Origin of the sequence: Nitratireductor luteus (assembly GCF_026162365.1) — a bacterium.
In the GTDB taxonomy this organism is placed as follows: domain Bacteria; phylum Pseudomonadota; class Alphaproteobacteria; order Rhizobiales; family Rhizobiaceae; genus Chelativorans; species Chelativorans luteus.
The window spans coordinates 55,173-109,360 of sequence record NZ_JAOANW010000013.1 but is presented as its reverse complement, the minus strand read 5'-3'; the positions used below and the strand labels follow the sequence as shown (position 1 = coordinate 109,360).

Below are 54,188 nucleotides of genomic sequence, written 5' to 3'. Positions count from 1 at the left end.
GGCGTGGACGCAAAGACCGATATGAAGGGCGTGGACATGACCGATGCCGCCGCAAAGCGCATCGCCAAGATCCTTGCCGACGATCCGGGCAAGATTGCGTTGCGCGTCTCGGTGGAAGGCGGCGGCTGTTCCGGCTTTTCCTACAAGTTCGATCTGGTCGATGCTCGCGAGGATGACGACCACGTCATCGAGCGGGACGGCGCGACCATCCTCATAGACGATCTTTCGCTGGTATATATGGGCGGTTCGGTGGTCGATTTTGTCGACGACCTGATCGGCCAGTCCTTCCAGATCAGGAACCCGAATGCCGTAGCTTCCTGCGGTTGCGGCACCAGTTTCTCCATCTGAGCGTTCGCCGCAAGCCGGCAAGAACGGCGAATCCGCATCCCGCATAATCGTCCATCCTCGCGCGCTTGTTGACGCCGTGTATACCTCTGCCCGTTAAGAACGGGACAAATCAACCGGGATGGCCTTCGCGTGCGATGATAACAGGGACGACCGTCAGGCGCTTCGTGCGGCATGCGCTCATACGCACGGGGCTGGAGGGCATCTCGCTCACGCGGGCCGGCCATCTGTGGCGCGGCGCGGCGGGACGCGGGGTCATCTTCACGCTGCATCACGTGCGCCCGGCGACTTCGACTCTCACTCGCCCGAACGCGCTGCTTTCGATCACTCCGACCTTTCTGGAAGAGGCGATCCAGGCTTGCCTGGAGCGGGGCATGACGCCACTGCCGCTGGAAGACCTGCCCGAGCGCCTCGCCGATTCACGCGACAAGCGTGCCTATTTCTGCTTCACGCTGGATGACGGCTACCGCGACAACGCGCAGTTCGCGACCCCCGTTTTCCGCAAGTACGACGTGCCCTACACCATTTTCCTGACCTCCGGCTTCGTGGAGCGGACGCGTTCGATCTGGTGGGAGACCCTGGAGGCCATCCTGGCGGGAAATTCCGAAATCGTCTTTGATTTCGGCACTGGCGACAAGCATCTTTCCCTCGGCTCGGATATCCGAAAGACCTTTGTCTACGACAGGTTCGTGGATTATCTTATATCGATAGATGAGGACGATGCGGTCGATGCAATCGACCGGCTTGCGCGCAGCGTCGGCATCGACCCGCTGGCACTGACCGACCGGCTTATCCTGCGTAGCGACGAAATCGCCCGGCTTGTCGAGGACCCGCTTTGCCGGTTTGGCGGGCATTCCCTCACGCATGTGAACTTACGGCGGGTGGATGCAGACCGGTTGAAACGCGAAGTTCACGGGTCCCTCGACACGGTGGAGCGCTATACGGGCTATCGTCCCGCGACCTTTGCCTACCCCTATGGCTATTCCTCCGCCGTCGGCCCCAGGGAGATACAGACTGCCCGACAAGCCGGCTTCAAGGTCGCCGTGACCAATCTGCCGGGCGTGCTGTACCCCGAAAGCACCCAGGACCCGACCGCCTTCCGGCGCATTTCGCTCAACGGAAACTACCAGAAGCGGCGTTACGTGGGCGCTTTGCTCTCCGGTGTCCCGTTCAAGCTGCCGGACACGCGAAAAGCCTGATGCCGACAGGCTTCGGTTTCTGTGCAATGTCAGCATTCTGCTCCCGATACCCTGTCTGACCGGTGGACGGCAGCGCGCGCCAAGGGCACATTGGGTCAACCGCAACAGTCGCTACTGAGAAATACATGCCGATGAAAATCGCCACCTGGAACATCAACGGCGTCAAGGCGCGCATCGACAACCTCCTCCATTGGCTGGAAGAGGCGCAGCCCGATATCGCCTGCCTGCAGGAGATCAAGTCGGTCGACGGCCTTTTCCCGCGCGGTCCCATCGAAGCGCTCGGCTATTACGTCGAAACCCATGGCCAGAAGGGCTTCAATGGCGTCGCCATCCTTTCGAAGCTGCGCTTCGACGAGGTCAACCGGGGGCTGTCAGGCGATGACGAGGATGCCCAGGCGCGTTTCATCGAGGGTGTCTTTTCGACCGACAAGGGCGCGCTGCGCGTGGTTTCTCTCTATCTGCCCAACGGCAACCCGGTCGACACGGAGAAGTTTCCCTACAAACTTTCCTGGATGGAGCGGCTGGAGCGATGGGCGCAGGACAGGCTCGCCCTGGAAGAACCGCTGGTGCTTGCCGGCGACTACAATGTGATCCCCGAGCCGGAAGATGCCAAGAACCCCGAGGCATGGGTTGGCGATGCCCTCTTCCGGCCCGAAAGCCGCGCTGCCTTCCGCAAGTTTTCCCATCTCGGCTTCACCGATGCCCTGCGCGCCACGACGCAAGAGGACGGCATATACACGTTCTGGGACTACCAGGCAGGCGCCTGGCAGAAGAACAACGGCATCCGCATCGACCACTTGATGCTATCGCCCGAGGCGGCCGACCGATTGTCGGCGACCAGCGTGGCCAAGCATACCCGCGCCTGGGAGAAACCTTCCGACCACGTACCGGTGATCGCCGAGCTTTCGCTTGGAGCGGCTTGATGCCGAACCACCGTGAACCGATGCGTCGGGCTTTTGGAAAATCGATTCCGATTTTCAGGCCAATGCGGTAAGATGGCCCATTATGAGGCAGTTGGCGTTGATGCTCTTGTCCAGCCTGATCCTGGCGCAGCCAGCGACAGCGGAGTGTCGATGTGTGGCGAACGGGGCTCGCTACGCTGAGGGCGAGCAGGCATGTCTCAAAATGCCGGACGGCCCGCAACTCGCGCGCTGTGAAAAGGTGCTGAACAACAGTTCCTGGAAACTGCTCGATCAGGATTGCAGCGCGATTTCCCTGCAGGACGACACGTCGCTGCCAGTGCTGGCGGCGCGATGAGCTATTCCAGACCGTTGACGAGATAACCTTCAGCCAGTGCGATGGCCGTGCGGCGATCGGATTCGCCGGCCAGGGCGAACGCCTGCTCGTGCATGTCACGTATCCATCCGATGTCCGATGGTTTGGCGCGGTCCAGCGCCGTCGTCATCAGAGCAAGCCCGCGCACGACCTTGCCGCTCTGGAACAGCAGATTTCCCAGCGTCGCCTGCGCGGCGGCATGTTGCTTTTCAGCGGCGAGTTGGAGCCAGCGGGCCGCCTGCTGGATGCTTCGCGTGCCGCCTTCCCCGGTGAGGAACATCCGGCCAAGCTCGTATTGCGCGTCGGCATTGCGGTAAGTCGCCGCCGCGCGCAGGAAATAGTCATGGGCCGCGGCCGGATTGGCCTGCACCGGCGAGCCCGGGATACCGGTGCGCAAATAGTTGCCGACCGCAACGAGAGCGTCGGAAACATAGGCTTCGTCGCCGCTCCCCGGCCGTATCTCCTGCTGGACCACCGCCGAGAAGAACTTGAACGCCTCGTAATCGTCGCGTGGCACCCCGTCGCCTTCGGCATACATGCGGGCAAGTTTCCAGCTCGCACCCACCTGCCCCTTGTCGGCGGCATAGCGATAGGCTTCCACCGCTTCCTGCTTCTGGCCGCGCTTATAGGCCGAGAAGCCGAAACGGAACATCGCCCACGGGCTGGAACTCTCGGGCTTCTTGACGACCGTATCCTGATCGAGCGCTTCGGCAGAACCGAAGCCCCCGATGACAAGCATGAGGCCGGCGGCGAGCCGAACCGGTATGGACCTAGATGTCCGCATAGCAGTGCGTTTCTTTCTCGGCTCCCGGATGTGTCACGGCGCCGTTTACCGCCGGTCCCACCGTCTGCGCATATTTCCAGATCGCGCCCGACTGATAATCGGTCTCGCGCGGTGCCCAGTCCTTGAGGCGCTCTGCGAGTTCTTCCTCGCTAAGGGCCACGTCGATGGTTCCCTTCACCGCGTCGATGGTGATGACGTCGCCATCCTTCAAAAGGCCGATGGGACCGCCGACAGCCGCCTCCGGCCCGACATGGCCGATGCAGAAGCCGCGCGTGGCGCCCGAAAAGCGCCCATCGGTGATGAGCGCGACCTTGTCGCCCATGCCCTGACCATACAGAGCAGCGGTGGTGGCCAGCATCTCGCGCATGCCGGGTCCGCCTTTGGGGCCCTCATAGCGGATGACCAGAACCTCGCCTTCCTCGTATTTGCGTTCGTTTACGGCGGCGAAGCACTCTTCTTCCGAATCGAAACAGCGCGCAGGACCCGAGAAGGTGAGATTTTTCATGCCCGCCACCTTAACGATGGCACCTTCGGGCGCGAGGTTGCCGCGCAGGCCAACCACGCCGCCGGTCTTCGTGATCGGGTTGTTGGCAGGGCGCACGACATCCTGCTGGTCGTTCCATGGAACGTGCTCCATGTTTTCCGCAAGCGTGCGGCCGGTCACCGTCATGCAATCGCCATGCAGGAAGCCGTGGTCCAGAAGCGTTTTCATGAGCAGCGGAATGCCGCCGGCCTCGAACATGTCCTTGGCGACATATTTGCCGCCCGGCTTGAGGTCGGCGATATAGGGCGTCTTCTTGAAGATCTCGGCGACGTCGAACAGATCGAACTTGATGCCGGCCTCATGGGCGATGGCCGGCAGATGCAGCGCCCCGTTTGTCGAGCCGCCCGAAGCGGCGACCACGGCGGCCGCGTTCTGCAGGGACTTCAGCGTAACGATGTCGCGCGGACGGATCTGCTTGGCGATCAGTTCCATCACCTTCTCGCCGGAAGCATAGTTGAAGCGGTCGCGCATCTCATAAGGCGCCGGCGCGCCGCAGGAATAAGGCAGCGCCAGGCCGATCGCCTCGGCGACAGTCGCCATCGTGTTGGCGGTGAACTGCGCGCCGCAGGAACCGGCTGACGGACATGCCGCCTGCTCGATTTCCATCAGGTCATCATCGGAAATGGAGCCGACCGAATGCTGGCCCACAGCCTCGAACACGTCCTGAACAGTGATCTGGCGGCCACGATAGGCGCCGGGCAGGATGGACCCGCCATAGATGAAGACGGCAGGCACGTTGAGGCGGACCATCGCCATCATCATGCCGGGCAGCGACTTGTCGCATCCGGCAAGGCCGACGATCGCGTCGTAGCAATGGCCGCGCATGGTCAATTCCACCGAATCGGCGATGACATCGCGCGAAACCAGCGAGGCCTTCATGCCCTGGTGCCCCATGGCGATGCCGTCGGTAACGGTGATGGTGGTGAATTCGCGCGGCGTGCCGTGGGCCGCGGCCACGCCCTTCTTGACCACCTGCGCCTGGCGCATCAGCGAGATATTGCAGGGAGCGGCTTCGTTCCAGCAGGTGGCGACGCCGACGAGCGGCTGATCGATTTCGGCCGGCGACAGGCCCATGGCGTAAAGATAGGAGCGGTGCGGCGCGCGCGCCGGACCGACCGTCACGTGGCGGCTGGGAAGTTTTGCTTTCGAAATCGCTCGAGCGTCCATGATCACCTATACCGCTTTACGCGGCTTTCTCTCTCTGACACGCAGTATTCTGGGCGGTGCGTCCGAGAAGCTATCTCGGTGCGCCTGTTTTATGGCGGGAAATTGGCGTATTGCCCCCATGCCTTCATAGCGCAACGCATCTTATTAAAGTGTTGCGGATCGGTCACAGATAGCCATCCTCTCGCACCAGCGGCGAGGAGGCGGCGTCCAGCGATGAAGAGCCCTCCCATTTTCTGGGGAGGAAGTGGGGTGGGAAGGCTGCGCTGCAGCATTTTGCGGCAGGTGGAATTACCCGAGATCCGCATAAATGCAGAAAAACAAGGAATTAAAACGCCGCGCGACCAAGAGGACGCGCGGCGTTCTAACGCTCGGTCTCGGAGGCGTCCCGCCTGTTGTGCACCATCGAGGCCACGACGGAACCGCCGATGATAAGCGCCGTCACCGCCAGCGCGATCACGGACGGTATGTGGATGTACTGGCCGAACAGCATCTTGAACCCGATGAAGATCAGCACCAGCGAGAGGCCGGTCTGCAGATAGCGGAACGTGCGCATCATTCCCGACAGAACGAAGAACAGCGCGCGCAGGCCAAGAATGGCAAAGACATTGGAGGAAAAGACGATGAAGGCGTCGTTGGAAACCGCCAGGACGGCCGGGATGGAATCGATCGCGAAGATCAGATCGGTGATCTCGACCGTCACCAGGACGACGAAGAGCGGCGTCATGAAAAGAATGCCGTTGCGGCGCGTCAGGAAGCGCGCGCCTTCATATTTCGACGTCACGCGGCCGCTGCGCATCAGGAGCTTGACGACGCGGCTGTCCCCGGGGTCGACCATGCCGTCTCCGGCGAACATCATCTTGAAGCCGGAAAAGATCAGAAGTGCGCCAAGCGCCATGGCGACGATATGGAACTGCTCGACCAGTTTCACGCCCGGCACGATGAGCGAGAGACGCATCACGATGGCGCCGATGATGCCGTAGAACAGCACCCGGTACTGCGCCTCCGCCGGCACCTTGAAATAGGCGAAGATGAGGGCGATGACGAAGATATTGTCGAGCGAAAGTGCCTGCTCGATCAGATAGCCCGTGAGAAACTCAGCTCCCCGGTCCGGGCCGGCGAAATAGAAGACGCCAGCGGCGAACAACATCGCCATGGAAACATACCCGCCGACCGTCCGGCACGCCTCGCGCGTGGTGATGACGTGGTCGCGTCGATGGAGAACGAAAAGATCGACGAACAGGATGATGGCGACAAACGCCAGGAAGCCGGGCCACAGCCAATCGTGCAATGTCATGAAGCGTTTGCATTCAATGCGCCGCGTCAGCGCGTTGTCCTTCAGTCCGACATCACAGGCAACGCCTTGCCTGCCAGAGGGGCCCGGGCTGGGTGACGCGCCTTATCTGAGGCAGTTGCACCGGGGTTTCAAGGCCTTGCACGCAAATACGCACAGTTTTCGGCTTCAAGATGCTGTATCGGACGAAAAAAGGCCCGGCATGGGAGCCGGGCCTGTCAAATAACAGATCGGAAGATCTGCCGCGGTATCACCATTTGACCTTATAGGAGGCCGAGAGAATGCCGGCCTCGACACAATTTTGAACTACCATTTCACCTTCAGCGATCCGTTCAGCGCTCCCACGACGTCCGTCCCGAAATCGTAGTTCACCCCGTCCCCGACGAGGCTGCCATCGGATTCTCCCGACGTGAGCAGGCCGATCGCGCCGCCGAGCCTGACTTCCACATTAGAGTTAGGCGTGTAGCCGACGCCCGCGCCGAGCGTCCAGGAATCGGCCTGGTGCCCATATCCGTGGGAGGTGCCCCGGTCCCAGGTCAGGCTCGCCGCGCCACTCCATTGGTCGTTGAACTTATGGCCTACGCCCCCCGAAACGGTCCAGCCATCGCGATAGAGGAGGTCGATTTTTGTCGCTTGGGTCGGGCCGCCCGCCACGCAAGCCACACCGCGCGTCGATTCGGGGCAAAAGGCTATCGATTGCAGGATGCTCCAATTGACCCACTTGACCGAACCGAATGCCAGCCAGTTCGGCGCAATGCCCGACTGGAGCTTCAATTCCACACTTTCGGGCATCGCGGCCGAACCGAAGACCGGCGTGCTAGCGCCCGTCAGCGGATTGCCGCCAAATCCCGCGGGGAGATTGGTGAGATCAAGGGTGCCGGTGACATCGTTCAGTTCGACACGGGAGTTGTACATAAGGCTGGCGCGGAACGCGATCTCAGGGATCTCGTAGGCAGCGCCAACTCGCCAGCCCCAGCCGTCACCCTCAAGGTCAAGGCGTCCAATGCCACTGTAAAGAGCCGATGCGGGCGTGCCCGTGAAATCGAAGACCAGCCGCTCCTTGAAAGCATCCAGCTTCTGGTAGAACCCGCCGCCGATAACGCGAAACTGTCCCTTCCCGGCCTGGAACTTGTAGGAGCATGTCCCGGCGAAATTGTCGCTGTTGAACTTGGTCTCGATATTGCTGTTCGCGCCGGCCCAATTCAGTCCCGGGTTGGTATGCACCCCCCAGGGCTGACTGTAGTCGACCATGCAGTCGATGCTATCGGTCAGCCCCGCCTTGAATCCGATCCGCGGAACGAAATAGCTCTCGGTGTCGCGGACACCCTGGCTGCTGCCGCTTGGGGTGCCATTGAGGGGGTTCGAATCCACCACATTGTTCAACTTGCGGCCCGGCATCACGTAGGTGCCGGAGGCCTCGCCCACAAACCTCTCGGGGCTGTACAGCAAATCAACGCTGTAGCCGCCGCGTTCCAAGCCGCCCGCATGAGCACTGCCGGCAAGAAGCACAAACCCCAGCGCAGAAACCCCAAAACCACCAAACCGCATGCGACGACCTCCCTGAACTCACGATATTCGCTGATGAAGGATAGCGAGCGTTTCAAACCGCGCAATCGCAATGCCGGCAGCATGGGCGGCGTCTCCCTTTTCTTACCTTAACGTAAACCCCGCAATTTGAGTCGACTTGATCCCCGGCTTGCAAACAAGCGGCAGGGAATGTGCCGATTTTCGCGGGTTTTGGCCGTTTTTCAGCCGCATTCGTGGCTTTCCACGGCGAGTGTTGCGGAAATGCGACATTGGGCAGAAAAGCTGTATCTACACCCTTGAAAGCCTTGGGAGAAGCTCCCGGAAAAGGCGTTCGGGGCGGCCGGTTCAGCGGCTGACGCCCCGAATCAAAGGCGGCAATCACTCAGTCGGCTTCCCTCATCCGGTCGAGCGCCACCTGCAACTTTGCCCTCGCCTCGGCGAACTCGGCGCGCTTTTCACGCTCGGCGGCGACAATATCCCCAGGTGCATTGGCGACGAATTTCTCGTTGGACAGCTTCTTGTCCAGACGGGAAATCTCCGCATCAATCTTGCCTATCTCCTTTTCCAGGCGGATGGTCTCGGCGCCGATGTCGATGAGATCGCCCAGCGGCAGGCAGAAGGTCGCCTCGCCCAGCACGAATTGCGCGCTGCCCTTGGGCGCCTCGGCGGCAAAGCCTAGTTCCTCCACGCGCGCCAGACGGCGGATGGCCGGATCATGCCGCGCAATGCGCGCGCGCGTCGTCTCGTCGGCGCCGACGGCTACCAGCGGCGCCATGGCAGCGGCGGGCACGTTTACCTCGGCGCGCACGGAGCGAATGCCGCTGACCAGGTCGATGAGCCAGTTGATGTCGGCTGCCGCCTCCGCGTCCTCGAAATCCGGCGAAGGCCAGCGCGTCAGCGCCAGCATCCCGTCGCGCTCGACACCGCCGCCCATATGCGCCCACAACTCCTCGGTCATATAGGGCATCATCGGGTGCAGCAGCTTGTAGATCTCGTCCAGCACATAGGCCGCGCAGGCGCGGGCCTCCGCCCTGGCGTCTTCGTCGTCGCCGGCGAAGACCGGCTTCAAGAGCTCCAGATACCAGTCGCAGAACTGGCTCCACACGAAGCGATAAGCCGCGCCCGCCGCCTCGTTGAACCTGTACGACGTGATGCCGCCGGTGATGGCCTCGGCCGCGCGCGTGAGTTCGGTCAGTATCCAGCGGTTGATGGCGAGCCGCGCGTCTTCCGGCCGGAATTCGGGATCGCGCTTCACGCCGTTCATCTCGGCGAAGCGGGTCGCGTTCCAAAGCTTGGTGCCGAAATTGCGATAGCCGGCCACGCGCGACGGATCGAGCTTCACGTCGCGCCCCTGCGCGGCCATGATCGCCAGGGTGAAGCGCAGCGCGTCGGCGCCGTATTCGTCGATCAGTTCCAGCGGGTCGATGACGTTGCCCTTGGACTTCGACATCTTGGCGCCGTTCTTGTCGCGCACCAGCGCGTGCACATAGACGGTGTGGAAGGGCTCCTCCTCCATGAAGTGCAGGCTAATCATCATCATGCGGGCGACCCAGAAGAAGATGATGTCGAAGCCGGTGACGAGCACCGAAGTCGGGTAATAGCGATCCAGCTCGGTGGTCTTGTCCGGCCAGCCCAGCGTGGAAAACGGCCACAGGGCGGAGGAGAACCAGGTGTCGAGCACGTCTTCGTCGCGCGTGAGGACCTTGCCGGGCTCGTAATTTTCGAGTTGGTCTTCCACCCAGGATTTCCAAGGCCCCTCGAGCGCCAGATAATATTCGACCGCGTCGTCCAGCGCTTCCTTCTCGGTGCGGGCGACGAAGACGTGGCCGTCCGGCCCGTACCACGCGGGGATCTGATGGCCCCACCAGAGCTGGCGGGAGATACACCAGGGCTGGATGTTCTCCATCCATTCGAAATAGGTCTTTTCCCAGTTCTTCGGCACGAATTTCGTGCGTCCCTCGCGCACGGAGGCGATGGCGGGCTTTGCCAGCGTCTTGGCGTCGACATACCACTGGTCGGTGAGGAAGGGCTCGATCGGCACGCCGCCACGGTCGCCATGGGGAATGGTGTGGCGATGCGGCTCGACCTTCTCCAGAAGCCCCGCATCTTCCATCATGGCGACGAGCGCCTTGCGCGCCTCGAAGCGGTCCAGACCGTCGAGCCGCGCGATGGTGGTGGTGAGCCGGGCATCCCGCTCGAGGCCTTCCAAGAAATCCTCATTGTCCTTCAGCGTGATGGCCGCTTCCACCGTCATCACGTTGATCTGGGGCAGGCGATGCCGCTTGCCGACTTCGAAATCGTTGAAATCGTGGGCGGGTGTCATCTTCACCGCGCCGGTGCCGGCCTCGGGATCGGGATATTCATCGGCAATGATCGGAATGCGCCGACCGACCAGCGGCAACACCACATGCTTGCCGACGAGGCTCTTGTAGCGTGGATCGTCGGGATGCACCGCAACGCCGGTATCGCCCAGCATCGTCTCCGGCCGCGTCGTGGCAACGACCAGATAGTCGCGCGTCTCATGACCGTCGGGCTCACCGTCGGAAGGTCGCCAGTCGACGCGGTTGCCTTCGCCGTCGAGCTTGTAGGGATGTTCATAAGTAACGCCAGGCTCCAGCGGGTAGCGGAAATGCCAGAGATTGCCGTTCACCTCGATCTGCTCGACCTCCAGATCGGAGATCGCGGTCAATAGCTTCGGGTCCCAATTGACCAGTCGCTTGTCCTTGTAGATCAGGCCCTGCTTATAGAGGGAGACGAACACTTCGATGACGGCCCTGGACAGCCCCTCGTCCATGGTGAAGCGCTCGCGCGACCAGTCGCAGGAAGCGCCCAGCCGCTTCAACTGGTTGATGATCGCGCCGCCCGATTCGTCTTTCCACTGCCAGACCTTCTCGATGAATTTCTCGCGGCCCAGGTCGCGGCGGTGCTGCTGGCGCTCCATCAACTGGCGCTCGACCACCATCTGCGTGGCGATGCCGGCATGGTCCATGCCGGGCTGCCACAGCACGTCTTTGCCGCGCATGCGCTCGAAGCGCACCATGATGTCCTGCAGCGTGTTGTTGAGCGCGTGCCCCATGTGCAGCGAACCGGTCACATTAGGCGGGGGGATGACGATGGTGAAAGTCTCGGCGCCAGGTTCGGCGCCCGCGCCGGCGCGGAATGCCCTTTCCCGCTCCCAATTTTCAGCGATCTTGGGCTCAACGCTTGCCGCGTCGTAGTTCTTATCGAGCATGGAACATCCGCCTGGCAGTAGGAAATGGAAGCCGGTGTAAAGCGGAAGGGTCCGGGCGAGTCAACTGCGGCGTGGTGCGCGGGGCGCTCGGGTTCAGCCGCCGCGCGCCACGCGCTCGATTTCCTCGCGGACGAGGCGTTCCACGAGCGTAGGCAAATTATTGTCCAGCCATTCCTGAAGCATCGGCCGCAGCATTTCCTCGGCAACCTGATCGAGCCCCTTGGCCCGTTTGGCCTCGAAAACCTCGTTGAGTTCCTCGAAGGCGGCGGCCACCTTGCGGCCGCTGTCTGCCGACAGCATGGAGGGGCGCGCCGCGGTGCCGATCTCACGATCGGACGATCTGCCCCCCGAAATATGCGACACTGACCGTCGTTCTGCGGCAGCCGGCTGGCGGCCGTCGTCTTTCTCTTCACCGAAATGCGTGTCGCCTGCCGCCGGCATCCTAGCGACATCCCGCTGTCCCGCATCCGAGCCGGCGGTCGCTTCATCGGCCGGTTCCGCATATGTGGAGCCCTGCTCGTCGGCGTCTTCGTCCTCGTCCGCTCTCATCTGATCGCCAGCGCCGGTGTCGTTCTGCGGCCAGGTAAAGGGGGCGGGCTCCGCATCCTGCCGCGCCTTCGCGACTGGCTCCCGGTCTTCGCCGGCCTTGAGGCCAGATTCGCGACCGGATGCAGGACCGGACACAGGCTTGAGCTCGGCACGGAAGGTTTCCACCTCAACCGCCGGCGCACCGGCTGCCACTGCCGGATCGGCGTTCGGGCCCATCTTGTGGACGGTTTCACTGTCCTCGATTATGCGCCGGATCGATGCGAGGATCTCCTCCATCGACGGTTCACGCTGTGCGCTGCTTGCCTGTGCCATGTCTGTTTCCGCCGCCGTTTGTGCTCACATGCGGGTGTCCTGCGGCCGACCGCCGACCGGCAACCCGCGCCCCCGAATCACCAATAGCCTATCGGACCCGCCGCCGCGTGAGAATCCCCCGTCTCAGGATTGACCGGCTTGCACACAAGATTACGCTGGAATCGAAAAGCCCCCCACCAAATATGGTAGAGGGCTGGAGCTTTCCCCGCGATCCATCGTGCTTTCGGGCTTTACGCTATTCCGGATGGAAAACGGGTTTCCGCTTCTCCTAGAGCCGCGTTAGCGGCCATCCGGCGTACGCAGGCCGTACCACTTGTCCTTGACGGCGTTGTAATGTTCTTCCGGCTGGTACACTGCCACATCGAGACCCAGGCGCGGAGCGGTTAGACGCCCCATCGCCGCGGCGATGCTGTAGCTGGCTGCCACCACATCGCGCTCGGCGGTGACCAGATTGATCCTCGCGTCGATCACATCGGCCTGCGCATTGAGGACGTCGAGTGTCGTGCGCTGCCCAACGTCCCGCTCTTCGATGACGCCGCTCAGGGCAAGCTGGGCTGCGTTCACCAGTTCGCGGTTGGCCGCAACGCTTTCGCGCGCCGCCTGATAGCCGGTCCAAGCCTGCGTCACCGCTTGACGGACCTGATCCCGCGTCACGTCGACCAGGATGCGGGATTGCCCCAACTGCTCCTTGGCCTGCCGCACGCGCGCCGAGTTGGCGCCGCCCTGATAGATGGGAACGGTAAGGTTGAGCCCGATGGAGGCGGCATTGTTCGTGCCATCATTCTGCTGACCGGGGCTGGAATTGGTATAGCCGGTGGAAACGCCGGCCTGCGCATTCAGTTGAGGCAGCAAGGCCCCTTCGGCAGATTTCACCTGAAAGGATGTCTGATCGACAGCATGCAGGCGCGCCACGATGGCCGGGTGTTCCGAAAGGGCGATGGCTACGGCGCCATCCAGGCTGCCAGGCAGAAGCTTGGTCAACGGGCCCGGCATCTTCAGCTCGCCCGGCTGGTTGCCGACGATCTGCTGGTAAAGCGCCGCGCTGGCCGCGATATTGGCCCGAGCCTGGCTAAGCTGTGCCAGCGCCGCCTGCCTGCTGGCCTCGGCCTGGGCGAGATCCGTGCGCGTCCCCTCGCCCACATCCAGCCGCGACTGCGCCGAACGCACCTGCTCCTGGAGAAACTCAAGGTTCTGTGCGCGCAGGGCGGCGATCTGCCGGTCCCGGATGACATCAACATAAGCGCTCGCTGCATTGAGCAGCGTGTTCACTTCCTGGTTCTGCAGGGAGGACACCGCTGCGCGCACGCCCGATTCGGCCGCCTGCACGTTGTTCCGGGTCTGAAACCCATCGAATATGGGCTGCTGCAGGGAAATTCCCAGTTCGCCGGTGCGCTGCTCGACGCCGCCGCGGCTGCCAAGCGTGGCCGACGCCGAACCGCTTATGCGCGGGCGCATGCCCGACTTGGCTATAGCGACGCCCTCGTCAGTGACGCGAACCCCCGCACGCTCGGAATTCAAAGAGGAATTGTTGCTGTAGGCTTTGGCAAGCGCCCCGAAGATTGTTTCCGCATTGGCCTCGATCGGGCAGATAATCGCCGCTGAAATTGTCAGGGCAGCCATAAAACGGCTTCGCATTACTGACACGTCCGACCTCACAAAGCTGTATGCGGGCGCAACGATTGCCCCGGCATTTCCAAGTTTCACGACCGCAGGGCCGCAAGATACAGTCCCGAACTCAGCAGCATTGCCCACACAAAGCGCCCGGCGCTCTCCGAGTCAGAGACGACGTTACAACATTGACGCGATCAAAACCGTTGCCCGAGAGCAACAGCATGACACTCAAAAAACAAAACCCGCCTCCCGGGAAAACCCGGGCAGCGGGCGGACGGCTGTATTGAAGGCTCGGCGCGAGGAAACGACACCGTCCTCCTTCACGAAAAGCTCGGCACGCGCCGAATTGCCATGGCCGACAACGGCGACCAGCCTCCCGCCCTCGCCCAATTGGGAAATCAGTTCATCGGGAACGAGGTCAACCGCCCCGCCGATGAAAATGAGGTCGTAAGGCGCTTCGTCGGGATGCCCTTTCTCGAGCGGTCCGGTTACCACCGTCACATTGACGCAATCGAGATCGGCCAGCCTGGCGCTTGCCGATTCAGCCAATTGCGGATCGCACTCCAGGGCCACGACGAAACTTGCCACCTTCGAAAGCACGGCCGACGAATAGCCGGTGGCGCATCCCACATCGAGCACCAGGTCGGAGGGCTTGACGCCGGCGAGTTGCACCAGCTTGGCAAAAGGCGCCGGCTCCATGAGGAACCGCGCCGGGGCACCTTCGCCGGCGGGAGAGATCTCCAGATCTTCGTCGATATAGGCAAGGGCCTTGCGACGGCCCGGCACAAACGCTTCACGGGGGATCTCCCGCATCGCCTCCAGCAGAGGAACATGCGTGACGTCCTGTGTGCGCAACTGGCCTTCAACCATCTTGGCGCGCTGCTGGGAGAAATCGGCGCTCATCACCCTCGTTCCCGTTTCTTGCGCGCCTGGCGCGCTATCTCTGGTCCTCGCGCGTCGGCCCGCCGGAGAAGCGGGCCGCGAGATACTACCCGGAAACTTGGAGGCCTCGCCCGGAAGCCGCTCATCGTTCCAGTTCAATCGGTTGCGCTGCGGTGTGGCAAAAAAACTCGTTACCGTCAATCAATCACTTACGCGACGTGCTGCCACACCTTTCGGAGGATACTACTATTAATAGATTCAGTTCTGGGAAGGAGAGATCCGGTGGCGGATCTCGCGGCCCAGCACAAGAGCCACAGACGCTTAGTGGGCGTGGAAATTGATCAATGCCTTTGATGCAGAAACAGGGCGTGATCGACAACCTTATTGGCTTGCTGTGGCGGAAGATGAAAGCGCTTCGACAGCTTCCCTGCAAGGGTTTCCGTGTCTGCTCCCCACCGATCGAAGAAGTGCATGACGGTGACCCCAACCAACTGCCCCGCATCATCGTATCGCCAAACGATGCCGCTCCGATCAATGCGAGCGTCGGTGCCGTCCTGTGGCCGCGTGCTTATATAGAGCACATCGGTTCTCCGGTCATACGAAACGTTGAAAGAGACAGTATCGGGTGCCCGGTTGCGATCGATATTGCTACTCATCGTCATCGTCCTGCACAGTACCAAAGAAAAAAGTTGTCATGTAACCTGACGTTGTTCCGGAGATCTTCTGCACGTAAACCCTTAACGGATGACCCTTGCGATTGATCGTGTTGTCATTGATATATTCAACGGAATTGTTGTAGCTATCACTCGTCCGGGTTGGCTCCTTGAGGGTGCCACTTACCGCGTTGATCATTGACGGCAATTCCACTGGGAACTGGGCGGAGTGCTCTGCCTTCACGTGGTCGATCGTCTCCTCATACATTCTGACCTCCGACACATCGTCACGAGCCCTTGTCTGGACAAGTGCGTACCGCTCACTTTGGTTTACGTCTGTGGATGCAAACGTAACCACCAGCGACGGCTCCGGATCAATCTCAGTATCCGGAACCTTCCCTGTGTCGGCCGCTTCTGGTTTAACGCGTGCCAATCAGTTTGTTTCCGTTTTGCGTCGAGCTTTTTTTGGAGCCTCCGCCTGAGTTCTGCGTCTCGTGAAGGCGGTTTCGATCTGGCCCCACTCCCTCTCATGCTGGTCTATTTGATCGATCAGAAGAAGTGCTAGGTCCTTCGCGGTTTGCGGACTCATATGTAGCGTCACAGCTGGCCTTGATGTGCCAGCATTTTGGCTTCTAACAAGAACGGGCACCTGTCGAGAGAGAAATACCGTGAAGCTTGTGCTATCGGTAATCAGTGCAACTTTGTCGCCGAAGAACTCGGGCACATCAAGAAGCGATACTTCGTTCTGATCGACTTTGGCTTCAGTCTGGCCACCCGGCGCAGGACTCTCTTTCTCGGGAATGTCCCCCATTTTGCGACGCGCCATTGTTTCCCCCTCTCGTTGCGAGAGCACCAGTTAAGCACGAACAGTCGCAGTTTGGAAAGCAGAACGAAGCTGGACGGTTTCCCGGGAGTTGTAGTGGAAGCCAGGTACGGTGGAGATGCAACCGCTCCTGACCGCACCAATTGATATCAAAGGAGAAAATGGCCGCTTGCGTGCGCGACCGCTGTCAATGGATAGATCTACCCATGGGCCTCAACCGCGGATCTAGCCACTCTCCCTCTGGAACCACAAAGGAGACGCGGCCTTGGTAGTTGAGATTCGGAAACTTGCTGAAGATGAAACCGGCGCATGGGTGGTGGTTTCCGCTGACGACGATCCCAGCATCTATCTTGGGTTTGCACCGTCATCGGTAGCCCATGCAGCTGCGTGGCTGCTGCGCCCCGAATGCTTGATCATTGGGCCGCCAGCAGATGATTTGCAGCGACAGGCGCAGCAATACTTCTTGGAAATGTTGCCCGGCCTGATTGAAAGACAGAAAGCACCGTAGTGAGCGCCGTCGCCTCTGTCGGATGCCACGATAATTTGCCTTTTTGGGCATAGCGTTGCCCTTAAGGCAGCCTTGTCGACCTATATAGCCGGTGACCAATCATTCATGCGCAGGGCGAGCGGGCGAGCGCTATTGCGTCTTTCAGGAGCGGCAAAGTTCGACCCCGAGTTCGCCGTTCAACGTGCATTAAATAACTATACCAAGTAGGCCCGCCAGTGCTGCCAGGGCAGCAAGAGCGAGTGCTCCGATGACTGCACCTGCTGCTTGTTCGGAAATCCATAGGAGCGTGCTTTTGGCAACTTGCCAAATATGAGCAGGCCGCATCCATTGTAGCTCTTTTTCTGAGGCGATCTGCAAAATTTCAGACCTGGCAATCTCCACCTCTTCGGAAGACATGTCACCCAAATCGTTGGAAGTTCGAACGCTTTCTTCCAGTTCTTGGAGGGCGGCTTTAAATTCTTTGAACGCTGCGGAATTGTGGTCCAGACTGACGATACGATCAGCCGCCGGAACAGGAGCATTTTCAAGCCTGCGCTTGAGATCTTCTATCTCGCTAGGCCCTGTTGACAAAAGACGGGAGCCAGATCCTCACGGCGGCTAGGCATAGGAAGCCGAGGAAAGATTTAGCGGTCTTGTCGTAACGGGTTGCGATGCGCCGGAACTGCTTGATGCGGTTGAACATGCGCTCGATCCGGTTTCTGTCCTTGTAGGCGCGATAATCGCAGTTGGTGGGAGCCCTCCGATTGGACCTGGGCGGAATGACCGGCAGGATACCCTGAAGAAGCAACGCTTCGCGGATGGCGTCGCCGTCATAGCCCCTGTCGGCGAGCATCAGGCGCGGTCGGCCAACTGGCATATTTAGCAAGGGCTCGAAGGCGTTGTAGTCGGAGGCTTCGCCGCCGGTCACGACAAAGCCGAGAGGGCGTCCCTGGCCGTCTGCGCGCGCGTGGATTTTGCTCGTGAAGCCGCCGCGGCTTCGACCAAAACCCTCCTTATGAGTCCCCCTTTTGCGCCGGCTGCCTGGCTATGGCCCCGGACGGATGTGCTGTCGACAATGTGTTGCCAATCGTCGGTCAAACCCAGTTCGACAAGCGTTTCCAGAAGCGCATCCCAAACGTCTTGCTCGGCCCATCTGCGGAATCGGACATAGACCGAGTTCCACCTGCCATAGCGCTCGTGCATGTCCCGCCATGGGCAGCCCACCCGCAGCACATGCAGCATACCGTTGAGATAACGCCGGTTGTCCTGGGCTGGCCGCGCCCAACGCCCCCGTTCAGGCGGTAGAAGCGGTTCGATGATGGCCCATTCCTCGTCTGTCAGATCCCCACGCGCCAAGAATGCCTCCCGCAAAAAGCATTCTTGAATCAGACGATGACTGATTTGTCATCGTTGAATTACTATCGACCCCGAACTCGTCGGGAGAGCAGGTCATGAAGTTTGACAGAGAGCTGATTTCAAATGGAAATCCAATGGAGGCGATTGTCGGATTTAGCCGTGCGGTCAGGGTTGGCCCGTTCATCTCAATCGGCGGAACCGCACCAGTCGGACCAGACGGCAAGACCATAGGCGTGGATGATGTTGCGGCCCAAACCCGTCAATGTATTGAGATTATCAAGGCCGCCCTCGAACAAGCCGGCTCCGGCCTTCATGATGTCGTACGAACACGAGTGATACTCACGGACATCGACAACTGGAAAGCCGCCATCGATGTCCGGAGGGAATACTTCAGGGATGTTCGGCCGGTGGATACAATCATGGCCATAGATCGATTTGTGAACCCTGAATGGCTTGTCGAGCTTGAGGCCGATGCCGTAATCTCAGGCTGGGGTGAATAGTCGTGTATGCTGGGGCCAACTTTTGTCAACAGGGCCTAGTCAAATCCTCGACAGGCGCGCTCGGAACATTACTCTTGAGACTATCGATTAGATTTTGAGCTGAGACCTTGCTTGAATATCCTTCAGAAGCCCACATGACCTCAGAATTGTATTTGAACCTCACACGGAATTCGCCTGCTTTATCTCTGTATATTTCGTACCTGTGAGCCACACATTTTCTCCATCGATCTTGAAAGCTCGTTGATTCCAGGCGGATTTATTGGACGTAAAATGAACACTAAAGTGTGTGTCTATTGCTGACAATCGACCGGTCGTGAACGTCAGCTTTCTCATTTTCGTGTCCGCTTCTCGACCTACGTCACCGCAATCTGGCAGGCCTCTACGGCAAAAAGAGTAAAATAACTGCTAGCGCCAGCATCCGACCCTTTATTTTCAATGCGTTATGATGAGCCCAGGGCAAAAAAGCGTGTCACTTTACAGCCTCTACCAATCTTTGCGCGCCCTGATATTGTCGCCAACTTTGCGGGGGAAGACGAATGGCCGACAGTATAGACGCATCCGCCCAACTCATATTCGAAGTCGAGACCGGCAAGGACTGGTCCACGGCCGACGAGGACGAGCGCCGCGTCTGGCGGGCGAAAGCGCGCGACCTTCAGGACGGCATCTAGGGACCGTGGCCCACGCACCTTATGCCCCACACGCCTCAATAACGCCGTCTGTGAAACCAGAACATAAATAGAACAAACGCTGGACTCGTTCGCCGGATTTTGCATAGGATAAGCTTCCTAACGGAGGCTTCCAATGACGATCCGCGCTGACCATCCCCTTGCCACCGCCCACGACATGAGCCAGTGCGCCGACGATCCCAATCAGGTGGCGGCCGACGAGATCATCCAGGCCTGCGGCGGCGATGCGCGCGAGGCGGTCAAGGCGCTGCTGGGCGCCAATGAATATCTGGAAGGACGGGTGCAGGCGCTGGAGGCCGCGGTCAGTTTCGGCTATGTGCGGGCCGGGATCGGCAGGAAGTAGATGGCCCGGTCTGTCTCCTACACCACATTGGACGAGCTGATAGTCAGCCACTTTTCGCTGACCGCGCATTGTTGCAATTCCAAGTGCCAGCATTCGAACGACCTGGATCTGATGGATCTTGCCTGGAAGCTCGGCCCCTATCACAGCTGCGGGGCTGATGGTCTCGAGCCGAAACTGCGGTGTACGAAATGCGGCGGCCGGCAGGTCAGCATCAAGGTCAATCCGCAGTTTCTGGAGAATCGCCAGCGCGGCATCTACTAGCCGAGATGCCGGCTCCGCGTTAATCTGCCGCCATGTGCAATCTCTATAACCTCACCTCGGCCCAGAGAGAGATCATTGCTTTCACGCGCGCCCTGCGCGACCTGGCGGGCAATCTGGAGCCGTCGATACAGGTCTATCCCGATCAGCCGGCGCCAATCCTCCGAAATGCGTTGGACGGCGAGCGCGAGCTTGTCCGCGCCCGTTGGGGCCTGCCATCTTCCAAGCAGGCCATATTCAACGCAGCGAAGAAGCGGGCCGACAAGCTCCGGGCGAAGGGCAAGGAAGTCGATTTCGACGACCTGCTCAAGATGGAGCCAGATCGCGGCACGACCAATGTCCGCAAGACGGACAGCAGGCATTGGAAGCGATGGTTGGGCGTGGAAAACCGTTGCGTCGTCCCGTTCACCAGCTTCGCCGAGCCCGATCATGCAAGCGCGAATGGCGGCCCGGTTCCCAATGCCTGGTTCGCCCTGGGCGAGGATCGGCCGCTCGCCTTCTTCGCCGGTCTGTGGCTGCCGGAATGGTCGGGCGTGCGCAAGATCAAAGAAGGGTGGATCACGGCGGACCTGTATGCCTTCCTCACCTGTGAGCCTAACGGCATCGTCGCGCCGATCCACGGGGCGATGCCGGTGATCCTGGCCACCCAGGAGGAAGTGGAAACATGGCTAACCGCACCATGGGATGAGGCAAAGGAGCTGCAACGCCCCATCCCCGACGATCAGCTCGTCATCGTCGACAAGCCGGAGATGCCGGAAGAGGCTCAGGGGAGCTTGCTATGAGCCATAAACCGCGACTAACGCCCGAACAGGACGCAGCGATCTACGAAGAGCTACGGCCAGAGCTACCGAAGATCAGGAAGGTAGTGGACAAGGCCGGCCGCCAGATCGAGATGCTATCCGATATCGGCCAGGTAGCGGCCATTGTGGAACTCACTATGGAAGTCATCCTGCGGCACGTGCCCGATGAGGACGCGGCGCTTGCACTGTCCGATCACTTGCGGTCGCAGGTGGATGTTGGCATCAAGATGGTGTTCACCCACCACGAAGCCCCACCGCATCAGCAGTAGGCCCAAAACGTAAAAAGCCCCGCCAGCCGTAAAGGCCAGCGGGGCAGAGCATTGTGTCGTCAATACCGGAATCTGGTGATGGCACTCATTGAAACCTCGCGCCAACATCGTCCATGAAAAAGGAGGATGTTGCCGATGCCAATCAAGATGAGAACTCTTGCGGAAGACGCTACCGGCGCGTGGAAGGTCGCATTCGACCTCGACGAGCTGCATCTCTACATCGCCTTCGCGCCGCCAGGCTGCGTGCCCGATCCTGTTGATGGCATGACCATTGAGGATTTCCTCATCACGATCCCAACCAATGCACTGCAACAGTCCGCACACGGTGCCTTTCTGCAGCTGTTGAGCAACGGGATCGGCGAAGAAAACTAGAACGACAAAAAACCCCGCCAGCCATGAAGGGCCAGCGGGGCAGCTATCCAATGTTCAATGTGGAATCGGCTCGATTCAATCAGGCATGTTTGCAACCACTGGCTCTTTCCTGTCCATGACGATTACCTCCCTTACGTCGCTGCCTTTGCCGCCGGACACCGTATAGGTGACCGGAACCGAGACAATTTTGAATGCGCCAAATATTTCCCTCACCTCTGGTCGATCGTTAAGCGACAAAACAAATCGGCCCGATATGGAGGCGAGGTGCGCCGCAATCGACAAGAAGTCTTCACGTTTGAACGCGTCCTTTCCGTAGTCGCACTCATTCCCGAAATATGGTGGGTCGAGGTAGAACAACGTCTCCGGGCGGTCGTATCGAACAATGAAGTCCAGCCAGTCGAGATTCTCGATCACTACGCCGGCCAACCGTTCATGCACCGCATCGAGGATGGAACTCAGACGTGTCAGGTTGAACCTTCCGCCGCCTGTTACGTCGACGCCGAACGACCGCCCCCTCACCTTCCCCCCGAATGCCAGTCGCTGGAGATAGAGAAATCTCGCCGCACGCTCCAGATCCGTGAGCGTCGTCGGATCGCAGGCAGCGAGCCGTTCGAATTCCCGGCGAGACGTAATCTGAAACTTTAGTGTCTCCATAAACTGCGGATAGTGGCGTTGAAGGATGCGAAACAGCGTCGCCACATCCCCTGATCGGTCATTGACGACTTCTGATCGTGGCGCCAAACGCCGGCGGAAAAAGACACCGCCCATGCCAACGAATGGTTCGGCATAGACCGAATGCGGAATTTGTTCCAACAACGATGAAATACGGCCGGCAAGTTGTTTCTTTCCTCCAAGGTAACTGGCCGGTGGCGACACCGGCTCCACCGACTGAAAGCAAAAATTCTCCTGCATAAGGATTCCTTCAGAATCATCGCCGCATCTTCACCCGGCCCGCGAGGGCCACGGGTGCGGCATCTGTTCTGTCGGCATGCTGGGCGGGTTTGGTGTACAGCTATTCCCGCCGATCTGGAGTGGCCGCTCCAGATCCTCCCGTGGGTCACACCATCGCATTCAAGGCGGCGGCCGGCCGGTCAGATAGGTGTAGGCGCCGACGATCCAGCCGGCGACCGTGATCACGCCGATGCCGATCCTCCACACCCACCGGCCCAGCGTGCCGGCGCCGCGCACCTGCTCGCGCATCTTGAGATATTCGTCGCTGGTCGGCCGGATGGCCGTCACTTCCTTTTCCAGCGTCTCGAGGCGATGGCTGATCAGCAGAATGTCCTTGGCTGTTGCCTCGTGAGATTCGTGAAAAGCCTTGCGGCTGTCCCGCGCCGATTTCAGCTCCAGCCGGATTTCGGTGGTGAAGCTCGAAAGCATCTTCTCCAGCGAGTTAAAGCGCTCGTCGAGCCGCGCGACCTGTGCTTCTGTGCTGCCTGACATTCACCGTGCCCCTATCGCGCTCTAAGTTCCGCGCGCCGCTCCGCGCTTGCCTTCGTGTGCCGCTCGCATTCGAGCGAGGTGTAGACGCCGGTGGCGCAGCCGCCGGCGACGGTGTCGTCGATGCGGTCCTGGTCGGAGAGCCCGAGGCCCTTCGCCCCCGGCAGGCTGTTACCGATCGCCAGCCGCAGGCCCGGCGCACTTGCCGGCGCGGAAATCCCACACCCCGCCAGCATCGACACAATCACGGCGAGACAGGCGAGCCTCCCCACCTTTGAGACCTGCTTCATTGTTCTGCCTTTCGATTTCGCTGCGCACCTCGTCGGCGCCCTGGTGTTTGATGAACTCATAGACGCCCCAGATCACGCCGGCCGCGAGCATGACCGCGCCGATCCAGACGAAAGCCCGGTTGATGCCAAGCGCATTGGCGATGAAGGCAAGCATCACCAGCACCCCCTGATCAGCCACGCGATGGCGCCGAGACCAAGCAGCGTCACCGGCCAGAAGCGAAGCGCGATGCGCCAGGCGAGGCCGATACCAATGCGAACTATGAGCGCGCTCCAGAAGGCCGTATCGTTGCCGCCGGCCATCAGGCGGCCCTCCCCGCCGCGATGTCGCCCTCATCCGTCTGGCGGCTCTTCCACCAGCCATAGAGGCCGTAGACGGCGAGCCCGGTGCCGATCACGCCTGAGACCGTAAGCAGGCCGTTGGCGACCATCTGCGCCGTCTCGAATTCAAGCCCGAACAGATTGTAGCCAAGGTCGGCCACCTGATCGCGCACGGCCATGACGATGGCAAGGGGCCCGAGCCCCTTGGCCGCATCCTTGACCTCCGTCACATCGGTCACCCGCTCCTGCCCCGGCCGCTCCTCCGGCGCCAAGCGATAGGTGCTCAGCGCTCGCATGGTCTCCGGCCCGGCCACACCGTCCACATCGAGGCCGTTCGCCTTCTGAAAGGCCCGCACGGCGTCCCTGGTGGCGGTGCCATAGTCGCCGTCCACCTTCACCGAATGACCGGCGCGGACAAGCAGCGCCTGCAGCTCGCGCACCCGCGCGCCCTTCGAGCCCATGCGCAGCATGCCGGTCGCGGCCGAGACGGGAACATTGCCGGAGATCCGTCGATAAGCCGCCGCCATCTTCGTTTGATAGCCGTAGCGCGCGAAAGCCGGACCGTTGTAGCCGCGAGCGAAGGCACTGAAATCCTTGCGCTGCAGCTCGTCGACCAGGCCGAACTTGACGATGTATTTCACCATCAGTTCGATCTGCCCGAGCGCCGAGCTGCGAGCCTCCGCCACCAGGCCGGAAACGTTGCCGTAGCCGAGCTTCTGCCAATGGGCACCCATCACCTGGCCGACGCCATAGGATGCACTTTCGAACGCCGCCTGCGCATCGATCCTGGCGGCACGTTTGAGCAACTCCCAGCGAACGGCCTGGCTCCTCGGGTTTTTCACCGCACCGGCCTTCGGGTGCGCCAGCCCTGCCGCCCGCGCCTGGTCACGCTTCCGGCCCGTCAGCCGGCGATCGAAGTAGTGACCCTCAAAGCGGATCAATGGCTCATGCCGGCCGCCGACCTCGGCGAAAACCTTACCGGCGCTCTCGACCTCAACCACGGCCAGCAGCACGGCCGGCTCTACATTCAGGCGCACAGCAATGCGCTCGACCGCGCGAACGGTCGCTTCATCGAACATGGGGATGTCCTTTCAGATTTCGGTGTGATTGCACTCAGAAGTAGCTTGCTGCTACTGTCGAAGGGCTGGGGGAACCTTTGACAATCCTATCGACCGATCCTCGACCGCGACTCGATTGGCTGCAGGCTCTGCGCGGCATAGCCGCTCTTGCAGTTGTATTAACTCACACACGCCGGATCTTTATCGGCTCGCCTATGTCGATAGAGGCCAACGACATATTCTTGCCGTTCGCGAGTGGTGTCGACCTGTTCTTCGTGATCAGCGGCTTCATTATGGTCTACACGACCTACGGGCAGAACGGTCCACAATCTGCGGCAGCCTTTGCGCGCAATAGGTTCCTGCGCATCTGGCCGGCCTATTTCGCCGTGAGTCTGATAGCGATGATGATTGCCGGCGGTTTCGCATTCTGGCTTGACGGTCAGATGCTTCGGCAATTCCTTTTGTCCATAGCCTTTGTTCCGGTGAATTCAGAAGGAATTTTCAGCGGCCAGGCTCTGAGCGTCGGATGGACGTTGAATTACGAGGTTTACTTCTACCTCGTGTTTGGGCTGGCATTGCTGGCCGGGCGCCATCGATGGACAGTCATGGCAGCTTGGTTCATCACCACGCTTATATTGATACCTTTGCTCTTTCAGGCACCGTCCCTTTGGAACCCGCGAGCCAATTTTGGCGAGGTTTCCTATCCCTTCGACTATATGCTCCTGGCAACGAACCCGATCATTTGGGAATTCGTCGGCGGAATGATTGCCGGCATCATCTTCTTTTCGCCTTTACGGATGCCCAGCAGGATGACGGCCTACGCGCTCGCTGTAATTGCGATCTGTCTTGCCGTCGCAAACGCCTGGTTCTTCTACCTCTATCTCTCTCTCGCGATCGGTTTTGGCTTTGTCTTGCTCATTGCCGCACTCGCGATCGCGAGCAAAACAGTTGAACTGGCTGTACCGCGATGGATGAGGTGGCTCGGGGACATCTCCTACACGCTCTATATCGAACACTTGATTGTCATCGAGTTGATCAGGCAGGTTCTGGCCCCACCCACCAGTCTAGCGATAGGAGCCGCGGCGTTTGCCGTGACGGTCGGCACTTGTGTTTTGATTGCAGGCCTGACGTCGCCGCTTCTTGAGCGACGGCTGCCAGAGGTCTTCAAGTCGGCGTTTCCGTACCTCCGCGCTCAGGCAGGCAGGGATCGATCCAGAGTGGCGAAATCCCCTTCCTGACCCTATTCAAATGCTGATAGCTCCACACGGCTGATCTCGATGTCCTCCTTGTTGCGGGAGTAGATCACCCAGAGATAGCCGTCCCTCTCCAGGAACTGCGGATACTGATAACCCTCGCGGTGGAGAGGCGGGTCGGGTGGCTCCCACCCCCACTTCGGGTGCGTCTCCTCGCCGCGTAGGATGTACATTCTGTTGTACGTGAGCCCGTCGTCTGAAACAGAGAGCATGAGCTTGCGGCGACCCCAGGGAACGCTGGCGTTTGAGGACAGGATGTACCGGCCGTCCGACAGCCTCATCACCGCCCGCCGACCTGCCGCATCCCGAAAGTTGGTAGGCAGAGGTGGACTGATAGTGCCACCATCGTTGGTCGAGAACGATCGAAGCAGCACACGAGGATTCATGTCCATCTCATTGCGATACTCATAGCTGAGGATGCTGCCGTCGCCGATCGGCAGGATGGTTGCCTCGTTGAGAAGAACTCCCTCCGGCGACGGCACAATGATGCGTGTCCAGTCTCCGATGTCCCCGAGGATCATCTGCGTCCTGAAGTGCTTGTCTCGACCCGTTGCGTACCACTTACCTGTCCGCAGCTTTATCGGCTGCAGGTCCAGATGGCAGTTGTCACATATGACCTGATACTGGTCCCAGCCCGAGCCATTCCAGCGGTTCCCCCGGAGAGCGAGACTTGGTCCGTAGTAGGTGGGGCCCTCCGGCCTCGTACCAACCTCTGCGTGACGGTAGAGCGCCCAGAGCTCTCCCTCGCGCTCCCAGAGACCGGCCGAGCCCTCGGTCCATCCTGTCTCAGCGACAGGCGTGACGTCCTGAACTGGAGCCCACGTGATGCCGTCTGGGCTCGTGGAGCATACGATGTGGTTTCCAGAGTTACCCTCGTTGGTCCCCTGCGTCCAGATCGCGATGAACTGGTTGTCGAAGAACGTGATGAACTGGTTCATGTTGAAACGAAGCGCGATATCCGGCGCGCTGTAGATCATGTACGTGTCGACTGGAATGACCGGAAGCAGATCGATGTTCAGAGGACTCTGAATGTTGCTCATCATCGGTCTGAAGCCGGCATATACTGTCTCTGCCAGGTTCATGCGGGCACCGTCATGTAGGAATATCCGCCGATGATGGTGGACGTGTTTGTGAAGTGGGTATCGTTCAGAGTGGCTGCCTGACCGGCGCCAAAGCTGCGAAGATACACGCCCGTACCGCTACTGAAGAACCCGGAGATGCCAGTCCCTGGAAGAGCCATACCCGAGTAGAAGCCTATGCTCAGTACCCCTCCAACTCCCATGAAGTCCGTGTGAATTGGGAACGGAAGTCCCTCCAGGGCCGCATCTCCCACCGAAGTTCCCTTGTTTGTGAGCTTAACGCGAAATCCTCCAACCACCATGTCGCCGATTCGCACAGCACCGCCAGTTTGCCCCCCAACATCATAGGTGATGCCATCCGAGGCACCTCCGAACGAAATGGACGGGATCATCGGTTCAGCCGTGTATCCGGCGTTGTCGACCCACTCGCGTGAGCCACCCTCACCAACAGCAAGGATCTGCCCTAGCGTGCCGCCCGCCACCAGCGCCTCCGGTGCGAGAGGATGACCGCCCGCCGTCACGCCGTCGTGAACAACGGGAACATTCTTGTCGGTATCGATGGTGATCTCGCCGAGCGCGCCGGTGAAGGTCGCGTGCTGCGCTGTCGTGCCTCGGCGGCGCTGGATCTGGGTGCTCATGCGATTGTCCCGTAATCTCGAGTTTCTGTGGCGGCTTCGGTGATGAGGCCGTAGTCGCGGGGAATGTTGAAGGAGCCCGGAAACAGCGACCATTCGGTAGCGCTGTCCCTTGGTTTCGCATTCGTGCTGGGTGCTATGGCGATCCAGACGGCAGTGTCGTCCAGTGCGTCGGGATCGGTGACGAGGTCGCCGACAGCGTAGGTGGCGCCAGGATCCCATGCTCCCTTCCAGCCGACGCCGACCGGACCCTGCGGCCCCTCGGCGCCCTTAACGTTGATCGCCTCGGCGGCCGTGAGGACATAGCCGCCCGGCCCGATGTACATCCCTATGCCTGGCGGCTTGGTCCCTTCGCCGCCGATGAAGTCGGCGATCCGCACCACGGTGCGCGCGGCCCCGTCCGCGACAAGCTCTGTCTCAGCCGCCCAGCCAGCATCGCCTTTCGCGCCCTGCGGAATCTCGAACTCCAGAACGGCAGCGGCATTCGTTCCGGAGTTCGTGACATTGGCTGGCTGGCCAGGAGCAAGCGTCGTGGTGGAGCCGACAGTGACAGTAGCGGCATCGCCCTTCGGTCCAGTGTCGCCTGTCGGCCCCTGCCCGTAAGCGTTCGGGCCCGCCCAGTCTCCGGAGGTGTTGGACGCCTTGACCCAGAGCTCGAAGGGATCGACGTCAATCTGCAGGAACTTGAAGCCCAGCGGCTCGCCGTCGTAAGTGACCCGCTCGGCGAGGGAGCCGACCGCGTCGAAGTCGACATAGCTCAGCGCCTCCAGGCGCTTGACGATCTGCGCCAGTCTGTCGTTCGCCTCAATGGCGCTCGCGGCCGCTGCGGACTGGCGGTCGATCGCATAGATCCGGCCGGTGTCCGTCGTGCCGGGCCAGTTGTATCCCAGCACCAGCTCGGTGTCGGAGTTCACCTGGAGGATGGGGATCGAGATGCCCTGCGACGAGAACAGCCCTCCCGTGATCAGAAACAGATCCCATGCGGTGCCGTCGCCGGTGACAATGGCGGAGCCCGCCGTCACTGAAACCGTGCCGGTTGCGTAGATGGTCATGGATGATTTACCTCAATAGAAGACGCGGCGCGACGGTTCAGCGGCGCTGGGCGTAGACGTGCAATCGCCTCTGGGACACATCGAAACCTTGTCCAGGCGCGGCACCCGAGGCCAGCATCTTGACCTCGAATGTATGGTTGCCACCGGAAGGCGAAAGCCACACAGCCTCAGAGTAGAACGGGGAATACCGGACCTCTGTCGCCGTCAGCAGCAATCCGTCGACGTAATAATTGATCCGGGGAATGTGGTTTAGATTGCTCGTCACTGCGCTGAACAGCATCCTCACCACCAGGGCGTCATCAGGAACATTCAGCGTCACGCTCGCCATGGTCACGAAGCTGATGTCGGTATGAAGCGGCGCGCCATCATAAAACGAGTTGCTGACGTTGATGGCGGAGCCGGCCAGCTTGATCGTGTCGACGGAGAGGTCGCCAATGTTCGCACTTGTGGCCACGAAGTTGTTGACCACTGCCGTCCCTATATCAGCCCAGCCTATGATAACATTAACGATGTCGGCCCACTCTGCCTTGATACCGTTCAGAGTGGCGACACCGTCTTCGAATACGATAATGCCGACCTTCTGGTTTGCATTAGCGGGATTCGCAAAGAAGACCTTGTCAGCCTCGAACGTCCAGAATGCCTCCGTTGGCGTAACATCCAGATATGCCCCGCCAGTGCGATAGGTGTCGCCCGCCGTCGCCTTACCTTGGATGGTGAACCGCGTAGTCACTCCGGTCGGCCCGGCACCGGCAAGCCACCGCATCAACCCCTGCGCCGTTCCTGCGTCGGCTATGGCCTGAACTGCCGTGATGTCTGAAGCGAGGGCGTCGTCGGCCGTTACTCTGGCCTGTTGCTCCTGAACAATGGACGCGGCATTGTCATCCACGTTCGCCTGGACGGTCAGTATCTCTTGCGCCAGAGCCTCATCGCCGTCCACACGAAGCACGCTCTCCCGCGTGATCGAAGCCGCGTTGCGTCCAATCGCCTTCTCGTGACGCTTGCGGTCGACGATGTCGTCCACATTCGCAGACCCGACATTGGCCGCCAGCGTCTCCATACGCTCGAAGATTTCGTCAGCCTCGGCCCACCTGTCCTTGAGGTAGTCTCGAACCTCCTGCTGTAGGCTGGCCAGATAGACCGAGATGTCATCCGCGCCAAGCCGCACGTCAGGCGTGGTGACGGGGAGCCACGCCGAAGGTAACGTGATGCGACCGGAGTAGGGAATGTACTGCCCAGTCACCTCATATAGCGTGTCCGGAAGGAACACGCCGTTTAGAATGATTGAACGAATCTGATCGTCCGGCCCCGGCTCCCCGTATGGCTCATCCGTCGAATAGACGATGGCTTGCGTTTCGGCCAGGCGCACCACCACGCGCACGAACTGAACATCGTCCAGATCGCCGGCGAAGAAGGCCTCTATCGATGGACGCCGCGCCTTGCCGGCGGCATCGAAGAAGGTTGCCGGCGCCACCTGAAATCCGGTCGCCAGCTGCGCCGGCGTGTGGATCGGGCCCAGAAAGCCGGTCGAGGTGGGCTGCTGGTCCGTCGCCGGGTTCCAGCCGTAGTCGGATGGATTGATCTCCTTCAACAGCACGAGCTGGTTCATGCCCGGCTCGCCCTCGATGCGCACGACGAGGAACTTCTTGTTCGTGTAGCCGTTGCTGGCCGATGTCCACGACACGACATCGTTGGGCTCCAGCAGCCACGCCTCGGGCGGCAGGAAGAAAGAGTGGATCCGGAACCGCCGCTCCTCCTCGATCATCGCCTTCATCAGGCGCTGCACCTGGATCGCGAAGGGCGATGCCGCGAAATTCACCCCCGTGGCAAGACGCCGGTTGCCGTCCTCGGCCTCCAGCACGGACGAAAAGCGCGCCGGCGCATCCTTTGTGCGCCACATCTCGGCCGGTTCGGGATAGGTCGCCTCTATCCCGTTGTACGTCTCGCCCAGCGAAGGGAAGGGCCTGAGGCTCTGACCCTTTGTGATGACGGTATCGGCATCGGAGAAGGAGTAGACCGCCGCGCCCGGCGCGCCCACGAGAACCTTGAAGATGCCGCCCACCTCGGCCAGGCGTGCGGAAGCCCCTTTGAGCAGCTCCTGTGCGACCGCCAGCGGCTCCATGTCTCCACGGATCTCATAGCCGCATCGAAACTGGTTTTCCTGTCCGCCGCCTTCGAGCGGGATCTGCGCATCGCACTCATTGGCCGCAGCCATCCAGCTTGACGCAGGCAGGCGGAAGGCCGCCAGGTCTTGGCCGCCATAGAACCACTCGCGATAGCCGGCGCCATTGTCGTAATAGATGCCGCGAATGATATTGTAGGCGACGACGGCGTTGTTGTTCGTCGGCTCCCACGTGCTCTGATCGTGCCAACGATGGGCGCCGGAGCCGCCATTGGTCGAATCCTTGCGCAGGTCGTAGAAATGCAGCAAGGGTGGCTCGATCAGCCACTCCATCTGGCCGCGGAAAATGTCGCGGTTGACCAGCGCCGTGACGATGACATGCGGGCAGCCGCGCCCGATCATCGTTTCCTTCCATGGGCGGTCCGGATGGTTGCCGAATTTCGCGCGCAGGTAGGGGTCGGCTACGGTCTGGGTGCCGTCCTTGTACCAAACCCACAGATGGTCCTTGCCGTTCTGGCGGAATTCCTCGACGGGATAGCCCTGCTCGGTTGGCGGCTCGCCCCAAAGGATGGTGCAAAGCTCGCCATTGACCCAGATGCCGGGCTGGCCAGGCGCAGGCAGGTTCCCGATCTCGATGACGTCGGTCAGATACGCATTTGGCGTCTTTCCGTCGCGGCCCCACGAGCCGGCATATTTGCGCGTGCCCGCGGTGGCGAAGCTGCCAACGACCGTGCCGACAGGCGCATCGTCTCCGATCTCCACATCAATCTGTACGCCGGTCGGCAGTTGCTCCTGATCCTTTTGCAGCGCGCGTTGGATCAGGCTGTAGCCCACCTGAAGGGCCAGCGTGAGCGCGCCCTTGACGAGCGCGCCGAGGAAGCCGCCGGCGGCGATGACTTTGCCGATGCCGGCGGCGATCGCTCCGATGGCGGCAACGACGGGGCCCGCATCGGCATGCGCCGTCGCCGCCAGCAGGAGCGCCAGCGCTGTGATGAGGATGCGAAGGATCATCTATCCTACCCGGAAGGCCCGTGTTGCCTGAAGAAGGTCCATCGTGCCCATGGCGGTTTCGGTGAGCACGAAGACGCGCTCGCCATTGACGATGCCGAGGGAAAAGCCCAGCGCCGTATCGTCGGGGAATGCCGCGATATCGCCGATCCGCGCCAGGCCCGGATGGATTTCCGGAAGCATCGAGGCGATCAGATCGGCGATATTGCCGAAGCCCTCATTGCGCATCACGCGCACCGCGCCGCGATAGGACCGGTATCGGCCGCGCCAGGGCGCCGCAGCATCCTCGCCCGTCATGGCCAGCACCATGTTGCCGATGAGCCCGATGCCGCATTCATGGTCTTCCCACGAAAACGGACGGAGCTTTATGGCATCGATCTCCGCCTCGAAGCGGGAGCGCCAGTCCGGCAGGCGTGTCAGCACCGTCATGTCTTGCGCATCCCACTGAAAAACTTTTCGTCAAACTTGCTCCGACTGGAAGCCGGCGGGGTGCCCTGGGCTTCTTCGCCCCAGGGCACGCGCCATGTGCCAACGGAATTGGCATAGAGGCCCCATTCATCGCCCTGGCGGCGCTTCTGGGCCTCATAGCTGCGCTTCTTCGGATTGGTCCGCGTCAGCATCAGGATGCCATCGGAACGCACGGCGAAGGGAATGCGGCTCTCGCCGCCGACGGCGGCCGTCTCGATGGGCGCCTCGTCGATCTGCCCGAGAAACTCGACTTCTGCCGGCGATACCGGCAGCCTTGTATCGGGATCGAGAACGCCGGTGTGGATTTCGACGGGCGCCAGGCGCGCATCGTAGCCGCGCACCATCAGCTGCACGGTGCTGTCGATCGCGGACACGGAGACATCGATGGTCTGGATCGTCATATCGGAGACGCGCGGGATGTTGCCTACCTGAAGGTCGACGCCTCCGACATAGGTACGGGTGACCGGTAACCCCGTCTGCCCGCTGATCACATCCACGGTGATGGTGTCGTCGCCGCTCCAGAGACCTACTTCCTCCTCGCTGCCGTCGACACGGTCGCGGACGGTCACCCAGAAGAACTTGCGCGGCAGGATGCCCCGGTCGCGCGCGCCGGTAAGCGCAGCGGCAAATGCCGGATTTGGGTTTCGCATGGTTAGCCTGCCCTGATCGACTGCAAAGCGGTGAAGGTGATGGAGGTGGTGCCGTAATCGTCGCTGACGGGAGGCTGATAGCTCCCTGGTACGATGATCATCTTGGCCGCCGGCTTGATGAGATTCACGGGCAAGCCCGTCTCAACCCCCGGACGGAAGTGCGGGCGCACTTCGAATTCTGGCGTCAGGCCCGTGCCATCGGCAATCACGGTCTCGCCAATCCGGTGAAGCGCCCGGCGTGCCGGGTCGGCATAGTCGAACGCCAGCATGTCGCCCCGTGACAGCACGTATCCGGCCGGCAGGCCCGTCACCGCCATCGCCCTATTGTTGGCGTTAAGGCCGGCGATCGTCGGGGTCGCCGCACCCAGGATCGACCCGTCAGGGTCGGCGCGCGGGTGAGACGTGCGCGGATCGTAGAGGTAGAAGGTCTTGAGCACCCCATCGAGGCTTTCGATCATAGCCTGGATGTCGACAGCATCGTCACTGAAGGCGGGGAATAGCCGAACATCGGTCGTCCACAAGGGCTCGGCTAGGTCGGCACCGATGATCTGCCCGGAGCCCAGACCCGACAGCTCCTGGTTATCGCGCAGGCGAAGCGGCGCGGCGGCGACATTGATGATGTCCTGAAAAACATCAGTCGCCAGAGGAAAGACCGGAGCCATCAGCGCATCCTCGGGTTTCTGCTGATCTGCTGGAACCGGTCAGGCAGCGCCTGATTGAAGTCGCTGACGGCTTTACCGCTCACCTGGACGGCAACATCCTCGCTTTCGGCGCGGATCGTCGGGCGGAACATAGGTCCTTCCTCGCCGATCACATGCAGGGTGATGCTGCCATTGATACCGCCAGAACGGCCCGCATCACTCATTGTCTGTTGCGCGGAATAGAGCCCGATGTCTCGCCCGGCATTGATCGCCTCAAGCATCGGCCGGAACTGCCGCGCCGGTCCCGCCTTCACCACGAATTCTTCCTGATGCACGGCGCCGGCGATCTTTCGCGGATCGCCATTGCCGGTCCATCCGCCGGTATTGAACAGACCAATGGCACCAGCCGCGATCTTGGCGGCCGACGATCCGCCACCGCCACCACCCAGCAACCCAGCTAGCGGGCCGGTGCCGAGCAACGCCGCCTGCGCTGCCGCAAGCGCCAGTTGGAGCGCCAGGCGCTTGACCGCATCTTCGGCCTTCAACGAGTTGTCGACCATGGCCGTGAGCGCGTCGCCGCCCATCTGAAACAGATTGTCGATCGACTCCAGCCGGTCTTCCTGCGCCTTCTTCAGAGATTCCTCTGCCGCCTTCTGCGCTTCGATCTGGGTGACCAGATCGGCGATCCGCTCGCCCTCGCGCGAGGCCGCGTCGGCGCCGGCATTACGCAGTTCGTTGGCAATGCGCTTTTCGACCTCTGTCTTGCCCAGCAGAGAGAGCTCGTGCTCCAGCGCATCGATGACGCGGGCAAGCGCCTCGGCTTCCTTGTCGCTCGTCTTGGTCGACGACTTCGAAGCGGTCTCGGCCTCCTTGCGGGCCACCGCCTCTTCGGCCAGCGCGCGGGCCTGCTCCTGCGTCAGGGTCGCGCCCTCTGACGAGGCATCGTTGAGGATGCGCTGCGTCTCGGCCGCTATGGAGCGCTCGCGATTGGACAGCGCCAGTTCCTCGCGAAACTGGCGCATGAAATCGGCGGGGGTACTGTTGCCTTTGGCGCCCGGCTTATCGGGAATGATCGTCCCTGCGGCAGCTTCACCGGTGGCTGCGCCGTAACGCTTGCGAAGGGCCGCGACCAGTTTCTCGTCGGCGGACTCAATGGTGCCGGCGAATGCATCGCGGATACGCGCATCGCCGTCCTTGCCCATCAGGAAGCTCGTCGCGCCGTCGCCGACCAGCGCCCGGGACAGGTTGCGGAACGAAGGATCGTTCATCAGATCCTGCATTGCGCCGGCTGCGGCATTCATTTCGGCGGTGAAGCCGCGCGCGCCTTCCGCAAGGGAGACCAACGCCCTTTTTCCGAGGGTCTCGAATTGGGTCCATGTGGCGGACCACTTCTTGTCCAGTTCGTCCGCCCTGGCGATGATGTCCCTGTCCAGCACGACGCCCAGCTTTTGGGCCTGCTCGCGGTTCTTCTCCAGGCCGTCCGCGCCGTCTTTGAGCGTGTTCACAAGCGCAGCACCTTCGGAATCGAAGGCGACGAAAGCCAGGCGCAGCTTGTCCTGCTCATTGCGGGCGTTCTTGATCAGGTCGGCGTAGTCGGCGAGAACGTCCTCCTGCCTCCGCAGGTTACCTTCCTGGTCGCGCAGCTGGACGTTGTTGGCTTTCAGGATCGCTGCAAGATCGTTGTTCGCCCCGGCCGCCACCTCAGCGATGCGCCGTGCGAAACGCTGCATGGCCATATCGACGGTGCCGATCGTTACACCGGTCTGCTCTCCCTTGAAGCGCAGTTCCTGCAACGCGTCCGTGGTGAGACCGACTTTGTCAGCCACATCGCCGATATCGGCGATGTCGGTGATCATCTGCCTGACCTGCGACAGCCCGACACCCACCCCTAGAGCGCCGAGCGCGCCCTGCACTGACCGTAACGGCGCCAGCAGCGACGTCGCTTCGGTGCGCACGCGACCCAGGGAAGCGCCGATGCTGTTGGCGGTCGTCCTGGCATCGCGCTTGATCTTGGCCCATGCGGCATCGATACCACCGGTGTCGCCACCAATGCGGTATCGGAGATCGTCTGCCATCGATTACCCCTTCATCGCACGCTTTCGGTCGCGCTCGGCGAGCGCGGCCTTGGCCGCCTCATATTCGTCCCGCGACGGCGGCTTTGTTTTCACCTTCTTCGCGCCACTGGAGATTGCCCAGCCTTCCCAGGCCGCGCGGAAATATGCGAAGCCGGTCGACCAGAACTCATCTTCCGTCCAGTGCAGCACGCCGCCGGCGAAGCTCATCCACTGTCCGAAGGGGAGACGCTCGATCGGCCGATCGCGCTCGCCAGCAGGCCCAACGCCAGCGCCTCCCTGCCTCTTTCGCGATCGGCCTCGGCTTTTTTTGCCTCGTCTTCCTCCTCCGGCGTGAGGCCGGACACTGCACCGGAGACGGCGGCAAAGACGGCCGTCAGGCCCGACATGCCGTTAACGCGCGGCCATATCGCCTTGACCTGGTCCTCGCCCTTGAGGATGAGGAGTGCGGCCTTCAGGGTTTCCGGCTTGCGGGCGAAGAGTGCATCCTGCAACGCTTCCAGCGTCTCTGTGCCAGTCTCCGACATGAGCCGGGCGATCTGGTCGAGCGTGGCTTCGACCTTCACCGGCTTCCCGCCTGGGAGCTTCAATAGGCGCTCCCCGCGCCATGGGTTCGCGGCCGTCATCACAGTGCCGTATAGGTGATATCGCCGGCCGCCTGGACTTCCGTCGAAAAGTTCATGTCGTTGTCCAGGTCGCCGGAGAAATCGAAGTTGGGCAGCACCCAATCGCCTGTGAAATCGCCGTAGCCCGGAACGAAGACACGATAACCGGTGAGCACGGTCTGATTGACGGCGGCGTCAGCGAGGAGCTTTCCGGCCGTATCATCCTCGAAGATACCTGAGCCGGTGAATTGCACATCCTTGCCGCCATATTTGCGCTTGCGGATGGGCGGCAGCGAGCGGTCGGCGCACTGCGATGTCTTCGATTCGATGATGTCATTGAGGATGCGGAAGTTCGTCGTGTTGATGCCGCACACATTCTCCCAGTCGTCCGGCGCGGGCTGGCCGGTCGGGCGCTGGATGATGAGAAGGCGGCCGAGAACGGTTGCCATGGCTAGTTGCTCCTTCGCAAAGGCGGGATCAGGAAACCCGCAGGTTGTAGGTCAGCGTCATTTCCCACACGGGCGTCTCGCCGCCGGTGTAGGGGGTGATATCAGTGCGCGCATGGGTGGCGTCCTGTGCGGTGCCGCCGAGCGTCGGGTCGGCGTCGAGGGTCGCCTCGATCCATTCGGCCGCATCGTCACAAGCCGTATCGCCGTCATCGGCGACGGCAATGTAGGCAGCGACGGTCAGCAGCGGCTCGCGCACCTTGCGCTGGGCCCCGCGCGAGGTCGGCTCGCTCGGAATTGCCATGATCACGCACGGGCAATCGTCGATGGCGATCTCGCGCCCCCTGCCCTTCTTGACGGTCCATCCCGGCGGCGCGGCCGCCTCGAGCATGGCCAAGACGGAATTGCGAATAGCGGTGCGCGGATGCATCTCAGGCCTTCTCCAGCTCGCAGCGCACCATGCCGCGCCCATCCGGCTCGGGCTGGCATATCTTCCAGGTCACACCCTTGAACACCATGGTGTCACCGTCTTTCAGGCCGGGAACATCGGTCTCGGCAAAGGAGGCCTTCGGCCTCATGCCGGACACGCCGGATTCGCCATATCCCGAATCCGGCGCCACGCTGCCGAAGGGCCCGCGCGCGATGACGCGAATGGGACCCGGCAGCGGGACACCGCCGATGGTCAACTCGCATTCCTCGCCGAGCGTGGAGAGGAATGCGTTCGGCATGGCGCCGAAGACGGGATGGGGCGGAATGGTCATCGAATGCGCCCGTCAGTCTGCTTTCGGTGCGGCGACCGGGGATGCAGCCTTCGGCGCATCATCCGGCAAGCGACCGAAACGGCGGTCGAATTCCGTGGCCTTTTCCTTGGTCACGGTGGCGGGTTCGCCTGGCGCGACACGCTTGCGGTCCGCGCCATAGACGGCAACCGGCCAGCGGCCGGTCACAGTTTCAGAGGCCTTTGCCATCACTTCGACGCTCCGCCGGGCTTCTCGAGCTCGCCAACGCGAGCTGCGAGGTCGGTGTTGTCATCCCGCGCCTGCGTCAGAGATGCCTCCAGATTCGCAACTCGTGTGGCAAGGACCTCATTGTCTTCCTCTAGTTGCCGCAGCGAGGCCTCCTGATCACGCTTTTCGGACGTTAGTGCCGTGTTCTTCTCGGCGAACTCCTTGGCGCGCGCAGCGAGGATCTCTTTATCCTTCTCAAGCTGGGCGACGGTCGCCTGCAGCTCTTTGTTCTCTGCAGTCGACCGAGCCAGCTTCTCATCGTCGGAGGCAGACTTGCCCTGCCATTTGCCGAACTGCTTCTCCAGCCGTTCTACCTCGTCCTTCGGCAAGCCCGTCTTGCCTCCAATCGGAACGGCATCGCCGGGAGCGTAAGACGTGCTGCCCAGGTTTACGGTCGCATTGAAACGGTGCTTGTCTGCCATTGGTTTTCTCCTTGATCCGAGATGCATCGCTGTGTCTCCCGCAACTCTCCGCCCGCACATGCTGGCGGAGAGCTGAAGGCGGCACAGGGCTCAGCGCACAAGTGCGAAGAGGGAAGCGTTGGGCTCCGGCATGATGGGCAGCGGAGCCGCCTGCGTCTGGACAACCGTGCGGCTGGGGTTCTTCTCCGTCCACATGTCGGGGAAGCGCTCCAACGAAAGCAGCGCCTCGTTGTCCAGGATGGCGCCATAGGCAAAATGGCCCATGAAGCCGTAGGGATCGAAGATGCCGACACCATAGCTCGGCCAGAAATTCTCCTTGACCCCGGCGATGGTATAGGGCTGCGAGTACTGCACGAACGTCAGCTGACCGATGGTACCGAGCACGGTGTAGTAGCGGCCCTCTGCGCCGGTCGAGACCGGCCCCAGCTGGAACACACCACCGTCCTGGCGTCGGTTGTCGAGCGCTTCCAGGAACCGCAGCGACTTCTTGAGCAATCCGGCCGCGCCAGGCCCGAGAATGACGGTCCTGGCGGTGAAGCCGTCCGTATCTGCAAGCAGCTGCACCCATGCCTCGACGTCGTCAAAGGGATCGATGCCGACTTCGCCCCAGCGGGCCGCGCCGGCCAGCGCGATGGTCAGCGCCGGGTCCCTGCCGTAATCGACCGTCTGCGTCGGATAGTCGTCGCCTTCGACGATCACCATGCCGGTGCGCAGCGCCTGACTGCACATCGATTCCTCGCGCCGGGTGATCCGAAGATCCTGATCATCGACGATAGTCGCGAGGTTGTAGGCGTAGCGCGCCGCCGGCGACATGTCTCCGGCGATGCGCTCACCGGGAATGCGGATCATGTTCTGGCGAGGACGCAGGGTGTTCTGCGGCTTAACGTATGCCGGCGTGAAGCTGGTGGCCTGAAAACCGCGATTGGCGGAATCCTTTCCCGGTACATCAGGGTGAACGAAGGGAGCGAGTTCGCGATCCGGCAGGATCTTGTCGAAGACGATCTCTTCCATGTCGGAAAGCACCACGGTGGTGAACATGGTGCTGCGCAGGAATGCTTCGGGCCGATCGCGCGGGGGAAGAACGGCGATCAGCTCCGCAGTGTTGAGTAGGATATTGCCCATTGTCATGACCTTTCTGGTTCGGCCGTTTTCTGGCCCACGCGGACAGCGCCCGCAGGACAGCGTTCGAGATGTTGGGGTTAGGCGAGCGTGCGCACGTAGAGGGGCACGCCGGCAGTGCGAAATGCAGCTTCCACGCTCGCGGCATCGTGTCCGGTGCCGTAAACAAGCTTTGTGGAATCGAACGCACCGGAGGCGTAGGCGGCGACCGTGATGTCGCCTGCGGTCGCATCGGCGTCATATGCGAGGACGAGCGCCGGCGTTTCGGAGCCGTCGGCAGAGGCAGACGCCGACAACGTATATTTGTCGTCTGCCGTGATCCTGCCGAGCACGGCGCCGCGCTCCAGGACCTGGCCCGATACGAGTGTGATGTTGCGCGTGACGACTTCGACATCCGAAACGAGAAGATCGTTTGGCGCAAAGGTTGCGGTTTCCATGGCTGTGTTCCTTCATCAATGACCCAAGCGGGGTCGGTTATTGAGCGGAAGGGCCGGCCGACATTGGCCGGCCCTGTTCACTTCGAAGCGGGCTTGCGACCGTGCAGGGCCTGGATGGTCTGCCTGACATTGGAAACGAGCGTCTGGCGCTCCGTCGCCGGGGATCCGTGAGGTTCGGAGCCGATCCGGGGGCTCTTGCCCTTCATGCGACCGGCAAGTCGGCCGACCGATCCGCCCGAATGATCGAGCAACGCACCCGCTGCCTTTGCCGAATAGAAGCGCTTTCCGAACGCAAGTTCGGAAGCGAGACCGGGATTTGCATCGGCCTTCGGATGCGTGAGGATGGACCGGATACGGGACTGTTCGGCGCGACGCACCTTGGCGCTGCCGGCCTGCTTGCCCTCTTCCTCTTCCTCGGCGTCAGGATCCTTCTCCTCATCGTCGAGGTCGGCCTCGTCTTTCTCTTCCTCGTCCTCGGCGTCGGGATCGCGATCCTCTTCCTCGACGTCGGGGTCTTTCTCTTCCTCCTCAGCCTCCTTTTCCTCTTCCTCCATTTCTTCCGGGATCGTCCGGTCGTCCTCGAGGCGCGAGCCTTTCCTGCGACCACGCACGGCGGCGAGGACGCTTTGAGTGAGCGTCGACATAAGCTTCTCCTTTGCTCCAGTTTTCAGCCGGCCGTCCGGCCGATCTCTTCCTCGAAGGCGGCGAGCACCTGGCTCGGCCGCGCCACGACATCGGCAATGCCGACATCGACTGCCGCCTGGCCGCGATAGACGCCGGCTTCCGTCGCCAGGGCGGCATCCTTCGGTAGACGGTCACCGCGAAAGCGGGCGACGGTCCCGGCGAACTCACCGCGAATGGCCTCAAGGTCGGTAAGCTCGCGCTCGAGCACCTCTTCGGGCAACGCCTCGTAGGGGTTCATGTCCGCCTTGTGCTGCCCTGCCTTGAGGATGGTGACGGCCAACCCCTCCCGGGCGAGCCACTTGCTCATGTCGACATGCAGCGAGATGACGCCGATGGACCCGGCAATGCCGTTCTGCGGTATGACGATCTGGCGGGCGGCAGCGGCGAGCAAGTATCCGGCCGAGCACGCGTGGTCGGTCAGCACGGCCATGGTCGGCTTGGCCTGAGACAGTTCGAACAGCCGTTCCGCGCAGTCGAATGCGCCGGTCACCTCTCCGCCGAAGGAATCGACTTCCAGAATAATGCCGCGCACCGACGCATCGTCGATCACGGAATTGACCTGGGATATGATGCCCTCGTAGGTCGTCTGCCCCGACGACTTGCCGATCCACTTTCCCTTGTTGATCAGCGAGCCTTCGATCTCGATGACGGCGATGTCGCCATGTCGGCGAGGCTGATAGTAGCGGTCGCCGGACTCTCCCCACTGACCCATTTCGTCGCCGACGAGGCCGAGCTGCTCGCCACCACGGACATCTATATCGGGCATCCCGAGCACGCGCGGCCCGAAAGCGCGAGCGATGATGTCGCCTTTGGCCTCGTGCAGCATCAGGGGCGTGTTGAAGAGCCGCGACGCGATCTCGGGATAGTGTGACTGTCCGCTCATACCGGGCTCCTACGGATGGACGGGATACCGACAGGGTGGCGGCGGGCGGACTCCCGTTCGTCGCCGTTCACCTCCTCTTCGATCTCGTCGTCGGGGTCTTTGGTCTGGGTCACCGATTGCGACTGGATGCGCGCTTCCGTGCGGCCGGAATCCGGGTCGAGACCGAGCTTGATATAGAAGTCGCGCTCACGCTTCTTCTGCATGGCGTCCATCTTCCAGTCGCGACCCTGCTCCGCCGATTCGGCCTGGAGGGTCGAAAGGTTCGTCGAGATGCGCATGCCGGCAGCTTCCGCCTCGCGCATCGGATCGATCCAGCCGCGTGCCGGGCCGATCCACTCGGCATGGCACCAGGCTGCGGGGTTGTCCTCGAAGGGCACCGCGCCCGCTGGCAGCTTGACCAGCCCCTTGTCGAACACTTCTTCGAGGAAGGCGCGATAGATCGGGCCCATGAACTGTGCGGCGATGTTCGATTTCTTGCCCGTCAGGCCGCGCCAGATTTCCAGAAGGGCGGCACGGGCCGACGAGTAATTGACCTTCGACCAGTCCATCGAAAGCTGCTCGTAGGTCAGACCCACGGCGCTGGCGATCTTGCGCAGCGCGGCGTTCACGAACACGTCGAAGTTCGCGTTGGGATGTTCCGGCCGGGTGAACTTTGCCGTCTCGCCCGGCTGGAGTGTATTGACGCGTACGCCCGGCATGTCGATGGGCGCGGCCCCGTAATAGGCCTTCTGCGCCTCGGAGATTGCGCCGTACATGTTGCCGACCGCCGACTGGCCGTCGACGCCAAGAGAATCCATCAGCTCGTCAGGATCGAAAGGCGTTTCGATGAAGGCCGCCATGACCGCGTTCAAAAGCGCCGCCTGACATTCGAAATCCTCGTAGTCGGTATACTGCTTGATGGAGCGTATGACGGGCGCCCAGTCGGACACACCGCGCGTCATGCCCGCGCGCTTCTGTTCGAATGCGTGGACCACCATGGGGCGCCCCCACTCGGTTTGGCGCTCAACGCGATCCCATATCCACTGATTGGGCATGCCTGTGAAGACGTCGCCAGGATGCGCGCGCCGGAAATAGTATGCGGTGGCAGCGCCGTAGCTGTCGATCTCGACACCATCGCGCATGAATTCGCTGTCCATGCGCCCCATCGGATTTGAGCATCGGCCGGGATCGACAACCTGCACTGCCGTCTGGAAGCCCGGCGCATCATCGCGCCACACGACCAGGGCGAAGGCCTCGCCGTCCGGGCCGAAGCGATGGCGCGCGGCAAGACCAAGAATGCCGGACATGGTCTTCGAGCGCTCGGCATCGCACCATTTGTCGACATCGAGCGTGTAGTCGCGCCACAGCGCCTCGATCTGGTCGGCGACCTCCTCCGCATCCTCGTAGCTCATGTTGAGCGAGGTGAAGTTCGGCTTCGCCGACAGGGTCCAGCCGGACCCGACGATGTTGTCGACCAGGCGTGAGACGCCGGCGGCGGACCAACCGTCATTGCGGGCGGCATCGTTCAGCCGGTCGACCAGCTCGGGCCGCTCCCAGCGCAACGCGGCCTGTCCCGAGAAACTGCCCGGACGCCACTTGGCCAGCGACGGGTTGTCGTATCCCGCGCCTTGATAGGCGGTCGACGCCATCATGCGGTTGCGCGACATCTGCATGCGCGCCGCGTTGCGCACGCCTGCCGGCAGCGGGTTGCTGTCCGGCCCGAGCAGGACGGGCGCGGAGCTGGTCACGGTCGGACTCATCAAAAGATCACTCCACGGCTACGCGCCCGGCTGCTGGTGCGCAGGCCGAGCTGTGCCTCAAGGTCACGGATGTACTGGCGCAGCGATGCGCGGCTGGCGGCCGAATACGTCACCTGCTCGCCCTCGTAGGAAACGCTGGCGGTCATGGCGCCCAACTCGAGCCGGTGCAGAGCCGCGCGCGCTTCGCCAAGCTGCGCTTCGAGCGCAGCCCGCTGTTCCGGTGTCAGTGCCATGATGTTCCTATCGCTTGCGCTTGCGGGCCCGCTCGGCGCGTGCCAGGGCGGCGGTGACGAGGGCGTCGGCGGTATTGCTATCGGTAGACTTTCGCGCCTCGTTCTCGGGCACGGGCGTCAGCAGGTCCTCGAGGTCGGCCTGTGCCGGCTTCTCAGCCTTGGCCAGGCGCTCGGCCAGCATGTCCCATTCCTCGTCCGTCCAGTAGGTGACGCCGAGGCGGATCGCACCGGCATGGGCCTGGTTCATCATGTCCAGCGCCTCGTTGCGCGTGCCGGCCGGAAGCTTCCACACGTAGCGCGCATGGCCTGTGCGCGTGCGTTCGGCGACGCGGATCTCGGACGTGACCTGCTGGTAGAAGTCATCGCCGAGGCCAATGGCAAAACGGATGTATCCGGTCTGCTCCGGATCGTCCTTTTTGAGATCGCGGTAGAGGCCGATCTTCATGATTGAGGCGTTGAAGTTGAAAAAGCGCGCCGCCCATTTCTGCTTCTTCGGCTTGCCCTTGCGGTCGAACTCGCGCACCTGGCTGAGCATGCGGGCCGTGTCGCGATTGTCGCCGCGCACCATGATGACACGCGATTTCGGATGCTTGCGGACCCAGCCCCAGACATCCTCGGTGTAGGCGTTGCCGTCGATGGCCGTCATGTCGGCGCAGCGGCGGTTGCCCCATTCGTCCACCCACGTCTTCGCCACAAGGCGGTCGAGGGCGGCGCGAACCTCGGGTTCGGCGATGTGGCCGGAATGGACCTTGTAGCCGGGCAGATGGCTGCCGGCGCGGTGGTCAATGATGCCGCGATCGACGACACAGCGGAAGCGGTTGCGGCCGTATCCGACCAGTTGCCACTCGACACGGTCACCCTGCACATCGATGCCGAGGATGATGGCAAGCGCCTCGGCCGGGATCACGCCGCGCGCGAAGCCGCTCTCCTCGCCCCGGTCCCGCAGATCCTCCCAGGCCACCGCCTTGTTGTCGGCCTCGTAGGGCAGCCCCAGCCAGTCGTTGTAGAAGGTCTGCTCGGCGCCCGCGCCCTTTTCCTTGTCGTCGGGGCCGCCGCGCTGCACCCGCAACCAGGCGTGCGCCAGGGCTTCCCACGATTCGAACGGCGAATAGGCGACCCAGATGTGAAAGGAACGATGCCGCCGGGCACGCTCGGGATGCCTGGCGATCCACCTGGCGCCGTTCGACGGGTCGACCATCCATGCGCGATGGTGCTCATGGAGTTCGCACCCGCAATGGATGCAGACGAAATGGGCATTCTCCGGGTGCTCGGGGTCGATGTGATCCCGCATGTTCTCCCATTCCAGCGCCTGCAACTCGTGGCAGTGCGGACATGGGACGTGATACTTTTCCTGTGTCCCGGCATGATAGTTCGTCGTGATACGGCATCCCGGCGAGATAAGCGGCGTCGAAACCTTCAGGACCTTGCGATTGAAGAAGGCCTTCGAACGGCTGTCGGCCTGCGCTTCGGGGTCGCCTGCCTCGTTCATGTTCCACTTGGCCAGGTCGTCCTGGACCTGCTTGCGCGGCGAGATCATGGACAGGCTGGCCGGCGAGTTCGCGCCCGACGCCTGGATGGCGCCGCGCCCGTCGATGCGCTCCTTGTAGTGGATCGAGTTGCCGCCCTCGCGGCTCGACTCGGAGAAGATGCGCTTGATCGCGGTGGTCTCGCGGATAAGCGGCATCAGTTTCGATTTCGACCAACGCGCGGCATTGTCGTCGGTCGGATGCGTGTACAGGAAGTCGCAAGGGTCCATATCCATGGTCCCGAGCGTGAATATGTTGGCGAGGATCGTGCCGCCCACCTGGGCTGACTTGCCCAGCGTCACCGTGTTGCACGGATCGTCCGGCGACAGGGCGGCGAGGATCTCGTTGAAGAACGGCACGAGGCCGGGATTGTATCGCCCGGAGTGATCCGTGATGCGCTCGGAAAAGACGATGTTGTCGATCGCCCACTGCAAGTAGTCGACCGGCGGCGGCGGTTCCGCCGCTTCGGCCAGGACCTCGCACGCCATACGGCGCGGATTGAACATCATGGTCATGACGCGGCCTGCAAGTCGTCGGGCTGGTCGGCGACCAGCGCCGGCGAGGCAGCGGCCTCGGCACGAAAGCCGGACGCCGCCTGGGCGCGGACGTCGCGGAAGGCCTTGATCATTACCTGGTGCGCCTCGCGCTGATTGACGCCGAGCTCGGCGGCAAGCGCCGTCGACATCTCGCGCATGCCCTGATCCATGATCTTGAAGGCCTCACCCACCGCGCGGCCCATTTCGCGGCGGGCGTCCTCCGCCAGCATGTAGCGACCCGCCTCCAAGGCTTCCGCGCGTTCGAGCTGCGCCGTCTTCATGCGCTGTTGCTTCAGCCGCTCGGCCGCCAGTTCGTCATGGACGGGCTCAGCGGTCGGCTTCGTCAGCGCTGGGGGCTCGGACTGCTCGGCTGCCGCCGCGACACTGCGCAGCGCCGCCCCGTTGCCGCCCAGCCGCTGCGTCGGCTCCAGCGTCTTCACCAGCTGCGCCCGGGCCACGTCCGGAACGATCTTCGCACCGCGCCCCTCGCCCGCCAGCGCATCGCCGAAGATCTTGCCCTCGGCGATGTACTGCGACACGCGGCCAGGCGACACGCCGATCAGGCGCGCGAAGTCGCCCTTCGTCATCGTCTCGACTTTAGCGGATGCGGTCATCTTTAGGCTTCGACTTTAGGCTTTCAATTTCCGCTCAGACTACCGCAACATCGCGGATCGAATTACTCGCTGGGCGGGGTTGGCTGGGAAGGACCCGTGAGGATGGAGGGGCGTGGGTGGGCCCGGTTTCGCGGTCGTCGGGACGCTTCAGCGGTTCGGACGCTGCAAGATCATCGCTGCGGAGCGATGAAAGTTGATCGGCAAGCGCGCCCTGACCGTCTGCTCCGCCCACATCTTCCAGTGGAAGATGTCCGGATAGTCCGGCGCACGGCTCACGAAGACGAACACCGGGGATATCTTTCCCCTTGTGTCGCGCTGCCATATCCCCCTGGGCAGGCTCGAAGGTCGAACGCTTCCGATGCGAGGCGCGTCCTTTCCGTAGGAGACGAAATAGCGTGCGGCCCCCCGCCTACGCTTGCCCGCCTTGGTCGTTTTGCTCTCGTTGCCGATTCCGCTCGCGCCGAGCTGCAATTGCGCGATGATCTTCGCATAGGTGCCACGTGGCACATTGCCATGACGGTCGAGCTTCAAGCCCTTGCCGGGCATCGCATACTCGTTCGCCTTCATCACGCCGGCATGGATCAATCGCTTTTCCCAGCGGGTGTGCGGCCTGCGCCCGCCCTTGATCTGGGTCAGCAGATACTTGCCTGCCGGCGTTCCCTTCGGTGCGAAGTCCTTGAAGTAGACCTCGGCAGTGAGGGTGCGCTTGTTGGCCGGCTTCACGAAAGCGGCGTTCAGCGTCCATCGTGTTGGCCGGTCGAAGACGCGCCCCATCCCCTTCCGGGAGTTCTTCTGCACATCCTTGGCGGTCCAGGTCAGAGCCCGCGCCACAGCGAAAGGAAGATCGCGACCGAGATCACGCGCAAGACGCTTCTCGAAGTCGCGCATATCTGCGCCGACCGTGATCTTCATGAGGATGTCTCGACAATAGGTTCCCATCGCGATGAAGCTGAGACGTCTGTTCCGTCCGCTTCACCTGGGCCTGATGGCGCTGCCTCACCTGGAGTGCGACTCTGTCAGGTCTCCTGAGGACGAGTCTGCTAATACGATTTCGCCAATTGCGCAAGATCGAGCTCGACTGGCACCGCACGGCCAAAGATCATCACCTCGACGCGCGCCCGTCCCGCATGAGGACCATCCTGCGCTATGCTCTCCACAGTCGCAGGGAACGATGCGAACGGCCCGTCGACCACCTTCACCTTCTCACCTTCGACATACATCGTCTCTGGCCCGTCGACCGTCTTCAACGTCGCCAGTTCGGCCTTGATTTTCAACATCATGGCGTCGTCGATGAAGAAGGGACGTTCATCAACGCCGAGCACTGATTTCGTGTGCTTGACACTCGCGACGCCAGCCCAAGCCGCTGCCGTAGACGCCACCTTTACGAAGATATATCCGGGCCAAGCCAGCACCCAAATGGCGCTCCCCTTGCGCCCTGCCCTGCCGCCATGGGACGCCTGATCAGCCTTTTTCAGCGGCAGCCAATGCTCGATCATCGCCCTGGCGAGCAGGTTATCCACATCATTTTCCCGGTTGGGCGCAACCTTGATGATCGCCCAACGCCGATTCGGCCCATCCATTCCAGCTGCCGCAAGCAATGCCTGTTGGCGTCGAGAGACGTCCATCTGCCTGTCGCTCTTCGCGTAGCAGCGATCCAGATTGATCCGTTCCGCATCATTCAGCCGCTTCACGTCCGCCACGATCATCCGCCTTTTCCTCGCTTTGCCCGTCATCGCTCCGAAGAGCCGCCTCGAGTTCCCCCAGCCCGGCAGGTCCGCCGCGCGGGAAGTAGACCACCCGCATGCCGCCAGGATCGGGTATCCACGGCCAGCCATGCCGCTCATGGTGGCGGCGCCAGGCCTCGAAGACATCGGAGCCGACAGGCACCGCCTCCATCAGATCGGCGAGAGGCTGCAGCGCCGGCGATACCGAAATGCCCTGCCGGTGCGCGGCCTTGTCGTGAATGGCGTTGACCACCGGAAACCCGGTCTTTGCCTGGCTCTCCAGCCGCAGCTGCGCCTCGTCCCATTCGCCCTTTTCGACCATGTGGCGCTGGAATGCGGTCAGGGCGGTTTGCGGCACCGTGGGGCCGAGCAGAAGCTGCTTCACCCGCACGGCCTGCCACAGCGGTCCGAAGGGCTTGGCTTCCAGCGCAACCGGCTTTTCCTCCTCCGGCTCCGGCACGTCCCGCCACAGCCGTTCGCCGAAATAGGTCGAAGGCGCCGGCGTGTGGGATTTGCGCTGTGCCTTGAGCAGTGCCAGCCAGGCATCGCGTTTCGCCGCCGCGTCGGCGCGGTCTTCCGGCGAAAGCGCCATCCACGCCCGCTTGGCCGGCTCTTTCGGCATCCCGGCAAAGCCCGGCCAATCCTTCACAACCTGCCAGAAGGCCCTCTCCACCGCTTTCGGGTCTTCCGGCTGGCCCGCTTCCCGCCCGCTCGCGCGCGCCTCTCTCTCAACGGAGGGATCAAGGGAGGGGTCTGGAGGGGTTGTATGACATTCATTGTCACCCTTAGCCGTCTCCCGTGTCACCCTATCGGTGCCCCCCGTGTCACCCTTGGAGCCGGTTTCTAAGGGTGACACCGTGTCACCCTTAGCCATGCGGTCGGCATAGACGTCCCATCCGTCCTTCGAGATCGCGCCCAGCACGTCGAGGTCCATGGCGTATTCGTTCGTCGAACGCCGCCCCTTGCCGCCCTCGCGCACCAGCGTCAGCAGCCCGATCTCGACAAACGCCTTGATCTCGCGCTGCACCTGGCGGTCGCTGCACTGCGCCGCGCGCGCCACGGTGGCGATGGCCGGGAAGATGCGGGTGCCGTCGTCCTCGCAGGCGTCGATCAGCTTGAGCAGCACCAGCTTGCGGATGCAGGTGCCCATGTCGGCGCGAAAGCCGGTGCCAAGCAGATAGGCACTCATGCTGCCATCACCCGCTGGGCCGCGGCCAACGACGATAGTTCCGACACTTCTATGGGTATCTTGCCCGCATTTGCGAGATGGTTACAGCAGGGGTATAGCCGGCTCATACACTCGGCCGCATGACCACCGATGCTGGAACTTGATGGCGCTCGACGTTCGTGCTCAAACCATCCCCACAGAGTGGGAGGCGCAGCATGGAAGGGTTGTCTGGATTTTTCGGCCCGATACTGAGCAATGGCCTGAGGTACGCAATTCAGAAGGCCATTAAGAAAGACATTCGCTTCGGTCCGGAAATTTCCGCCTATGATTTGCGTACACACAACTTTCGGAATCGAAGGGTATATCGCGTCTATGTTCGAGTGCTTCTGAAAGGTGACTACAATATAAAGCTCATTGAGGCTGTCGACGGCAGCGGAGACGGAATTGTCTTCTTTCCGCCCAAGACGTTTACCTACGATCCACCCATTGTTGGATGGTATTCTGGACCCGATATAGCGGATCCCCGCGACGGTTCGATTTCGTTTAATGAGATCGATTCCGACAATTCCAGCTTCACGATCTTTCTCGCCACGACGCGACAGATTGACACCGCATGGGTCGATATTCGATATACGATTCTCAACGAACGGCAGTCGAACAAACGTGCGCTGCTCCGGATTCCCCTGGAGGAAAACACTGCCGGATTCTAAAATATTCATCCCGCCGTCCTCCATGCATTGAATTCTTCCCGCAGCCGCTTCCAGCGCGACGCCGCGGCGTCGTCGGTGTTCAGCGTCTTGCGCGTGGCGATGCCCAGAAGGCTGCGCAGCTTTTGCGCCACGCGGTCGTCGGTCAGCGGGCGTTCCAGCCCGTGCCGCGCCTCGAGGAATGCCTTGAAGGCCGGCTCCTGGCATTTCATGGCGGCTTCGGCCGCGTAGTTCCTCGGCGTATCCTGCGCCGTGGCCGATGGCTCGCCCGCGCCCTGTCGTCCGGATTGGCCGCTCCGCTCGCGCATCGCGGCAATGGCCCTGTCGAAGATGGCGAGAAGGAAGGCCATGTTGCGCGGGGCATCGGCCATGAATTCGATTTCTTCGGAGCTCACCCCCGGCTGCGCCCGCACGAGTGCCACCGGCGCTCCATCCTTGTCGCTGGCCTCGACAAACAGGCCGAGATCATCCGCCGCCAGGCTCCATTCGGCCGGGGCGATGGCGGCGAGCTTGTCGCGGATGCGGCGCAGGTGGGCGGCTTCGCTCATTCCGCCGCCTCCAGCACCATGACCTCGGGCTTGTGGCTCCGCCGCTTCCGGGGCTTCCTCCGGCCGTTCGCCATCTCACGCCGTATGGCGTTCTGCTTGCAGGTAACAATCTCAAGATGATCGTCGCGCACGCAGCGCCGCTGCCGGCATTTGTGGTCGAGTTGCTTCTTGCCGGGGATGTATCCGTGCTCGTTGGTGAAACTCACGCGATGGACGGCCACCGTCTGCCCATTGAGCTTCATTCGGGGATAACCGCCGCCGCGACCGTCCCCGGAAAGCTGGCCAGTCCAAAGATGGCAGGGAGTCTCGTAGCCGGTGTCGACAATCTCGACGCACGACATGATGCGTTCGCGAATGTCATCGCGCCGGCTCATCCCTCGCCTCCATCCACGTCGGCGCCGGAAAGGGCGGCGTAGATCGTTTTGCCGGCCGGCGTCAGCGCATAGGCCTGCGGCGTAAGGCGCGAGCTGGTGCCGCGCCGGCGGATCAGGCCGAGCGTGGCAAGTCGCGCAAGCGCGTTCTGGATACCGCCAATCGAAGCGCCCTCCATGCGCGCCTGGTAGCCGGAGAGGGAAAGCCGCGCGGCACCGTCCCGTCCCGCATGCAGGCCGATCAGGTAGACAAGGCCGGACTGGATCAGCGTGAGCCCGTTGAGCGCGTCACGGGCATGGCCGCCGGCGAGCCGCCGCGCGTCTTCGCCGTCGATCACCGCGTCCAGCAGGTTGCCTTCGAGCACGCCGCGCATGGCGGCGGCAACCAGCACCTGCGGCCGCAGCTGCCGCAGCTTCGCCTCGCGGAAGATGGCCTCGCGAACATCCTTGACGAATGAGACCTGGAGAGGAGCGGTCATGGCTTCGCGCCCCCTTCCGTTCCGGCCATAGTGGCAAAGCGCTGGCGCGCATCCTCGAACAGAGGATTGCGTTGCCGCCCGTCCGGCCCGCGCACCGCATGCCAGGCGGCGCGGCGGACATTGATGTATTCGAGCCCGCAATCGAACTGGGCATGCCGGCATGCCGCCTCGAACACGTGCCGGTATTTCATCAGCACGGCATCGGAGACCATCAGCAGCACCCGTGCCCGCTCTTCGTCGCTGCCCGCGTCATGCATCTCGCGGATGATGGGGATCATGCTGTGGGTCACGCCCTCGCCCTCCCCGCACCCGTGTAGGTTTCACGTTTGACTACTGGTGTAACGGACTGTTCCGAAAGCCTTTTCGCGATGTCGCGCAGACGCACGCGGCGCTGCTTGTCATGAATCAGGTAGGCGAAGGGATCGAGACCCATGACCTTGCAGACGAGCAGGAAATTCGCCGCCGAAAGCGGCTTCTCGCTGCAGGCGCGCGAAAGCATGGCCTTGTCCAGTTCGGGCCAGGTCTCGACGGCCTTTCCGAAAGAAAGCCCGGCGCGGTCGAGCACCCGCATGATGGCCTCGGCAAAGGCAGCGCGGTCGATATCAGCCATCGTCTTGCCCTCCATGGGTAAGCGTCACGCCATGGTCGGCTGGGAAGTGCCCGAGCACGGCCCACAGCCGCGCCCGTGGTTCGGGCGTGTTCAGCCGCCCCATCCAGGCGAGGTCCATCTGGGTGACGGTCACGCCGGCGGACTTGCGCAGCCGCGTCTTGAAGTCCTTGACGATCCGGTAGGACTGCCCCGGCCGGCCGCTGTCGGCGACGGCCTGCTTTGCGCGGGCGCGCAGGAAGAAGCGCAGCATGGTGGGCGAGAAGTCGGGGCGCGGGGCAAGCATTGCGGTTCGCCTCACACGCGCATCGGCATCTGGACGATCAGCAGCGGATCGTCCTCGGCGCTGATGATGGTTGGAGAGTTGGCGATGTCATCGACAGAGGCGAAGGCCACGGTTTCGCCGTTGAGCGCAGCAAGCGCATCGACGAGGTAGTCGGCGTTATACCCGCACTCGAATGGCTTTTCCGGTGGCGACACGAAACTCATGCGCTCGGACGCCCGCCGGCCGTCAGCGCTCGTGCTCAGGGTCAGCCCGTCCGGTGTTCCTGTGAGCTTTACGGAGCGCAAGATCCCGTGAGATCGCGAGAACGCGCACAGGCGCCTCAGCGTGCGCATCAATGCCGCGCGATCGACCGAGAACAAGCGGACGGCATCCTGCGGGATGACGCGATTGACGTCGGGAAAGGTCCCGTCGATCAGCTTTGCCGAAACCGTCATTCCCGGAAGGTCGAAACGGGAGCGCCGTCGCTCCTGGTCGAACACCACGGTGGACGGCTCGCCCTTCTGCCGGGCGAGGAAGTTCACCGTGTGTCGCGGGACTATCGAGCCGATCGAACCATCAGGCGCAGCAGGCAACGGCATCAGGGCAAGCCGGTGGCCATTGGTGGCGCAGAGCATCGGCGCTTCGTTGCGGTCGAGCAAGAACGCGACACCGTTGAGATAGTAACGTGTCTCTTCCGTCGACATGGCAAAGCGCACACGGCGCAGGGCATGGATCAGGCCGGCATTGTCGGAGCGGGTGGCCTCGCCCTCGACGGCACCGAAATCCGGAAAATCGGATACCGGATAGGACGGCATCTGATATTCGCTGCCATTGAAGGAAGCCGTGGCAAGCCCACTATCTTCCGCCAGCGCGATCCGCTCGTCATGGGCGGTATGCTTGGCAAGGGCGGACAGGGCGAAGTAGTCGACCGTTGCGGTGCCCTCCACCTTCCCGATGGTCGGCAAGGTGACCGATGCCGCCATGTCGAGATTGGTGGCGGTCAGACGCCCGTCCTCGATCTTGATGGAAGTAAGCACGGGACTGACGGCGACACGCTCGACCAGGCCCGACACCATCTTGAGCGCCGAATGCAATTGCCCTGCTGTGGTTTCCAGTTTCATGATGTGGTCTCCTCTGCCTCATAGCCCCACGCGTCCCACCCCGGCCGGGGCGTGCGGCAGAACAGTTCCAGTCGCGGCATGTCGGGGTAGAGCCGCTCGATTGTCTCGGCGAAATAGTCGGGCTTGGCGGAGTGCCTGCCCTTGAGCTCGCGGTAGACGGTCTCCGGCTGCGAGCCCGGCAGCGGGGCGGCAACATCGCCGCGGCGGCCGATCAGCAGAAGCTCGTGCCGGTCCCGGCCCCAATAGCCGGTGCCGGCCACTTCCTTGTCCCAGATCCAGTGATGCACATAGGTGAAGCCGCAGGCTTCCATCACGCGCAGCCCATCCGGCAGCATCGGGTTCGTCGCCCAGCAGAAGAACACCGCCGGCGACGTTCCGCCGATCAGGCCGGTCATCAACGCGACGATCTCCTCGGTCGTCATCGTCGGATAGTGGTTCTCGGCGCTCTTCTCGCGCCCCGTCACCTCCGAGCGCACGCCGTATTTCCACGGGCAGTCGGCATAGTAGACGGGATAAGCCCGGTCGAGCTTGCCCGGCGCGCTGGCCGCGCCTTTGTCCGCGATCATCGCCATATGGGCGAGCCGCACCGAATGCCGGGTCTTCTGGTCCTGGGCCCGGAGATCCTTGGCGACCTTCATCAGCTCGCGACGGTTTTCCGTGTCGGGCAGGAAGGATGTCCTGATGGTCTTGCGCGCCGGCTGCTTCACGCCGTCGCGGCCTTCCACCTCGTTGTGGTGGGGAATTTCCCCACCATCGACAAGGCGCGTGCGCACGGAAGAAACCGTCTTATGATCCACGCCCAGCATGGCCGCGATGGCGCGCGAGGAGATCGAGGGCGTGTCGCGCAGCTGGTCGGCAATCACCGCCTGTTTCTGCGCGCTCGAAAGGTGCCGGCGCGACACATTCAGCTCGCGCGCCAGCTTTCGCTTGTCCGCTTCCGACAGCCCCTTGCGCACGAAGCGCGGCCAGTCGACCAGGCCGAGGTTTTGGCAGATGGCGACGCGGTGATGCCCGTCGATAATCTCGCCGTCCTCGTCATACTCGACGGGAACCAGCACGCCATGTGCCACGATGGACGCCTCGAGCGCGGCATATTCCTCGGCGGAAAGCGCGGGGAGCAGCTGATACTTCATCGCTAATCCATCCCCAGCGCGTTCTTGTAGAGATCGATCAGCGCCTCGGCTTCCTGCCGTTCGGCCTGGTCCATCTTGCGAAGCTTGACGATGGTGCGCACGGCCTTCGTATCGAAGCCCGTGGCCTTCAATTCGGCGTAGATCTCCTTGCGGTCGTCCGACAGCGCGTCGATATCTTCCTGCACCCGTTCGATGCGCTCGATGAAGGAGCGGAGCTGCCCGGCGGCGATAGTCTGCGGGCCGCTCGCCTCGCCGTCCTCGCCACCGGCCTTGAGCTTGGCGCCGGCGCGTTCCCGCGCTGGACCGCGCGCATTGTATGGGTCGTATTCCATGGCGGTCCCTCAACTTGAGCGGTGAGCAGCGGGGCAAAGCCCCGGATTGTCACTGGCGAAACGGCGCACCGTGTCGGCGTCGGAGCCGAGCGCGGCGCCGATGGAAACCGGGCTGGCCCCGCCCTTCCACATGC

General features: G+C 62.2%; 67 protein-coding genes and 3 pseudogenes (2 of these 70 cut by a window edge). 14 read left to right on the top strand and 56 right to left on the bottom strand.

Annotated features, from left to right (window positions below):
• From erpA to N1058_RS18085, 4 genes are all read left to right on the top strand, one after another.
• Nucleotides 1-348, top strand: the 3' portion of a protein-coding gene (gene erpA, locus N1058_RS18100; RefSeq protein WP_265519008.1) for an iron-sulfur cluster insertion protein ErpA. It extends 3 nt beyond the left edge of the window; the window shows 348 of its 351 coding nt (coding positions 4-351); its start codon lies off the left edge, out of view; its stop codon occupies nt 346-348.
• A 134-nt stretch (nt 349-482) separates the two neighbouring features.
• Entirely contained in the window at nt 483-1,544 is a 1,062-nt protein-coding gene (locus N1058_RS18095) for a polysaccharide deacetylase family protein (RefSeq protein WP_265519007.1), read from the top strand.
• 131 nt (nt 1,545-1,675) lie between these two features.
• Nucleotides 1,676-2,467, top strand: a complete 792-nt coding sequence (gene xth, locus N1058_RS18090) for an exodeoxyribonuclease III (protein ID WP_265519056.1) — start codon at nt 1,676-1,678, stop codon at nt 2,465-2,467.
• 82 nt (nt 2,468-2,549) lie between these two features.
• Entirely contained in the window at nt 2,550-2,801 is a 252-nt protein-coding gene (locus tag N1058_RS18085) for a hypothetical protein (RefSeq protein WP_265519006.1), read from the top strand.
• 1 nt (nt 2,802) lies between these two features.
• Here N1058_RS18085 and N1058_RS18080 read toward each other — a convergent pair whose 3' ends face one another.
• From N1058_RS18080 to N1058_RS18030, 12 genes and pseudogenes are all read right to left on the bottom strand, one after another.
• Nucleotides 2,803-3,603, bottom strand: coding sequence for a tetratricopeptide repeat protein (locus N1058_RS18080; protein WP_265519005.1), 801 nt, complete (start codon nt 3,601-3,603; stop codon nt 2,803-2,805).
• The gene (ilvD, locus tag N1058_RS18075; protein ID WP_265519004.1) at nt 3,590-5,314 is read right to left on the bottom strand and encodes a dihydroxy-acid dehydratase; all 1,725 of its coding nucleotides are present in this window, start codon (nt 5,312-5,314) and stop codon (nt 3,590-3,592) included. Before ilvD ends, N1058_RS18080 begins: the two co-directional genes overlap by 14 nt.
• Nucleotides 5,315-5,675: 361 nt before the next feature.
• The gene (locus tag N1058_RS18070; RefSeq protein ID WP_265519003.1) at nt 5,676-6,608 is read right to left on the bottom strand and encodes a TerC family protein; all 933 of its coding nucleotides are present in this window, start codon (nt 6,606-6,608) and stop codon (nt 5,676-5,678) included.
• 303 nt (nt 6,609-6,911) lie between these two features.
• Nucleotides 6,912-8,153: an OmpP1/FadL family transporter gene (locus N1058_RS18065; protein ID WP_265519002.1), complete on the bottom strand. Its 1,242-nt coding sequence runs from the start codon at nt 8,151-8,153 to the stop codon at nt 6,912-6,914.
• A 361-nt stretch (nt 8,154-8,514) separates the two neighbouring features.
• Entirely contained in the window at nt 8,515-11,364 is a 2,850-nt protein-coding gene (locus tag N1058_RS18060; RefSeq protein ID WP_265519001.1) for a valine--tRNA ligase, read from the bottom strand.
• A gap of 93 nt (nt 11,365-11,457) precedes the next feature.
• Nucleotides 11,458-12,129, bottom strand: coding sequence for a PopZ family protein (locus N1058_RS18055; protein ID WP_420848012.1), 672 nt, complete (start codon nt 12,127-12,129; stop codon nt 11,458-11,460).
• 12 nt (nt 12,130-12,141) lie between these two features.
• Nucleotides 12,142-12,225 (bottom strand): annotated as a pseudogene (locus tag N1058_RS24270) (DUF2497 domain-containing protein); the annotation flags it as partial.
• Nucleotides 12,226-12,504: 279 nt separating this feature from the next.
• Nucleotides 12,505-13,845, bottom strand: coding sequence for a TolC family outer membrane protein (locus tag N1058_RS18050; protein WP_265518999.1), 1,341 nt, complete (start codon nt 13,843-13,845; stop codon nt 12,505-12,507).
• Between the two features lie 219 nt (nt 13,846-14,064).
• Entirely contained in the window at nt 14,065-14,739 is a 675-nt protein-coding gene (locus tag N1058_RS18045) for a protein-L-isoaspartate O-methyltransferase family protein (protein ID WP_265518998.1), read from the bottom strand.
• A gap of 320 nt (nt 14,740-15,059) precedes the next feature.
• On the bottom strand, nt 15,060-15,374 hold the full coding sequence (locus N1058_RS18040) for a DUF2283 domain-containing protein (protein WP_265518997.1): 315 nt from the start codon (nt 15,372-15,374) through the stop codon (nt 15,060-15,062).
• Nucleotides 15,367-15,804, bottom strand: a complete 438-nt coding sequence (locus N1058_RS18035; RefSeq protein ID WP_265518996.1) for a hypothetical protein — start codon at nt 15,802-15,804, stop codon at nt 15,367-15,369. The genes N1058_RS18040 and N1058_RS18035 overlap by 8 nt, the downstream gene beginning before the upstream one ends.
• Nucleotides 15,805-16,197 (bottom strand): hypothetical protein, encoded by a 393-nt coding sequence (locus N1058_RS18030; protein ID WP_265518995.1) that lies wholly within the window; start codon nt 16,195-16,197, stop codon nt 15,805-15,807.
• Between the two features lie 262 nt (nt 16,198-16,459).
• On the opposite strand from N1058_RS18030, the gene N1058_RS18025 reads away from it, so the two are divergent.
• Nucleotides 16,460-16,702 (top strand): hypothetical protein, encoded by a 243-nt coding sequence (locus N1058_RS18025; protein WP_265518994.1) that lies wholly within the window; start codon nt 16,460-16,462, stop codon nt 16,700-16,702.
• 186 nt (nt 16,703-16,888) lie between these two features.
• Here N1058_RS18025 and N1058_RS18020 read toward each other — a convergent pair whose 3' ends face one another.
• Nucleotides 16,889-17,272, bottom strand: coding sequence for a hypothetical protein (locus N1058_RS18020; protein WP_265518993.1), 384 nt, complete (start codon nt 17,270-17,272; stop codon nt 16,889-16,891).
• Nucleotides 17,256-18,037, bottom strand: a pseudogene (locus tag N1058_RS18015) (IS5 family transposase). Before N1058_RS18015 ends, N1058_RS18020 begins: the two are co-directional and overlap by 17 nt.
• A gap of 95 nt (nt 18,038-18,132) precedes the next feature.
• On the opposite strand from N1058_RS18015, the gene N1058_RS18010 reads away from it, so the two are divergent.
• The gene (locus tag N1058_RS18010; protein WP_265518992.1) at nt 18,133-18,537 is read left to right on the top strand and encodes a RidA family protein; all 405 of its coding nucleotides are present in this window, start codon (nt 18,133-18,135) and stop codon (nt 18,535-18,537) included.
• Nucleotides 18,538-18,562: 25 nt separating this feature from the next.
• Here the strand turns inward: N1058_RS18010 and N1058_RS18005 are convergent, their stop codons facing one another.
• Nucleotides 18,563-18,748: a YegP family protein gene (locus tag N1058_RS18005; protein WP_265518991.1), complete on the bottom strand. Its 186-nt coding sequence runs from the start codon at nt 18,746-18,748 to the stop codon at nt 18,563-18,565.
• A 325-nt stretch (nt 18,749-19,073) separates the two neighbouring features.
• Here N1058_RS18005 and N1058_RS18000 point away from each other — a divergent pair, with 325 nt between their 5' ends.
• The 6 genes from N1058_RS18000 (at nt 19,074) to N1058_RS17975 (ending at nt 21,265) form a co-directional block, all read left to right on the top strand.
• Nucleotides 19,074-19,205 (top strand): hypothetical protein, encoded by a 132-nt coding sequence (locus tag N1058_RS18000; protein WP_265518990.1) that lies wholly within the window; start codon nt 19,074-19,076, stop codon nt 19,203-19,205.
• Between the two features lie 133 nt (nt 19,206-19,338).
• Nucleotides 19,339-19,566, top strand: a complete 228-nt coding sequence (locus tag N1058_RS17995; RefSeq protein WP_265518989.1) for a hypothetical protein — start codon at nt 19,339-19,341, stop codon at nt 19,564-19,566.
• Complete coding sequence (locus N1058_RS17990) at nt 19,567-19,827, top strand: hypothetical protein (protein WP_265518988.1); 261 nt, start codon at nt 19,567-19,569, stop codon at nt 19,825-19,827.
• Between the two features lie 32 nt (nt 19,828-19,859).
• Nucleotides 19,860-20,606, top strand: coding sequence for an SOS response-associated peptidase (locus N1058_RS17985; protein ID WP_265518987.1), 747 nt, complete (start codon nt 19,860-19,862; stop codon nt 20,604-20,606).
• Nucleotides 20,603-20,893, top strand: coding sequence for a hypothetical protein (locus N1058_RS17980; RefSeq protein WP_265518986.1), 291 nt, complete (start codon nt 20,603-20,605; stop codon nt 20,891-20,893). The genes N1058_RS17985 and N1058_RS17980 overlap by 4 nt, the downstream gene beginning before the upstream one ends.
• Before the next feature lie 135 nt (nt 20,894-21,028).
• Entirely contained in the window at nt 21,029-21,265 is a 237-nt protein-coding gene (locus N1058_RS17975) for a hypothetical protein (RefSeq protein ID WP_265518985.1), read from the top strand.
• 75 nt (nt 21,266-21,340) lie between these two features.
• Here N1058_RS17975 and N1058_RS17970 read toward each other — a convergent pair whose 3' ends face one another.
• From N1058_RS17970 to N1058_RS17950, 5 genes are all read right to left on the bottom strand, one after another.
• Nucleotides 21,341-22,177 carry a DNA adenine methylase gene (locus tag N1058_RS17970; protein ID WP_265518984.1) on the bottom strand — a complete coding sequence of 279 codons (837 nt, stop codon included), beginning with the start codon at nt 22,175-22,177 and terminating at the stop codon, nt 21,341-21,343.
• A gap of 159 nt (nt 22,178-22,336) precedes the next feature.
• Nucleotides 22,337-22,708: a hypothetical protein gene (locus N1058_RS17965; RefSeq protein WP_265518983.1), complete on the bottom strand. Its 372-nt coding sequence runs from the start codon at nt 22,706-22,708 to the stop codon at nt 22,337-22,339.
• A gap of 168 nt (nt 22,709-22,876) precedes the next feature.
• Nucleotides 22,877-23,173, bottom strand: a complete 297-nt coding sequence (locus N1058_RS17960; protein ID WP_265518982.1) for a hypothetical protein — start codon at nt 23,171-23,173, stop codon at nt 22,877-22,879.
• Complete coding sequence (locus tag N1058_RS17955; protein ID WP_265518981.1) at nt 23,149-23,295, bottom strand: hypothetical protein; 147 nt, start codon at nt 23,293-23,295, stop codon at nt 23,149-23,151. Before N1058_RS17955 ends, N1058_RS17960 begins: the two co-directional genes overlap by 25 nt.
• Nucleotides 23,295-24,392, bottom strand: a complete 1,098-nt coding sequence (locus N1058_RS17950; RefSeq protein WP_265518980.1) for an N-acetylmuramidase domain-containing protein — start codon at nt 24,390-24,392, stop codon at nt 23,295-23,297. Before N1058_RS17950 ends, N1058_RS17955 begins: the two co-directional genes overlap by 1 nt.
• A gap of 77 nt (nt 24,393-24,469) precedes the next feature.
• On the opposite strand from N1058_RS17950, the gene N1058_RS17945 reads away from it, so the two are divergent.
• Nucleotides 24,470-25,609, top strand: coding sequence for an acyltransferase family protein (locus tag N1058_RS17945; protein WP_265518979.1), 1,140 nt, complete (start codon nt 24,470-24,472; stop codon nt 25,607-25,609).
• Nucleotides 25,610-25,611: 2 nt separating this feature from the next.
• Here the strand turns inward: N1058_RS17945 and N1058_RS17940 are convergent, their stop codons facing one another.
• The 26 genes from N1058_RS17940 to N1058_RS17815 form a co-directional block, all read right to left on the bottom strand.
• A complete protein-coding gene (locus N1058_RS17940) occupies nt 25,612-26,706 on the bottom strand; it encodes a sialidase family protein (RefSeq protein WP_265518978.1) in 1,095 nt (364 codons plus the stop codon).
• Nucleotides 26,703-27,341, bottom strand: a complete 639-nt coding sequence (locus N1058_RS17935; protein WP_265518977.1) for a hyaluronate lyase N-terminal domain-containing protein — start codon at nt 27,339-27,341, stop codon at nt 26,703-26,705. The genes N1058_RS17940 and N1058_RS17935 overlap by 4 nt, the downstream gene beginning before the upstream one ends.
• Nucleotides 27,338-28,390, bottom strand: coding sequence for a hypothetical protein (locus N1058_RS17930; protein ID WP_265518976.1), 1,053 nt, complete (start codon nt 28,388-28,390; stop codon nt 27,338-27,340). Before N1058_RS17930 ends, N1058_RS17935 begins: the two co-directional genes overlap by 4 nt.
• 37 nt (nt 28,391-28,427) lie before the next feature.
• Complete coding sequence (locus N1058_RS17925) at nt 28,428-31,520, bottom strand: phage tail protein (protein WP_265518975.1); 3,093 nt, start codon at nt 31,518-31,520, stop codon at nt 28,428-28,430.
• Nucleotides 31,521-31,946, bottom strand: coding sequence for a DUF6950 family protein (locus N1058_RS17920; RefSeq protein WP_265518974.1), 426 nt, complete (start codon nt 31,944-31,946; stop codon nt 31,521-31,523).
• Nucleotides 31,943-32,635 (bottom strand): hypothetical protein, encoded by a 693-nt coding sequence (locus N1058_RS17915; RefSeq protein ID WP_265518973.1) that lies wholly within the window; start codon nt 32,633-32,635, stop codon nt 31,943-31,945. Before N1058_RS17915 ends, N1058_RS17920 begins: the two co-directional genes overlap by 4 nt.
• A 2-nt stretch (nt 32,636-32,637) precedes the next feature.
• A complete protein-coding gene (locus N1058_RS17910) occupies nt 32,638-33,297 on the bottom strand; it encodes a hypothetical protein (protein WP_265518972.1) in 660 nt (219 codons plus the stop codon).
• Nucleotides 33,297-35,351 carry a tail tape measure protein gene (locus N1058_RS17905; RefSeq protein WP_265518971.1) on the bottom strand — a complete coding sequence of 685 codons (2,055 nt, stop codon included), beginning with the start codon at nt 35,349-35,351 and terminating at the stop codon, nt 33,297-33,299. The genes N1058_RS17910 and N1058_RS17905 overlap by 1 nt, the downstream gene beginning before the upstream one ends.
• A gap of 3 nt (nt 35,352-35,354) precedes the next feature.
• Nucleotides 35,355-35,558 (bottom strand): hypothetical protein, encoded by a 204-nt coding sequence (locus tag N1058_RS17900; protein WP_265518970.1) that lies wholly within the window; start codon nt 35,556-35,558, stop codon nt 35,355-35,357.
• On the bottom strand, nt 35,555-35,938 hold the full coding sequence (locus N1058_RS17895) for a hypothetical protein (protein WP_265518969.1): 384 nt from the start codon (nt 35,936-35,938) through the stop codon (nt 35,555-35,557). The genes N1058_RS17900 and N1058_RS17895 overlap by 4 nt, the downstream gene beginning before the upstream one ends.
• A 35-nt stretch (nt 35,939-35,973) precedes the next feature.
• Nucleotides 35,974-36,402 carry a phage tail tube protein gene (locus N1058_RS17890; RefSeq protein WP_265518968.1) on the bottom strand — a complete coding sequence of 143 codons (429 nt, stop codon included), beginning with the start codon at nt 36,400-36,402 and terminating at the stop codon, nt 35,974-35,976.
• Between the two features lie 28 nt (nt 36,403-36,430).
• Nucleotides 36,431-36,829, bottom strand: coding sequence for a hypothetical protein (locus tag N1058_RS17885; RefSeq protein WP_265518967.1), 399 nt, complete (start codon nt 36,827-36,829; stop codon nt 36,431-36,433).
• A gap of 1 nt (nt 36,830) precedes the next feature.
• On the bottom strand, nt 36,831-37,160 hold the full coding sequence (locus N1058_RS17880; protein WP_265518966.1) for a head-tail joining protein: 330 nt from the start codon (nt 37,158-37,160) through the stop codon (nt 36,831-36,833).
• 12 nt (nt 37,161-37,172) lie between these two features.
• Complete coding sequence (locus tag N1058_RS17875) at nt 37,173-37,367, bottom strand: hypothetical protein (RefSeq protein ID WP_265518965.1); 195 nt, start codon at nt 37,365-37,367, stop codon at nt 37,173-37,175.
• The gene (locus N1058_RS17870; protein WP_265518964.1) at nt 37,367-37,828 is read right to left on the bottom strand and encodes a hypothetical protein; all 462 of its coding nucleotides are present in this window, start codon (nt 37,826-37,828) and stop codon (nt 37,367-37,369) included. The genes N1058_RS17875 and N1058_RS17870 overlap by 1 nt, the downstream gene beginning before the upstream one ends.
• Nucleotides 37,829-37,918: 90 nt before the next feature.
• On the bottom strand, nt 37,919-38,950 hold the full coding sequence (locus tag N1058_RS17865; RefSeq protein WP_265518963.1) for a major capsid protein: 1,032 nt from the start codon (nt 38,948-38,950) through the stop codon (nt 37,919-37,921).
• Between the two features lie 77 nt (nt 38,951-39,027).
• Nucleotides 39,028-39,384 carry a head decoration protein gene (locus tag N1058_RS17860; protein WP_265518962.1) on the bottom strand — a complete coding sequence of 119 codons (357 nt, stop codon included), beginning with the start codon at nt 39,382-39,384 and terminating at the stop codon, nt 39,028-39,030.
• A gap of 77 nt (nt 39,385-39,461) precedes the next feature.
• Nucleotides 39,462-40,028, bottom strand: a complete 567-nt coding sequence (locus tag N1058_RS17855) for a hypothetical protein (RefSeq protein WP_265518961.1) — start codon at nt 40,026-40,028, stop codon at nt 39,462-39,464.
• Nucleotides 40,029-40,051: 23 nt separating this feature from the next.
• Complete coding sequence (locus tag N1058_RS17850; protein WP_265518960.1) at nt 40,052-40,951, bottom strand: S49 family peptidase; 900 nt, start codon at nt 40,949-40,951, stop codon at nt 40,052-40,054.
• Complete coding sequence (locus N1058_RS17845; RefSeq protein WP_265518959.1) at nt 40,948-42,690, bottom strand: phage portal protein; 1,743 nt, start codon at nt 42,688-42,690, stop codon at nt 40,948-40,950. The genes N1058_RS17850 and N1058_RS17845 overlap by 4 nt, the downstream gene beginning before the upstream one ends.
• Complete coding sequence (gene gpW / locus N1058_RS17840; RefSeq protein WP_265518958.1) at nt 42,690-42,923, bottom strand: gpW family head-tail joining protein; 234 nt, start codon at nt 42,921-42,923, stop codon at nt 42,690-42,692. The genes N1058_RS17845 and gpW overlap by 1 nt, the downstream gene beginning before the upstream one ends.
• 7 nt (nt 42,924-42,930) lie before the next feature.
• The gene (locus N1058_RS17835) at nt 42,931-44,964 is read right to left on the bottom strand and encodes a phage terminase large subunit family protein (RefSeq protein WP_265518957.1); all 2,034 of its coding nucleotides are present in this window, start codon (nt 44,962-44,964) and stop codon (nt 42,931-42,933) included.
• Nucleotides 44,961-45,599: a hypothetical protein gene (locus N1058_RS17830; RefSeq protein ID WP_265518956.1), complete on the bottom strand. Its 639-nt coding sequence runs from the start codon at nt 45,597-45,599 to the stop codon at nt 44,961-44,963. Before N1058_RS17830 ends, N1058_RS17835 begins: the two co-directional genes overlap by 4 nt.
• A 147-nt stretch (nt 45,600-45,746) precedes the next feature.
• On the bottom strand, nt 45,747-46,511 hold the full coding sequence (locus N1058_RS17825; protein WP_265518955.1) for a hypothetical protein: 765 nt from the start codon (nt 46,509-46,511) through the stop codon (nt 45,747-45,749).
• 128 nt (nt 46,512-46,639) lie between these two features.
• Nucleotides 46,640-47,305, bottom strand: a complete 666-nt coding sequence (gene nusG, locus N1058_RS17820) for a transcription termination/antitermination protein NusG (protein WP_265518954.1) — start codon at nt 47,303-47,305, stop codon at nt 46,640-46,642.
• Nucleotides 47,274-48,512: a helix-turn-helix domain-containing protein gene (locus N1058_RS17815; protein ID WP_265518953.1), complete on the bottom strand. Its 1,239-nt coding sequence runs from the start codon at nt 48,510-48,512 to the stop codon at nt 47,274-47,276. Before N1058_RS17815 ends, nusG begins: the two co-directional genes overlap by 32 nt.
• 194 nt (nt 48,513-48,706) lie before the next feature.
• Between N1058_RS17815 and N1058_RS17810 the strand changes: the two genes are divergently transcribed.
• A complete protein-coding gene (locus N1058_RS17810; protein WP_265518952.1) occupies nt 48,707-49,201 on the top strand; it encodes a hypothetical protein in 495 nt (164 codons plus the stop codon).
• Nucleotides 49,202-49,206: 5 nt separating this feature from the next.
• On the opposite strand, the gene N1058_RS17805 is transcribed toward N1058_RS17810, so the two are convergent.
• The 10 genes and pseudogenes from N1058_RS17805 to N1058_RS17760 all read right to left on the bottom strand — a co-directional run.
• Nucleotides 49,207-49,746 (bottom strand): hypothetical protein, encoded by a 540-nt coding sequence (locus N1058_RS17805; RefSeq protein ID WP_265518951.1) that lies wholly within the window; start codon nt 49,744-49,746, stop codon nt 49,207-49,209.
• A complete protein-coding gene (locus N1058_RS17800) occupies nt 49,743-50,120 on the bottom strand; it encodes an HNH endonuclease signature motif containing protein (protein WP_265518950.1) in 378 nt (125 codons plus the stop codon). The genes N1058_RS17805 and N1058_RS17800 overlap by 4 nt, the downstream gene beginning before the upstream one ends.
• Entirely contained in the window at nt 50,117-50,596 is a 480-nt protein-coding gene (locus tag N1058_RS17795; RefSeq protein WP_265518949.1) for a hypothetical protein, read from the bottom strand. The genes N1058_RS17800 and N1058_RS17795 overlap by 4 nt, the downstream gene beginning before the upstream one ends.
• Nucleotides 50,593-50,886 carry a hypothetical protein gene (locus N1058_RS17790; RefSeq protein ID WP_265518948.1) on the bottom strand — a complete coding sequence of 98 codons (294 nt, stop codon included), beginning with the start codon at nt 50,884-50,886 and terminating at the stop codon, nt 50,593-50,595. The genes N1058_RS17795 and N1058_RS17790 overlap by 4 nt, the downstream gene beginning before the upstream one ends.
• Entirely contained in the window at nt 50,883-51,206 is a 324-nt protein-coding gene (locus N1058_RS17785; protein ID WP_265518947.1) for a hypothetical protein, read from the bottom strand. Before N1058_RS17785 ends, N1058_RS17790 begins: the two co-directional genes overlap by 4 nt.
• The gene (locus N1058_RS17780) at nt 51,199-51,489 is read right to left on the bottom strand and encodes a hypothetical protein (protein ID WP_265518946.1); all 291 of its coding nucleotides are present in this window, start codon (nt 51,487-51,489) and stop codon (nt 51,199-51,201) included. The genes N1058_RS17785 and N1058_RS17780 overlap by 8 nt, the downstream gene beginning before the upstream one ends.
• Nucleotides 51,490-51,500: 11 nt before the next feature.
• Entirely contained in the window at nt 51,501-52,589 is a 1,089-nt protein-coding gene (dnaN, locus tag N1058_RS17775) for a DNA polymerase III subunit beta (protein ID WP_265518945.1), read from the bottom strand.
• Nucleotides 52,586-53,236 (bottom strand): annotated as a pseudogene (locus tag N1058_RS24265) (MT-A70 family methyltransferase); the annotation flags it as partial. The gene dnaN and the pseudogene N1058_RS24265, both read right to left, overlap by 4 nt.
• Before the next feature lie 488 nt (nt 53,237-53,724).
• The gene (locus N1058_RS17765; protein WP_265519055.1) at nt 53,725-53,952 is read right to left on the bottom strand and encodes a DUF2312 domain-containing protein; all 228 of its coding nucleotides are present in this window, start codon (nt 53,950-53,952) and stop codon (nt 53,725-53,727) included.
• A 111-nt stretch (nt 53,953-54,063) separates the two neighbouring features.
• Nucleotides 54,064-54,188 carry the 3' end of a hypothetical protein gene (locus N1058_RS17760; RefSeq protein ID WP_265518943.1) on the bottom strand. Its footprint extends 391 nt past the window's final position, so 125 of the gene's 516 nt are visible here — the last part of the coding sequence; its start codon lies off the right edge, out of view — the gene reads right to left on this strand; it ends in the stop codon at nt 54,064-54,066.

Coding starts and splice junctions, on each gene's coding strand:
- N1058_RS17890 (WP_265518968.1), bottom strand. CDS start 36,402: ATGGCAACCGTTCTCGGCCGCCTTCTCATCATCCAGCGCCCGACCGGC.
- N1058_RS18095 (WP_265519007.1), top strand. CDS start 483: ATGATAACAGGGACGACCGTCAGGCGCTTCGTGCGGCATGCGCTCATA.
- gpW (WP_265518958.1), bottom strand. CDS start 42,923: ATGGCACTGACACCGGAACAGCGGGCTGCGCTCGAAGCGCAGCTTGGC.
- N1058_RS17930 (WP_265518976.1), bottom strand. CDS start 28,390: ATGACCATCTACGCAACCGGCACGGTTTCAGTGACGGCGGGCTCCGCC.
- N1058_RS17900 (WP_265518970.1), bottom strand. CDS start 35,558: ATGAGCTTCGCCGGCGGCGTGCTGCACTGGACGGAAGATGAGTTCTGG.
- nusG (WP_265518954.1), bottom strand. CDS start 47,305: ATGATCGTGGCGGACGTGAAGCGGCTGAATGATGCGGAACGGATCAAT.
- N1058_RS18055 (WP_420848012.1), bottom strand. CDS start 12,129: ATGGGCCCGAACGCCGATCCGGCAGTGGCAGCCGGTGCGCCGGCGGTT.
- N1058_RS17885 (WP_265518967.1), bottom strand. CDS start 36,829: ATGCATCCGCGCACCGCTATTCGCAATTCCGTCTTGGCCATGCTCGAG.
- N1058_RS17985 (WP_265518987.1), top strand. CDS start 19,860: ATGTGCAATCTCTATAACCTCACCTCGGCCCAGAGAGAGATCATTGCT.
- N1058_RS17800 (WP_265518950.1), bottom strand. CDS start 50,120: ATGAGCCGGCGCGATGACATTCGCGAACGCATCATGTCGTGCGTCGAG.
- N1058_RS17855 (WP_265518961.1), bottom strand. CDS start 40,028: ATGTCGACGCTCACTCAAAGCGTCCTCGCCGCCGTGCGTGGTCGCAGG.
- N1058_RS18050 (WP_265518999.1), bottom strand. CDS start 13,845: ATGGCTGCCCTGACAATTTCAGCGGCGATTATCTGCCCGATCGAGGCC.
- N1058_RS17830 (WP_265518956.1), bottom strand. CDS start 45,599: ATGACCGCATCCGCTAAAGTCGAGACGATGACGAAGGGCGACTTCGCG.
- N1058_RS17795 (WP_265518949.1), bottom strand. CDS start 50,596: ATGACCGCTCCTCTCCAGGTCTCATTCGTCAAGGATGTTCGCGAGGCC.
- N1058_RS18085 (WP_265519006.1), top strand. CDS start 2,550: ATGAGGCAGTTGGCGTTGATGCTCTTGTCCAGCCTGATCCTGGCGCAG.
- N1058_RS17925 (WP_265518975.1), bottom strand. CDS start 31,520: ATGATCCTTCGCATCCTCATCACAGCGCTGGCGCTCCTGCTGGCGGCG.
- N1058_RS18065 (WP_265519002.1), bottom strand. CDS start 8,153: ATGCGGTTTGGTGGTTTTGGGGTTTCTGCGCTGGGGTTTGTGCTTCTT.
- N1058_RS17780 (WP_265518946.1), bottom strand. CDS start 51,489: ATGCTTGCCCCGCGCCCCGACTTCTCGCCCACCATGCTGCGCTTCTTC.
- N1058_RS17980 (WP_265518986.1), top strand. CDS start 20,603: ATGAGCCATAAACCGCGACTAACGCCCGAACAGGACGCAGCGATCTAC.
- xth (WP_265519056.1), top strand. CDS start 1,676: ATGAAAATCGCCACCTGGAACATCAACGGCGTCAAGGCGCGCATCGAC.
- N1058_RS17850 (WP_265518960.1), bottom strand. CDS start 40,951: ATGAGCGGACAGTCACACTATCCCGAGATCGCGTCGCGGCTCTTCAAC.
- ilvD (WP_265519004.1), bottom strand. CDS start 5,314: ATGGACGCTCGAGCGATTTCGAAAGCAAAACTTCCCAGCCGCCACGTG.
- N1058_RS17785 (WP_265518947.1), bottom strand. CDS start 51,206: ATGGCTGATATCGACCGCGCTGCCTTTGCCGAGGCCATCATGCGGGTG.
- N1058_RS17990 (WP_265518988.1), top strand. CDS start 19,567: ATGGCCCGGTCTGTCTCCTACACCACATTGGACGAGCTGATAGTCAGC.
- N1058_RS18080 (WP_265519005.1), bottom strand. CDS start 3,603: ATGCGGACATCTAGGTCCATACCGGTTCGGCTCGCCGCCGGCCTCATG.
- N1058_RS17865 (WP_265518963.1), bottom strand. CDS start 38,950: ATGGGCAATATCCTACTCAACACTGCGGAGCTGATCGCCGTTCTTCCC.
- N1058_RS17965 (WP_265518983.1), bottom strand. CDS start 22,708: ATGTCAGGCAGCACAGAAGCACAGGTCGCGCGGCTCGACGAGCGCTTT.
- N1058_RS18010 (WP_265518992.1), top strand. CDS start 18,133: ATGAAGTTTGACAGAGAGCTGATTTCAAATGGAAATCCAATGGAGGCG.
- N1058_RS18030 (WP_265518995.1), bottom strand. CDS start 16,197: ATGGCGCGTCGCAAAATGGGGGACATTCCCGAGAAAGAGAGTCCTGCG.
- N1058_RS17905 (WP_265518971.1), bottom strand. CDS start 35,351: ATGGCAGACGATCTCCGATACCGCATTGGTGGCGACACCGGTGGTATC.
- N1058_RS17875 (WP_265518965.1), bottom strand. CDS start 37,367: ATGGCAAAGGCCTCTGAAACTGTGACCGGCCGCTGGCCGGTTGCCGTC.
- N1058_RS17835 (WP_265518957.1), bottom strand. CDS start 44,964: ATGACCATGATGTTCAATCCGCGCCGTATGGCGTGCGAGGTCCTGGCC.
- N1058_RS18070 (WP_265519003.1), bottom strand. CDS start 6,608: ATGACATTGCACGATTGGCTGTGGCCCGGCTTCCTGGCGTTTGTCGCC.
- N1058_RS17920 (WP_265518974.1), bottom strand. CDS start 31,946: ATGACGGTGCTGACACGCCTGCCGGACTGGCGCTCCCGCTTCGAGGCG.
- N1058_RS17825 (WP_265518955.1), bottom strand. CDS start 46,511: ATGAAGATCACGGTCGGCGCAGATATGCGCGACTTCGAGAAGCGTCTT.
- N1058_RS17860 (WP_265518962.1), bottom strand. CDS start 39,384: ATGGAAACCGCAACCTTTGCGCCAAACGATCTTCTCGTTTCGGATGTC.
- N1058_RS17970 (WP_265518984.1), bottom strand. CDS start 22,177: ATGCAGGAGAATTTTTGCTTTCAGTCGGTGGAGCCGGTGTCGCCACCG.
- N1058_RS17845 (WP_265518959.1), bottom strand. CDS start 42,690: ATGAGTCCGACCGTGACCAGCTCCGCGCCCGTCCTGCTCGGGCCGGAC.
- N1058_RS17805 (WP_265518951.1), bottom strand. CDS start 49,746: ATGAGCGAAGCCGCCCACCTGCGCCGCATCCGCGACAAGCTCGCCGCC.
- N1058_RS18060 (WP_265519001.1), bottom strand. CDS start 11,364: ATGCTCGATAAGAACTACGACGCGGCAAGCGTTGAGCCCAAGATCGCT.
- N1058_RS17975 (WP_265518985.1), top strand. CDS start 21,029: ATGCCAATCAAGATGAGAACTCTTGCGGAAGACGCTACCGGCGCGTGG.
- N1058_RS17955 (WP_265518981.1), bottom strand. CDS start 23,295: ATGGCCGGCGGCAACGATACGGCCTTCTGGAGCGCGCTCATAGTTCGC.
- N1058_RS18040 (WP_265518997.1), bottom strand. CDS start 15,374: ATGAGTAGCAATATCGATCGCAACCGGGCACCCGATACTGTCTCTTTC.
- N1058_RS17935 (WP_265518977.1), bottom strand. CDS start 27,341: ATGAGCACCCAGATCCAGCGCCGCCGAGGCACGACAGCGCAGCACGCG.
- N1058_RS17915 (WP_265518973.1), bottom strand. CDS start 32,635: ATGCGAAACCCAAATCCGGCATTTGCCGCTGCGCTTACCGGCGCGCGC.
- N1058_RS17995 (WP_265518989.1), top strand. CDS start 19,339: ATGACGATCCGCGCTGACCATCCCCTTGCCACCGCCCACGACATGAGC.
- N1058_RS17940 (WP_265518978.1), bottom strand. CDS start 26,706: ATGAACCTGGCAGAGACAGTATATGCCGGCTTCAGACCGATGATGAGC.
- N1058_RS18000 (WP_265518990.1), top strand. CDS start 19,074: ATGGCCGACAGTATAGACGCATCCGCCCAACTCATATTCGAAGTCGAG.
- N1058_RS17810 (WP_265518952.1), top strand. CDS start 48,707: ATGGAAGGGTTGTCTGGATTTTTCGGCCCGATACTGAGCAATGGCCTG.
- N1058_RS17950 (WP_265518980.1), bottom strand. CDS start 24,392: ATGTTCGATGAAGCGACCGTTCGCGCGGTCGAGCGCATTGCTGTGCGC.
- N1058_RS17815 (WP_265518953.1), bottom strand. CDS start 48,512: ATGAGTGCCTATCTGCTTGGCACCGGCTTTCGCGCCGACATGGGCACC.
- dnaN (WP_265518945.1), bottom strand. CDS start 52,589: ATGAAACTGGAAACCACAGCAGGGCAATTGCATTCGGCGCTCAAGATG.
- N1058_RS17880 (WP_265518966.1), bottom strand. CDS start 37,160: ATGACCATTCCGCCCCATCCCGTCTTCGGCGCCATGCCGAACGCATTC.
- N1058_RS17910 (WP_265518972.1), bottom strand. CDS start 33,297: ATGGCTCCGGTCTTTCCTCTGGCGACTGATGTTTTTCAGGACATCATC.
- N1058_RS18045 (WP_265518998.1), bottom strand. CDS start 14,739: ATGAGCGCCGATTTCTCCCAGCAGCGCGCCAAGATGGTTGAAGGCCAG.
- N1058_RS17870 (WP_265518964.1), bottom strand. CDS start 37,828: ATGGCAGACAAGCACCGTTTCAATGCGACCGTAAACCTGGGCAGCACG.